The following is a 45,060-nucleotide window of genomic DNA, read 5'->3' on the forward strand; positions in this document are numbered from 1 at the left end:
CCGTGCCCGGGGCTGGTCGTCAGCCGTCCGCGCCGGGTTCTGCGTACCGTCAGGGAATTGTCCAGGGTCTGCATCACCAGCGCGATGATGGTTCGCTCGCTCCACCGCCGCACCGAGATCGAGTAGGCGAGCACCATCGGGTGCCGGATGCAGTTGAACAGGAATCTGAGCGGCCGGGGCACCCGCCCGCCGCCGTCCACCAGCAGCGTGGAGAGCAGGCCCATGGCGTTGCTGCCCGGCCCGTAGCGGACCGGCTCGATGTGGGTGTTCGGGTCGGGGTGGAACGACGAGGTGATCGCCACTCCGGTGCTGAACGGCGCGTCCGGCACATCCTTGGTCTCCGCCCCGAGCAGCGCCTCGGAGTTGGTCCTGGTCAGCCAGCCGAGACGTGCCGAGACGGCGGGCAGCACCCCGGTGTCCCGCATGGTGTGCAGCAGCCGTTGCGTGCCCAGCGCCCCGGCGGAGAGGATCACCTGGCGGGCGGTGAACGTGCCGGTGCGGGCCGACACGATCCATCCGTCCCCGTCCGGCCGGATGGCGGTGACCTCGGTGTCCGGGTGCACCGTGGCACCCTTGCTCTCCGCGAGGTACAGGTAGTTGACGTCCAGCCGGTTCTTGGCGCCCACCCGGCAGCCGATCATGCAGTTCCCGCACTCGGTGCAGCCGGTGCGGGCCGGGCCGGCGCCGCCGAAATAGGGATCGGGCACGGTCTTCCCGGGTTCTGCGAAGAAGACCCCGACGGGGGTACGGCGGAACGTCCGGCCGACGCCCATGTCCTCGGCCACCTGCTTGATCACCACGTCCGAGGGCGTCATCGTCGGCTGCTCGGTCACGCCGAGCATCCGGGACGCCTGGTCGTAGTGCGGCGCCAGCTCCCCCGCCCAGTCGGTGATGCCGGCCCAGTGCGGATCCGCGAAGAATGTGGCGGGCGGCTGGTAGAGCGTGTTGGCGTAGACCAGCGAGCCGCCGCCCACCCCGGCCGCGGACAGCACCACGATGTCCTTGAGCAGGGTGATCCGCTGGATGCCGCGCATCCCGAGCTTCGGCGCCCAGAGGAAGTTCCGCAGGTCCCAGGACGTCTTCGGCAGCGTCTCGGGGGTGAAGCGGCGGCCGGCCTCGAGCACGCCGACCCGGTAACCCTTCTCGGTCAGCCGCAGTGCGCTGACGCTGCCGCCGAAGCCGCTGCCCACGATCACGATGTCGTAGTCCGTCATCGCTTCACCTAAGCATTACTCGCCAGTAACCGCTAGGGGCGCCGGTAGATCCTCATGGAGTATCCAACGTGGTCGATCTCGGTGCTGGTGGCGATCAGGCCCCGCAGCCGTACGCCGGCGAGCGCCACCCGCGAGTCGGAGAGCACCAGGAGACCGTGGACCTGGTCGTCCGGCACGGTGTACGGGTCGGACGCGTCGATGCCGTAGTAGGCCGGAACGCCGCTGCCCTTGTAGACCAGCCACACCTGTTCGCCCGGATAGTCCGTCCGGAGCTTGTGCGCCAGCCGGGCCAGGTCCTGACCCCAGTCGACGTTGGAGTCGTGCAGGTTGCGGTGCGTGTTCGCGGTCCCGCCGAAGGCCTCGTTCGAGTACGGCAGATAGTACGGAAACGTCCGCAGCGAGCTGACCGCGACGAACAACGCCAGCACGGCCGCGGTGATCCGCACCCACCGGACCTCGATCAGCGCCACCGTGCCGGCCGCCACCGCCAGGAAGAACGGCAGGAAGATCGCGTACCGCGAGCCGTAGTCGCGCGAGCCGGTCATCGCGACGACCAGCAGCACAGCGGAGACCGGCAGCAGGTAGAGCGCGGCCGCCCGCAGCCGCGGCAGGAAGATCATGGTGAGCGCGCCGGCCGCCCAGAGCGCCAGCGCCCCCAGCGGAGTCTTGATCAGCATGGCGGCCGGCAGATAGAACCACAGGTTGCCCCGGTAGCCGTGCCCGAGCAGGAACCCGTTGTACGCCTTTTGCTCCAGCTGTAACTGCTTCAACAGCCCGTCCCGGTACGCCTGCGGGAACGGCAGCCAGTCCACGGCCAGCCCGGTCAGCCCGCCGGGATGCGGCAGGTCCGGCGGCGGCGTCCAGCGCAGGTGCGGATCGACGGCCAGATACACCACCCAGACCACCGCCACCGCGATCAGTCCGGTTCCGATCAGCGCTCCGGCGGCCGCCGGAAGCCGTCGCCTGGTGGCGGAGACCCACATCGACAGCGCGGCGAGCAGCACCAGCAGGGGCACGGCCGGAAGTGTGCTCGCCCGGGTGGCCAGTGCCGCCCCGAGCGCGACCCCGGCCAGCGGCAGGTAGCGATACGGCCGCTCCCGTCCCCGCCAGGCCAGCCAGAACGCGGTGAGCAGCATCCCGGCGGCCGGAACGTCCAGGGTGGCCAGCGATCCGTGCGCGATCACGTCCGGCGAGAACGCGTAGAGCGCCAGCGCCAGCAGCCCGCCGGCCGGTCCGGCCAGGTCCCGCGCGAACGCCAGCACCACCAGCCCGAACAGCAGCGTCAGCAGGATCATCGGCAGCCGTGCCGCGAGCAGCAGGCGGAACGGGTTGTTCCCGCTCTCGTAGAGCAGGTGCCGCCCGAGCGCCGTCTGGCTCCCCGGATACGCCGGGTCGAGCTCCCGCACGTCCTCGAAGGCCAGCCCGGCCGCCATGATCAGCTTGCCGAGCGGCGGGTGCTCCGGGTTGAACCGCAGGCTGTGCTGCTGGGTGTAGACCTCGGCGGTGGCCAGGTAGACCGGCTCGTCGATGGTCGGCGTCTGCTGCACCGCAGTGGTGACCATGGCGAACGCCATCTGCCCCAGCATCACGACGACAGCGAGCAGGTAGACCAGGCGTCGTCGCGGCATCGGGCAAAGATAGCCCGCGGTCAGCCGGTGAACTCGCCCGGCGGAGCCGCGGCCGGATCGGCGTGCTTCTCCGCCTCGGCGGCCCGCAGCTCGACCCGCCGGATCTTGCCGGAGATCGTCCTGGGCAGGTCGGTGAACTCCAGGCGGCGGATCCGGGCGTACGGCGGCATGTGCTCGCGGGCATGCGCGAAGATCGCCGCCGCGGTCGTCTCGTCCGCCGCCCACCCGTCGGCGAGCAGCACGTACGCCTTCGGCACGGCGAGCCGGACCGGGTCGGGTGAGGGCACCACCGCGGCCTCCACCACCGCCTCGTGCTCGATCAGCACACTCTCCAGCTCGAACGGCGAGATCCGGTAGTCGGACGCCTTGAACACGTCGTCGGTCCGCCCCACGTACGTGATGTAGCCGTCCTGGTCCCGCGCCGCCACGTCCCCGGTGTGGTAATAGCCGCCGGTCATCCGCTCGACGGTGAGCTCGGGGTCGCCGTGGTAGCCGGCCATCAGCCCCACCGGTCGCGGGTCCATCGCCACGCAGATCTCGCCCTCGCTCGCCTCCCGCCCGGTCACCGGGTCGAGCAGCGCGATCCGGAACCCGGGCGCCGGCCGGCCCATCGACCCGGCCTTGACCGGCTGCCCGGGGGAGTTGGCGATCTGCACGGACGTCTCGGTCTGCCCGAACCCGTCCCGGACCGTCACTCCCCACTTCGCCGCGACCTGCTCGATCACCTCGGGGTTGAGCGGTTCGCCGGCGCCCACCGCGATCCGCGGGGGCGTCGTCAGCTCGGTCAGGTCGGCCTGGATCAGCATCCGCCACACCGTGGGCGGCGCGCAGAAGCTGGTCACCCCGCAGCGCTGCATCTCGGCCATCAGCCGCCGGGCGTCGAACCGGGTGTAGTTGAAGATGAACACGCAGGCCTGCGCGTTCCACGGGGCGAAGATGTTGCTCCAGGCGTGTTTGGCCCAGCCCGGCGACGAGATGTTCAGGTGCACGTCGCCCGGGCGCAGGCCGATCCAGTACATCGTGGAGAGGTGCCCCACCGGGTACGACACGTGGGTGTGCTCGACCAGCTTGGGCTGGGCCGTGGTGCCGGAGGTGAAGTAGAGCAGCAGCGTGTCCCCGGCCCGGGTCTCGCCGTCCGGGGTGAACTCGGCACTTGCCCGGCCGGCCGAGCGGTAGTCGAGCCAGCCATCGGCCGGCCCCACCGCGATCCGGGTGACCCCCGGGTCGGCCTGGACGAACTTGCCGGCCGCCGAGGCCATCGCGATCACGTGCCGGGCGCCGCCCCGGGCCACCCGGGCCGCCGTGTCGGCCGGGCCGAGCAGCGGGGTGGCCGGGATCAGCACGGCGCCCAGCTTGATCCCGGCGAGCACGGTCTCCCAGAGCTCCACCTGGTTGCCGAGCATCACCACGATCCGGTCGCCGCGCCGCACGCCCTGCTCGCGCAGCCAGTTCGCCACCCGGTTGGAGCGCTCGGACATCTCGGCGAACGAGACGCGCTGCTCGCTGCCGTCCTCCTCGACGATCCAGAGCGCCGGCTGGTCGTTGCCCGCGGCGATCACGTCGAACCAGTCGAGGGCCCAGTTGAACCGGTCCGGCCGGGGCCAGGCGAAACCGTCGTACGCGGCGGGGTAGTCCTCGCGGTGGGCGAGCAGGAAGTCGCGCGCCCGCCGGAATGCGGCGGTCGCCTCGGTCTCGGCCATGTCTCTCCTCCCAGCGGGACAGGCCCCGGGCCGGGGTTCTCCGGAACACGGCCTGGTGACCTGGTCAGTCTGCCCCGCGCAGACCGCCCCCGCCAGCAGGTAGCAGCACTTGCCGCCGGGCGGCGGCGAGCCGGGCCGGGTGGGCCTTGGTCGTCCGGTACAGCTTGACGATCACGAGGAGTTCGAAGAGCAGCAGCGCCGCGCCCGCGAAGATCGTCACCGGGAAGATCAGTCCGGTCAGCGGGCCGATGATGTAGACGAACATCTCGTACTCGATGCCGCTGAACAGGTGGGTCCGGATCCGGTTGCGCCGCAGCCAGGCGCCGGCCCGGCGCCGCAGCGGGCGTGGGCCCCGGCCGGGCCCGGCGGGCGCCGGCGCGAGCGGGTCCGGGGTGGTCAGCGACTCCAGCTCGTCGGTCATCCCGCGGCGGACCTTGGACACCTGGCTGCCGTTGAGATACCGGATCAGGTCCAGGAAGATCGCGACGGCCATCAACCAGAGGTACGACACGTCGCCGTCGCGCAGGTACTGCCCGCCGAACAGGGTCAGCGCGCAGAAGAACACCCGCACCCGGTCGAGCACGAAGTCCAGCCATTGGCCGAAGACCGTGCCGGTCCCGTTCAGCCGGGCGATCTTCCCGTCCATGCAGTCGACCACGAAACTCAGGTGGAACAGGACCGCGCCGAGGACCAGGGCGCCCCGGGCGAAGGCGACCATCGCCCCGGCCCCGACGGCTGTCGCGACAAGCGTCAGCGCATTGGGGGTGATCCATCGGTACGGAGCCACGAGGCGCACCAGCCGGGACGCCAGCGGGTCGACCAGGAGCACGGTCCACCAGGCGTCGATCGGCTTGTAGGTGCGCTCCCGGATCTCCTGCAGGGACACTCTCAGTGGCGGCACGTTAAACCTTAAAGTCCAGTAAATACCATTTGTCCACCTGGTGTCTTCACGTTCCCCACCAGAGGTGACAATCAACCAGAATACCGGCGATACGCCGCCGTTCCCCCGGACGAGGGACGGGACCGTGCCTCGCCTCGCCTCGCGCTCGCGCGACCCGCGCGAGGGGCCTTCAGTGCTCGCGCAGCCCGAGCCGGGCGTGCAGGGCCCGCAGCGGCCGCGGCGCCCACCAGTTCCACCGGCCGGCCAGCCGCATGAACGCCGGCACCAGCACCGGCCGGACCAGCAGCGCGTCCAGGATGATGGCCAGGCTGGCGCAGAGGCCGAAGAACTGGATCAGCGACACCCCGGAGGTGAGCATCGCCAGGAACGACACCGAGAGGATGCCGGCCGCCGCGCTGATCACGCGGACGCTGCGCGACATGCCCTCGACCACCGCGGTGCGCAGGTCGGCGCCCTGCTCGTGGCGCTCGATCACCCGGGACAGCACGAACACCTCGTAGTCCATGGACAGCCCGAACGCGACACAGAACAGCAGCACCGGGATGGCCACCGCGAGCGGCGTCCCGGTCTGGCCGAGCACCTCGGAGAGATGGCCGTCCTGGAAGACCCAGACCGCCACGCCGAACACCGCGCTCATCGTCAGCGTGTTCAGCAGCAGCGCCTTGAGCGGCAGCAGCACGCTGCCGGTGAGCAGGAAGAGCAGCAGGAACGTGGTCACCGCGATCAGGATCCCGGCGACCGGCAGTCGCGCGCCGATCGAGCCGGTGATGTCCACCAGCTGCGCGGGCGGCCCGGTGACCAGCACCGGGACCTCGGCCGGCACCGGCACGGCACGGACCGCGCGGGCCAGCGCGGCGCCCTCGTCCGAGTACGGCTCCACGCCGCTGACCACCGAGAACCAGGTCGTCTCGCGGTTGACGAAACGCGGGTCGGGCCGGCCCGGGGCCACCACGATCACCCCGTGCCGGTAGGTGCCCACCATGCTGTCCACCCGGGTCACCCCGGGCACCTCGGAGAGCCGCGCGGCGTAGTCGGCGACCCGGATCCGCGCGTCCGTCCCGGCGCCCCAGTGCTCGGCGACCACCACTGTCGCCCCGCTCCCGGTGTCCGAGAACCGGGTCCGCAGGGTCTCCGCGACGACCCGGCTCTCCGCCGTCCCGGGCAGCACCCGGTCGTCGGCCAGCCCGAAGCGGACATGGGCCAGCGGCACGGCGAGCAACGCCAAGATCAAGATCACCGGAGCGGCGGTACGGACCGGACGGCGCAACACGAACGCCGCGAGCCGTGCCCAGAACGTCGAGTCGGCCCGCGGCTGCCACAGCGACCACTTGTCGATCCGGTGCCCGAGCAGCGCCAGCAGCGCCGGCAGCACCAGCATCGCGGCGCCCACCGTGGTCACCACCACGGCGATGCCGGCGAAGGCGAAGGAGCGCAGGAAGTACTGCGGGAACACCAGCAGGCTGCACAGCGCCACGGCCACGGTCGCCGCGCTGAACGCGATGGTGCGCCCGGCCGTGCGCATGGTGTTGCCCAGCGCCGTGGCCAGGTCCGCTTCGAGCCGCCGCTCCTCGCGGTACCGGGAGACGAACAGCAGGCTGTAGTCCACCGCCAGGCCCAGGCCCAGCGCGGTGGCCATGTTGACCGAGAAGACCGACACGTCGGTGATCGCGGCCAGCAGCCGCAGCGTGCCCAGCGTGCCGACGATCGAGAAGATCCCGATCAGCAGCGGCGCTCCGGCCGCCCCGACCGTGCCGAAGACCAGCAGCAACAGCACCAGTGTGATCGGGATGGCGATCGACTCGGCGGTGGCCAGGTCCCTGGTGACCTGGTCGTTGATGTCGTTGTTGATCTGAGTGAAGCCGCCGAAGGAGACCCGGACCGGCCCCTGCGCCACCGCGAGCTCATCGTGCAGCGTGGCGACCCGCCCCGCGCTGGTGTTCTCGTCGCCGTCCACGTGGACCAGCACCAGGCCCGCGTCCCGGGACCGGCTGGCCAGCTGCGGCACCCGGCCGGTCCAGTACGACCCGGCCACCGTCACCGCGTGGTCGCCCGCCAGCCGGTCGGTGATCTGCCGTGCGACCGCGGTGATGTCCGGGTCGTCGACGCTGCCGCCGGGCTTGGAGATCAGCACGACCAGATTCGGGTCGGCGGCCCGGAAACGCTCGGCGAGGACCTGCCGGCCGCGTACCGAATCGGAGGCCGGATCGTCGAAACCCCCGGTCTTGAGCGCGCCGACCAGGCCGCCGCTGAAGGCCACCGCGAGCGCGGCCAGCAGCAGGGCGACGAGCAGGACGAGCTTGGGGCGGCGGGCGACGAACCGGACCACCGGTCCGGGGGCGGCGAACTGGTCGCCGTCCCCGGACCGGGGGCGGGTGGGTGTCGATGAGGTCATGGAGGCGGTTTCTCTCAGGCGGGCTGCGGCACGCGGGCCGGGTCCAGGTTCCGGGCCAGCAGGTCCACGGTCGTCTCGATGTCCTCGACGGTGTGCTCGGCGGTGATGAAGAACCGCAGCCGGGCCAGCCGCTCCTTCACCGCCGGGTACATGATCGGGTTGACGCTGATCCCGTTCTTGAACAGCGTGTCGGCCAGCTTCAGCGCCTGCACCGAGTCGCCGGTGATGCACGGGATGACAGGCGTGCCGGCGCTCGGCCCGGTGTCGATCCCGGCCCGCTTGGCCAGGCGCAGGAAGGTTGCCGCCCGGTCGTGCAGCACCTTGAGCCGCTGCGGCTCCTCACGGATGATGTGCAGCGCGGCCAGCGCGGCGGCCGCGTTCGGCGGGCTCATGCCGGCGCTGAAGATGAAGCCCGGCATGGTGTAGCGCAGGTACTCGATCAGCTCGCGTCGGCCGGCGAGGTAGCCGCCGCAGCTGGCCAGCGACTTGGACAGGGTGCCCATCCAGATGTCCACGTCGCCGCGGTCCACCCCGAAGTGCTCGCCGACGCCGCCGCCGCGGGCGCCGAGCACTCCGATGCTGTGCGCCTCGTCCACCATCAGCAGCGCGCCGTGCTTCTTCTTCAGCGCGATCAGCGCCGGCAGGTCGCAGATGTCGCCGTCCATGCTGTAGACGCCCTCGACGATGATCAGCACCCGCCGGTAGCGGTCGCGGATCCGGGTCAGCAGCGCGTCCAGAGCGGCCAGGTCCTGGTGCGGGAACGGCTGGCGGTTGGCCCCGGAGAGGCGGCAGCCCTGCAGGATGCTGTCGTGCGCGAGCGCGTCGTGCACGATCAGGTCTTCCGGGCCGACCATGTGGCCGATGACCCCGACGTTCGTGGAGTGCCCGCCGAGCAACGAGATCGCGTCCTCGGCGCCGACCAGGGCGGCCAGGCTGCGGTCCAGCTCGTCGTGCAGGGCCCGGTTGCCGGACAGGATGCGGGCGGCGGAGACCGAGGAACCGTACCGCTCGACCGCCTCCTTCACCGCGTAGTTCACCATCGGGTGCCCGGACAGACCCAGGTAGTTGTAGCTGGAGAAGGAGATGATCTGGCGGCCCTGCACCGAGGTCCGGCTGTTGATCACGCTGTCGTGGACGATGTAGTACGGGTTCGCCACCTTGACCCGCTCCAGGATGTCGCCGCGCGCCTCGAACTGCACGATCTCCGGCAGCTTGGTGACGTCGGCGACCTCGGGCCGGCGGGCGTCGTCCCGTGGGACCAGGGCCTGCTGGGCCTCGGGAACGGAGGCCGGAGCGGCCGGCGCCGGGGCCGCCTCGGCCACCGGGGTGCCGCCGCCCAGCGACTGCGTCAGCAACTGCACCAGCTCCCGGACGGTGGCGACGCCGAACACCTGCTCGGGCGCCAGGTCGAGATCCGGCCAGCGGCGCTTGGCCGCCGCGATCAGCTCGGCCGTCATGATCGAGTCGAAGCCCAGATCGGCCGCGAACGTCTGCTCCGGCCGGACCATGTCCGCCGGATAGGCGCTGATCTTGCCGACCATCGCGGCCACCTCCGCGGCGACCTCGGCGTACAGCTGGTTGCTCTCGGTCTTCTCCGGAGCCGGCTTCTGCGCCGGCACCGAGACGCGGACCGCGGGCGGCGCGGCGTTCTCCGGCTTCGCCGCGGCCGGGGCCGGCGCCGGCGGAGCCGCCGGGAGGGCCGGGGCCGGCACCAGGTCGGCCGGGTCGGCGCCGATGCCACGCAGGACCGCTAGCTGCTCCCGCAGCAGGGAGATGACGTCGTTCACGGGATTCTGTTCTCCGTTACTGATCGCGGCCGCCGGCAGCGCCGCGCGCGCCGGGGCTTCGGGGGGACGGGGGTGACTGTCGTCAGTTGTGCGGATGAATCGGGCCGGTGTGGCGCCCGGTGCGGTTCGCCGGATCGAGTAGTGCTGCGTGGCCAGCGGCGACGGCGGCAGCGTGACCAGCGGGATGCTCAGCCCCTCGAACAGCGGCGTGAGGTCCACCGGCACGCCCGCCACGGCAAGTCGGCCCAGGCCCTCCAGCAGGGCGTACCCGTCATCCGGCTGGGACGGCATCAGCGCGATCGAGTCCAGGCCGCGCGCCGCCGGGGTCTGCGCGGTCATGCCCAGCAGCGCGTCCCCGGCCGAGACCTGGACCAGGATCTTCGCGCCCTCGGCCACCGCCGTGTCCACCGCCTCGCGGAACAGCACCGGCGCCGAGCCCTGCCGGCCCCAGAGGGCGCGCAGCGACTCCGGGTCGGCCGTGGCCGCCGGGTCCACGCTGGAGACGAAAGTACGGATCGGCTTGCGCACCGGCAGGCGCGCGACGTGCGCGGCCACCCGGGAGTCGACCTCTGCCATCAGCGGCGAGTGGAAGGCGTGCGAGACGCGCAGCGGCACCACCGGGACCTCCCGTTCCCGGCAGCGGTCCACCAGCCGGCCGACCGCGTCCCGGTGCCCGCTGGCGACGATCTGGGACGGGTGGTTGTAGCAACCCGCCCAGACCCCCTCGATGCCGGCGCACAGCTGCTCGAACCCGGCCGCGTCGATCCGGACCGCGGCCATCGTGCCGGGCGGCGGCTCCAGGCCCGCGGTCACCGCGGCGCCGCGCTCGATCAGGAACTCGATGCCGTCGTCCGGGGTCAGCGCCCCGGCGGCGACCGCCGCGGCCAGCTCGCCGACGCTGTGCCCGAGCGTGATCGCCGGGGTCACCCCGAGGTCGGCGAGCAGCTGGGTCATCCCGATCCCGGCCACGCCGAGGCCGGGCTGGCAGATCCGGGTCGCGCTGACCCGCTCCTCGTCACCCGGCCCGGGCGTGTCGCAGAGCAGGTCGGTGACCGGCTCGCCGGTGCGCTCGTCGACCTGGTCGGCCAGCGGGCGGACGTGCTCGGCCAGCGCCGGGAACCGGGCGACCAGGTCACGCAGCACGCCGGGGCGCAGCGAGCCCTGGCCGGGGTAGAGGAAGGCCAGGGAGCGCTGCTCCGGCGCCAGCGGGGCGGTGCTGGCGTACACCCCGGGGGCCAGGCGCCCGGTGGCGTCGCCGGCCAGCTCGCGGGCCGCGGCGGCGAGGCGCTCGGCCAGCTCCTCCCGGGTCCGGCACATCACCGCCAGCCGGGCGCCGAGCAGGGTGCGGCTGGCCATCGTGCGGGCCACCGCCGCAGGCGTCAACTCCGGGTCGGCCCGGATCAGACCCGACAACCTCCGGGCGTACGACGTGAGCAGGTCCCCGTCGTCGGCGGAGAGCAGCACCACCCACGGGCGGTCCGCCTCGTCCCCGTCGTCCTCCGGTTCGGGCGCCTCGCTCAGCACGGCGTGCACGTTGGTGCCGCCGAAGCCGAACGAGCTGACGCCCGCCCGCCGCCTGTCGTCGGCCGGATGCGCCCAGGCCCGCGGCTCGGTGGCGATCGCCAGCCCGGCCTCGGCCAGGGGCAGCTCGGCGTGCGGGTCCATGGCCGCCGGCTGCGGCGGGACGACCCGGTGGTGCAGGGCCAGCGCGGTGCGCAGCACGCCCGCGGCGCCGGCCGCCGGCAGCGTGTGCCCGATGGTGGCCTTGCCCGAGGACAGGTAGCAGGGCCGGTCCGCGGACTTGGCGCGCAGCCGGCGGATCGCCTCGACCTCCACCTTGTCGCCGACCGTGGTGCCGGTGCCGTGCGCCTCCAGGAAGTCGATCGCGCCCGGCTCCACCCGCGCGTCCCGGTAGGCGGCGCGCATCGCCGCCTCCTGGCCCTCCGCCTTCGGGGTCATCGGGCCGGCGCCCTTGCCGTCGTTGGCGGTGCCGATGCCGTTGAGCACCGCGTAGATGCGGTCCCCGGCCTCCAGCGCGTCGTCCAGCGGCCGGAGCACGGCCAGCGACCCGCCCTCGCCGAGGACGAAGCCGTCAGCCCGGGTGTCGAACGGGCGGCACACCCCGGCCGGCGACAGCGCGCCCACCCGGGAGAAGCCGACGAGCGCGTTCGGGGTGAGGTTCAGGAACACGCCGCCGACCAGGGCCGCGTTGCACGAGCCGGTGCGCAGATGGTTGACCGCCTCGTGCATGGCCACCAGCGCGGACGAGCACGCCGCGTCCACGGCGAACGACGGCCCGCCGAGGTCGAGCAGCTCGCTGACGGTGGCCGGGGCCATGTTCAGCAGCGAGCCGGCCATCGAGAACGACTGCGGCGGGTCGATCGCCGCCTTCGCCGCCTCGGCGATCGCCTTGAGCAGCTCCGGGTCGTTCGCGTTGGGCGACAGCGACCCGTCGGCGAGCAGGCTGGCGGTCAGCCGGGCGCCGGTCATGTCCTTGTAGTCGGCGGTGCTCAGCCCGACGAAGACCCCGGTGGTCGCCCGGTCGAACGGGCGTCGCTCCCAGCCCGCGTCCTGGACCGCTTCCCGGGCCAGGTCGACGAGGAGCCGGTGCTGCGGATCCATGGCCTTGGCGCGCCGCGGCGGGATGCGGTGGTGCAGGGCGGCGAACCTCTCGACCTCGTCAAGAAAGGCCACCCGGTCGGTGTACGTCGAATGATGGTCACGAAAATTCGTCGAATAGAAAGTTTCGTGATTCCAGCGCGCCGGCGGTACGGGGCGGAATTGATGAGCGGCGGTCAGTGAGTTCGCCCAGAACTCGACCACGTCGCGCGCCCCCGGAAAACGGCAGGATAGGCCGACGATGGCAATGTCCAATGATGTTCCCCATGCTTGCGTGCCTGAAGGTCCGCCGGAAAGCGGCCAGGAAAGCGCGGGACAAGCCGATGGATGATCGTCGGCGATGCGCTTCGTGAGCACACGCTAACGCACGACGCCCAGATTGCACGGAAGGCGCCTCGGCGTTTTCACGGGACCTGTTGCAGGTTCTTGTCAAAAGTTAGAACAGTGCCATGCCAACATGTGTGATCTTTTTGTTCGGGTCACTCGTCAGTGGTACCCCCGTGTCGCGATCCGGGCTTCGGCGCGTTGTTCCGGTGCAGGCCGGGACGGGGGTACGTCACCCGCGCGTGTGTCGATTTGGGAAATTAGCCCGGTTCGCCTAGTTTTGTGCGCCATGAAGCACGCAACCATGCGGTGGCTGGCCGCAGCCGTGGCGCTGGCCGGCATCGCCTCCGCCAGCCCCGCCCAGGCAGCCCCGTCGGATCCCCCCTTCGGTCCCATTCGGATGAACGCGACCGCCTACTACGGAACGCTCGACGTCATCGCTCGCGAGACGCTCGGGCTCAAGGCCCAATTCACCACCTGGGACGGTCACCCGGTGGCCGGCCTGCCGATCCAGTTCACCACCACGGGTGAGCGCTTCCCGCTCTGTGAGGCGACCACCGACTTCGGCGGCTGGGCCGAGTGCAAGAACGGGCCCGTCCCGCCGCCCGTCTCGCTGGCGAACCTGCTGGTCAACGGCTACGACGCGGTCTGGCAGGGCAACCGGCGGTTCGCGCCGGTGAGTGCGCACAACAACATCGGTATCGGCTGACCGCTGCCGGACCCGGGACGCGGCGGACCGCGTACCGGTGAATCGGGAAATGCGGCCGTGAGGTGCGTGCTCACCTGGTGGCGCACCCGCGGCCGCCCCCGGATCCCCGCTCCCGGCGGGGCTCAGCCGCCGGCCCGTCCGGCGCGCAGGTCGGCGCCGACGTCGTGCAGGTGGCGCAGCGCCTGCCGGTACGACTCGACGAGTCCGGTCATCTCATAGGGCACCCCGATCTCCGCGCAGTAGTCCCGCACCAGGGGCTGGGCCTTGCGCAGGTTGGGCGTCGGCATCGCGGGGAACAGGTGATGCTCGATCTGGTAGTTCAACCCGCCCAGGGCCACGTCGGTCAGCCAGCCGCCGCGGACGTTCCGTGAGGTCAGCACCTGCTTGCGGAAGAAGTCCTCGGTGCCGTCCGGATGCGGCATCCCCTTGTGGTTGGGCGCGAAGGTCAGACCCAGATAGACCCCGAACAGCGCCTGGTGCACGACCAGGAACGCCAGCGCCTGCGCCGGGGTGAGCACCAGCAGCAGGGCCGCGGCGTAACCGGCGAAGTGCGCGCCGAGCAGCGCCCACTCCGCGCGGCGCCGCTTCACCGTCTTGTCCAGCAGGGCCCGGACGCTGTCCCGCTTCAACGAGATCCCGAGCAGGGTGAGCAGCGGGAAGAAGAGCCACGCCTGATGCCTGGCCAGGAAGCCCTTGCCGGCCGCCGCCTCCCGGGACCAGACCAGCACGCCCGGCCCGACGTCCGGGTCCAGGTCGTCGTGGTTCGGGTTGGCGTGGTGCTTGGTGTGCTTGTCCATCCAGTATCCGTAGGACATCCCGATCGCCAGGTTGCCGGCCAGCAGGCCGGCTCGGGCGCTCGGCGCGTTGGTGCGGAACACCTGCCGGTGCGCGAGGTCGTGCGCGACCAGCGCCACCTGGGCGTTGACCACGGCCAGGAAGACCGCCACGGCCAGCGTCCACCAGGACGCGCCGACCAGGAGGAACGCCGCCCACCCGGCGATCAGGGCGAGCGTCACCAGGCTCAGGCGCACGGCGTAGTGGCCGGGACGGCGGCGCATCAGGCCGGCCGCGTTGATCCGGCGGTTGAGTTCGGCGAAGTCGCTTCCGGCGGCCCGCGGCCGCTCCGTCGTGGTGGTCATGTCTCTCCACCCAACCGGAGCGATCCGCCGCCGTCAGGAGTGCAGACCCCCCGGTGCGGGGGTAGTGCTGGCACTACCGACAGGGGTGCGCGGGGCGAGCAGGATGGGGGCATGGACTCGCGTGACTGGATCCGCGACGGGCTCCGGGCCGTCCTCGGTGGCCTGATCGCCATCCCGCTGGCGGCGCTCAACCTGCCGCTCTTCGTGCTCTCCGTGGCCACCCTGATCCTGGGTGTGGTGCCAGGGCTGGGGATGGTGCTGTTCCCGCTGGTCACCCAGCTGGTCCGGGCCCGGGCCGACCTGGCCCGGCGGATCGCGGCGGGTTCCGGCGTGGCCATCGCCCGGCCCTATCGCACGGCGCCGGAGCGGGCCGTGCTGGGCGGCTGGCGGCACTACCGCTGGGTCCTGACCGACCCGGCGACCTGGCGTGACCTCGCCTGGCTGGTGCCCGGCGCGGTCGCCGGCGTGACCCTCGGCGTGCTGATCCTGGCCATCCCGCTCTACGGCCTGGAGGGCGTGCTGCTGATCCCACTGTGGATCTGGCTCGGCACGGGGTGGTACGGCTACGGCGCGATCTGGCCGTTCTCGACTGTCGGCGACGCGTTCCTCTCGCTGCCGCAGGGCGCGCTGATCCTGTCGATCGGGGTGGCCGGCGCGCCGTACCTGCGCCGCTGCGGCGCGCTCTTCGACCGCCTGCTGCTCGCCCCGACCCGCAACGCGGAGCTGCGCCTGCGGGTCAGCCAGCTCACCGTCACCCGGGCCGACACGGTCGACGCGCAGGCCGCCGAGCTGCGCCGGATCGAGCGGGACCTGCACGACGGCGCCCAGGTCCGGCTGGTGTCGCTGGGCATGACCATCGGCCTGGCCGAGGAGATGGTCGAGGCCGACCCGGCCGGCGCCCGCAAGCTGCTCGCCGAGGCGCGGGAGACCAGCACCGCCGCCTTGGCCGACCTGCGGCATCTGGTGCGCGGCATCCACCCGCCGGTGCTCGCCGAGCGGGGGCTGGACGGCGCGGTCCGCGCGTTGGCCCTGGCGCTGCCGATCCCGATCACGGTGGAGACCGCGCTGCCCGGCCGGCTGGACACGCCTGTCGAGTCGGCGGCCTACTTCGCCGTCGCCGAGGCGCTGGCCAACACGACCCGGCACAGTTTCGCCCGCACCGCCCGGGTCGAGCTCTGGCACACCGGGTCCACACTGGTCATGCAGGTCAGCGACGACGGCCTTGGTGGCGCCGATCCGGCCGGCGGCACCGGCCTGCGAGGCATCGAGCGCCGGCTCGCCGCGTTCGATGGCACGATGAGCCTGTCCAGCCCGCCGGGCGGACCGACCGTCGTGACCATGGAGCTGCCTTGCGCGTCGTTCTCGCCGAAGACCACGCCCTCCTCCGGGACGGGTTGACCCGCCTGCTGACCGCGCACGCCTGCGAGGTGGTCGCGGCTGTCGACAACGGACCGGCGCTGCTCCCGGCCCTGGTCGAGCACCGCCCGGACGTGGCAGTCGTGGACGTCCGCCTGCCGCCCACCTTTACCGACGAGGGCCTGCAGGCCGCGATCAGCGCCCGGGGCGTCATCCCGGGCATGCCGGTCCTGGTCCTCAGCCAGCACGTCGAGCCGCTCTACGCTCGGGAGCTGCTGTCCGACCGCACGGGTGGCGTCGGTTACCTGCTCAAGGACCGCGTCTCGCACGTGGCCCAGTTCGTCGACGCGGTCCGCCGGGTGGCCTCCGGCGGCACCGCCATGGACCCCGAGGTCGTCTACCAACTGCTGGCCCGCCGCGAGTCGCCGCTCTCGGCGCTGACCGTGCGGGAACGGGAAGTCCTGGCGCAGATGGCCGAGGGTCGCTCGAACGGCGCCATCGCCACGAAACTCTTCATCGGCGAGAAAGCGGTGAGTAAACACATCAACAACATCTTCACCAAGCTCGACCTGCCGCCGTCCGACGACGACAACCGGCGGGTCCTGGCCGTCCTCACCTACCTCAACTCCTGACCGCCCGCTCTGGCCGCCCGCTCTGACCGCCCACCTTGGCCGCCCACCCTTGACCACCCACCCCGGGACGCCCCGCCGGCATCGCGAGCCCCATTTCGCCGCGCCCCGCCACACCGCGGACACATGTCCCCGTGCCCCGGCGCTCGCGCCGCCACGCGCGGCTATGGCCGCCCAAGGCCGCCGGGTTTTGCCTGGTGCTGATGGTTGTCCCGCGATCTCGGAGACACCCCTGAGTGCCAGCCGGAGACCGCGACCGGCGCCGCGATCCGGACCGGCCGCCCCCTGTTTCCGACTCGCGGGCCGCGGCGTGTCGGCGTACAGGTTCCGGTGGCTCTGGCAAGATTTTCGTGGCGGAAGATCGGGTTGGCGGAGCCGGGTGGTGAGGGCAGTTGAGGCAGATTCCCGTACCACTTCCGAGGTCGCGCTGGTGTACTGCCCGCATCGATAGCGGCCCGCGTACGGGACTGACGGAATCATTCTGATGGACATGCTGATCGGTTGCCGGCTGGCCGTGGTCACGCGGCTGGCCTGGCACTGGCCCGGTGCCCCGGTCGATCTCACCACCGGGCCGGTCCACCTTGTCGTGGACGACGGCCGTGGGCTGCTGTTCGACGGGCGCAGTGACTGGTCCCTGGCGATCGTGCCGACGGCTCCGGGTGACGAGAGCTGGCGGTCGGCTTACCACTACGACTTCGACGGTGGCCGCTGGGCCAGGTGGGACGCCTCCGACGAGGAGCCGTTCGCCTCGGCGATCGGGGGAATGCTGAGCGGTTGGGACCCGGAGCGTGACGAGGCTGGCCAACTGGTCGGCGGCATCCTGCACGTCGGCGACCAAGCGGTGCGTCTGGGACTGTGGCAGGGCGAGGTCATCTCGTACGCTGCCGGGCGTGGGTGACTTCCTCAAGACGACGCTGGCCCGGGTGCCGGACGGATTCGACCTGCCGGAGCCGCTGCGCCTGCTTTTCGCCTGGGTCGACGAGCAGGGTTTCGTGGTGAAAGGGCATGACGGGGATCTGTACGGCTCGTTGAGCGACAACGGCTGGGTGGGTACCTCGATCGAGTTGCGTGGCTACACCGCCGAGCAGACCCTGTCGTACGCACGGTCCTGGTTCGACGAGTCGGTCTCGGATGCGGCCGCGCAGTTGTGGCCGTTCGCGCAGACCGGTGGCGAGGGTTCGATGGCCGCGCTGTGGCGCGACGGTGAGGGACGGGTCAGGATCGTTCATCTCGGTTCGGGCAGCGGTTCGATGATGACATGTGTGCTCGCCGACGATGCGGTCGACTTTCTGCGGCTGCTGGCGATCGGTTACCGGGAGATCTGCTGGAACGAAGAGTTCGGCGCGCCGCCCGAGCCGTGGGACGCCGACCACGAGATCGTCAATGCGCCCTACCGGGACTGGCTGCACCGCACCTTCGGTGTCACCGCCCCGGCGACCGGGCTGGAGATCGTGTCGGAGCCGGCCGAGATGGGCGACGAGGACACCAGGGACCCGTTCTGTCTCTGGATCGACAATAAAGACGCCTGAGCCGGTCACCGGCTCAGGATCCCCTGGCGATCTCCGGCTACGAAAATCTTGCCAGAGCCGTTCCGGTACAGAGCCAGGTACGCCAACTGTGCAGAGGCCTGGGCGGGGTAGCGCTGGGGAAGTTGCGGCGCCGGCCGCCCCGGCGACGCACGTGCGTTGCTCACGAAGAGTAATCGGTGGACGTGAGCTGCCGCCCGGATCGCGGCAGATGAGCGCACCCCCAGCTGAGGTTCTATCTTGAAGTCTATGGTGTCGCGGTGATCATCTCGGACTGGTCAGACGTGCCCGATCGCCTTGCCACGCTATCCACCCACCCCCACGCAGGATCGATTTTCGGAGCCAACGAGCATCAGTGGCGACTTGAACCCCCAGTTACCGAGAATGAGCTGGCCGAGTTGGAGTCGCAGCTGGGCATCGACCTACCTGCCGAGTACCGGACATTTCTCCTACAGGTCAGCCGCGGCGGCGCTGGGCCCGCATACGGCCTATTTCCGCTCCGCCGCGTCGAAGACCGTTGGCGTTGGGAGGGAGATGGTGCGAGCTTGACTGACCTGGAGACATTGAGCCGACCGTTCCCGCATACCGAGGCGTTCAACCCGGCCGATGGGCTGCCTGAACCACCGGACGAGGACGACTTCGAATCCGAAGAGCAGTTCAACGCAGCCGAGGACGCCTACTGGGAGCAGCACGACACTGTGGTCTGCGCGCCCGAGCATTGCATTGGGCTGCTCTATCTATGCCACCTCGGTTGCGCCTACCGCGAGGTACTCGTGATCAGCGGACCCGCACGTGGCCAGATGTGGGCGGACGACACCGCCGACGACGGCGGATTCCGCCCTCTGCACGAGCCAGACGGAAGCCCGACAGGTTTCGCTAGCTGGTACCGCGGATGGCTCAAGCAGGCAGAGGAACAGATCCGATCCTGATAACCCGACATGCCGGACCGGTGACATTCCGCCGTGCCCGCCTCGCGGCATGAGCGGACACCGATCAAGGCGCATCACGGTCGATATCGTTGCCGGCATGACGCGGCACCTTGTCGTCCCGGGCCGGGGAGTACCTTCCGCCGGTCACTGGTCGCGTAGCTGGGTCAGCGCCGACCCGGAATTCGCCTGGGCTTACGAGCCGCCGGGTCCGCCTTTCATCGCTGCGGACCGGGTCGCTGCGCTGCACGCGGCGATCAGCGCCGATGATGAGCCGGCGGTCCTGGTCGCGCACAGCGCGGGCTGCCTGATCGTCGCCGTCTGGGCCAGTGAACACACCGGCCCTGTCCATGCCGCTCTTCTGGTCACGCCACCGTATGTGGCGCCGGGCTGGACCCCGGAGTCTCCGGAGACCTTCGACGGATTCGTCGGCACCGTGCCACGGCAGCCACTACCCTTCCGCTCGATCGTTGTCGCCAGCCGCAACGATCCGATGGCCACGTTCGAACAATTCGAGGCTTACGCACGAGACTGCGGCTCGGAGCTGTCCGACGCGGGCCCGGTCGGGCACCTGGACTCCAAAACCGGATTCGGCGCATGGCATGACGGCGAACGCCTGGTCCGATCACTGAAGTGATCTCAACAAGATCGGGGTAGGTATCTGTATTCAAAGTGGGTCAGGTGTAGCGCGGCTGCGACGATGTCGCCGATCCGGCGCGGGCTTATGGTGGCGTGCCGCAGGGTTTTCCAACGGCCGATCAGGATCGCGAAGCCGCGTTCGCCTTGCCACCGCAGGCCCCGCAGGAGTCGGTTGTAGGCACGGTTGTCGGGTGCCAGCTGGCTACCGTCAGCGGGTTGCTTAACCGGTGTTTTGATGCCGTGACCTGTGCTTTCGTAGCCGGAGTCAGCCAGGGCCGGGAGACCGAGTTCGGCGGCGGACCAGTTGAGCGCGGCGGTGATCCCGAGTTCGCGGGCGCAGCGGGTGTCGTGCAGATGACCCGGCATCGCCTCGGCCGTCCAGATCGGCAGTCCATCCGGTCGCATGATCGCTTGAATGTTCGCACCGAAGTCGCGGTGCTTGCCGGAATACCAGCGTCGATGGTTTCGCCTTTGACGCTGAGCGTGGTCTCGGTCAGCCGGTCGCAGTCGAACAGGTTGCCGTCCAGGATCACGTGGGTCCAGCCCTCGGCAGCGACCCGGCGCAGCGCGGTGTGCAAGTCCTGGGCCTGGGCGGCCAGGACCGCGACGCCCTCGTCGCGATAGCGGTAGGCGGTGGCCCGGGAGACACCGAAGCTGGCGCCCAGCAGGTTCAGGTCCTCGGCTTTGCGGAACCAGACGAGTACCAGTAGTGCCTGGTAGAAGCAGGTCAAGGCCCGGGTACCGGTCCGAGTGCCACGGGCCCGGCGTTCGGCTGCCAGCAGCCGAGCGAGGTGGCGCACGAGTTCCCTGGGGACATCGAGCATGGCAGGATAGGCAATCACGTGGAGCCCTCTCGAAGACGTGTTTCTGTCGCAAGGACGTGTCTATCGATGGCTCCACGCCGATATCCAGCATCGTCCGGTACACGGCAAACGCCCGTGTCGTACCGAATTAGCTGCCATTCCTTGCTGAGATCACCTCACTGAGCCGTACGCTTCCGCGGCGCCGCTGAAGGCACGGATGGCTTCGTTCGCGAGGGCCCGAAAATCGCGAACAAAATAACACGGACCTCGCCAAACTGCGGTTACTCGAAGCCTCGGAAGATGCCGTCGCCGTCTACGTTTCCGGCAAAGTCCTCCCAGTCCATGTTCGAGATCGTGAGGTTGTTCTGAACCGACCACATCTCTGCCGGCACAACTCGGAAGGTGGCACCGTACTGCGGTCCCTTGCCCTGGTCCTCCAGCCCTTCCACGTAGTCGTAGAGATTAATCACCAGGATCGGGAGGTCCGGGTGAGTCAGCGTCTTCGCGTCGACAAGGAAGGCGATGGCATGATTAACATCCGCCGGCACCATTCCGACCAGTTGCGACGAAGTGATGCTCTCGTACGCGCGGTCGTCGATAAACGTAACGAACGCCGTGAACCCATCCTCCGTCTGCGGTTCAGCGATCGCTGTCTGAATCTCTTCCCATTGCCGCAGGTGGGCGAAGTCAGTACGGATGACCAGGGAAACGTCGGAGTTCTGGTACCACATGCGGTCATCCACGCCCGCGAGCATATGCCGAACCGGCGGCGCCGAACGCCCTCTCATCGGCAGATCCGGACGCCGCCGGGTCGGACAACGTGACCGACTGTAGTCGACTGTTGCTGTGCCGGCTCGGCCGTCAGCCCGCGGCTCCACTCCCAGATGTCGATAGCTGCTGTGTCTCGGTGGCGTACGCGGTTCTGCACTTGAAGCCGTACGCCGACAGGGCGCAGCATACGTCCGGAGCGCAGCGCCTACGTCCGCAGTGCGGGGCCCACGTGGGGGGTGCGGCACCGCGGCCGGAGCGTGGCCGGGGGTCGCGGACCGGCCGGGGTTGCGGGTGGCCGAGGCCGCAGCCTGGGTTCGCCCGTGGCCTGGTGACGGCGGAGGCGGTCCGGGCTGCGGCTCGGCTGGCCGGCCGAGAGGCGGGTCCGGGGTCAGAGGGGCCGGGTCAGGCGGGCCACCCGGCCCTGTTCGCCGGAGGCCCAGCAGGCGCGGGCGACGCAGGCGACCGCGTCGAAGCTGCCGGTGTCGAAACGGCGCCAGGTCGAGCCGCCGTCGTAGGAGACGTCGCTGCCGGTGGGCCCGACGGCCACCGCGCTACGGCCGGACCAGGCGACGCCGGAGCGGTACTCGCCGGGCGGCGTGGTGGCGACCGACCAGGTGCGGGCGTCGCGGCTGACGGCCGCGCCGGCCGGGGCCGCGGCCGGGACGGTGTGGTCGCCGCCCACGGCCAGGCCGTGGTGGGCGTCGCGGAAGGCGAGGCCGTAGATGCCGGCGCTCGGCCCGCTCGGGATCGGGGTCTCGGTGACCTGCCAGGTGTGGCCGAGGTCGCCGGAACTGAACACCCGGGACACCGGGCCGCCCCCGGTCGCGAAGAAGGCCCGGTCGGGGGAGTGCCGGGTGCCGGCGGTGGAGACCAGGCAGGTGCCGCTGGCGGCGAAGGCGAATTCGCCGTCCAGGGCGGGCGGCATCCCGGTGGGCGGCAGGACCGACCAGGAGCGGCCGCCGTCGTGGGTGGCGAGGATCCGGAACTTGCCGGACACCGGGTCGGAGAGGGCCAGCCCGTGGCGGCGGTCCCAGAACGTCATGCAGTCGTAGAAGGCGGCCTCGTCCTCGTTCTGGAACGTGCGGCTCCAGGTGCGGCCGCCGTCCGCGGTGGTGTAGATCCGGGACTCGGCGCCGGGGCCGATGGTCAGGGCCACCGCGTGCCGGGCGTCGAACGCCTCGATGTCGCGGAACTCCAGTCCGGCGGCGTCCGCGGGGCCGGCCGGGACCCAGGTGCGCCCGCCGTTCACGGTGCGCAGGATGGTTCCGGCGCTGCCGGCCACCCAGGCCACCGAGGAGCTGACCGGCGCCAGGCCGCGGAACCGTGCGGTGGAGCCGGTGGTGGTGGGCCGCCAGCCCGGATCTCCGGGCCCGGCGGCGGCGGGGACCGCGCCCACGCCGATCAGCGTCGTGAGGGCGATCAGAATTATCGACAACCTTCGTTTGATCGTCATGGGGGCCGAACATACCGGCTCGGCGAGTGTGTGGCACGGCACTGATCCGTGGGACGACACCCGCCGGAAACGCCGCCATACCAGGATGTGGGACATGGAATCCGCTGTCACCGTCGCCATCACCCGCCGGGCCGATCCTTCCCGAGCGGCCGAGATGGCCGCCTGGGTGCGTGCCGGCGCCTCCCTCGCCGAGGATTTCCCGGGCTTCCTGGGCACCGGCTGGGTCCGCCCCGCGCCGGGCTCCGCCGAGTGGCACATGCTCTACCGTTTCGCCGACGCCACGGCCCTGAAGGGCTGGGAGGAGTCGCCGGAACGGCAGTGGTGGCTGACCTCCGCCCAGGGTTTCGTGGAGCACACCCGGGTGGAGCGCCGGACCGGGATCGAGGGCTGGTTCGACCCGCCCCGGGAGCTCGACCCGCCCCACGTGCCGCAGGTGAAGCAGCCGGAGCGGACCCCGCCGCGCTGGAAGCAGGCGGTCACCATCTGGCTCGGCTTCTTCCCGGTCAGCCTGCTCTCCGGTTGGCTGCTCGCCCCGCACCTGACCGGCCTGCACCTGGTCCCGCGCACGATGATCAGCACGCTGGTGCTGACCCCGATCATGACGTATCTGGTGCTGCCCAAGGTGACGCGGATTTTGCAGCCCTGGCTGAGACGCTAGCCCCCGAGCCGGTCCCGCAGGCGGACGGTGTCGGACCCGGTCCACCCGGCCGGCGGGGCCACCGCCGCCCACCCGTCGACGGTCGTCGACTTGTAGACGTGCCCGTGCCCGGTCGGCGCCTTGTTGGCGAAGAGCAGGTCGCACGTGGTCTGCCAGAACGTCACCCAGGGGAACCAGTGCATCGAGGGCATCACGTCCGGCCCGCGCTCCCCGCGCAGCCACGGCGGCCGCTTCCAGAGCAGGCTCCAGTTCCACCAGACGATCGGGTCGGACGAGTTCTGCAGGTAGACCACCTTCGGCCGGGGCCCGGGCCGGTCCCGCAGCTCGGTGGCGGTGTCGGCGAAGTCCACAGGCAGCCCCGGGTAGACCGGATCCCACACCGGTGACCCGGACGCCCGTCCGCGGGTGAGCCGCTGGTGGATCGGGTTGGCGAAGGTGGGGCCCTCCATCAGCACTCCGTCCGCCCCGGCGACCAGGGCGCCCGCGTCGCCGAAGGTGGCCTCGATGCCGTACGTCCCCAGGCTCTCACCGAACAGCAGCAGCTTGGGCCGGTGGCCGGCGGGAAGTGTCACGAAGCGGCGCTGCACCGCCGTGATCAGCGCGGACGCCGCGTCCGCCACCTCCGACCGGTCCCCGATGAAGGCGATCCAGCTGGGCAGGTACGAGTACTGCATGGACACCAGCGCGGTGTTACCGGCGTACATGTACTCCAGCGACCGGGTCACCCGGTTGTCCACCCAGCCGGTGCCGGTCGGGGTGAACAGCGCCACCACCTGGCGCTGGAAGGCGCCGGTCCGGTCCATCTCGCGCACCACCAGTTCGGCCCGCCCCCGCATGGTGTCCGCCGAGGCCAGTCCGGCGTAGAGGCGGATCGGCTCGCTCGCCGGGCGGCCGGCGAACTCGGTCAGCTGTTCCCGGCTGGGCGCGCCGGCCACGAAGCTGCGGCCCTGCCGGCCGAGGGTGTCCCAGGCCACGAGGGACCGCGGGCCACCGGAACGCAACGCCGAGCCGGGCCGGTGCACCCCGTTCCCGGTCCCGTTGTTGATCACCGCGGCGGACCTGTCGGCGACCGTGAACAGGTGTGCCACCAGCAGGCCGTCGAACGCGCTGTAGCTGAGCACGGCCACCACCACGGTGCCCGCGCAGTACGCCGCCCGATCCGGCACGATCAGCCGGAGCACCTGGGCGCAGCCGTGCGTGGCCAGCCGCAGGGCCCGCGCGATCAGCAGGATCAGCCCGAACGTGAGCAGGCTCGCACCGACGGTACGGACGATGTCGTACTCCTGGGCCGGTGCCATCCCCAGCCGCAGCCGCAGCTCGCGCTGCCAGCGCACGCCGAGCACCAGGCAGGTCGCGACCATCGGCAGGAGCAGGACGGCGAGGATCCGCCACCAGAGCCGGACGGCCCGGGGCGAGAACCGGAACCGCAGGCGGATCAGCGCGCCGATGGCGGTGCCGAGCGCGTATCCCATCGCGGCGGTGATCGCGGCCACGATGCCCTGCAGGAACCCGGCGCGGGGCAGCAGCGACGGGGTGAAGGCGAGGCAGAAGAAGAAGGCCGCCAGGCCGGCGCCGGTGAGGCTGAGCGGAGCGCGCATGATCCGCGGCCGTACCTGCTCGAGGGGGCGCCGGGGCCGGGAGATCCGGGCGGACAGCCCCGCGGTAGCGGGTGCGACCAACTCTTTGCGCATGCGGTGCTCCGATCGTCGACGGGTCGTCGGCACATCGCTCGGCGTACGGGTTCGGTTACCCCTCCATCATCGATGGTCGATGGTGTCCGCCGCCGCCCCGTTTTCGGGCGGTTTTGTGCCACAGGTTCATTCATCCGGGCGTTTCGCTGCCGATGACTTGCGGTGAGGAGGAGACGCGATGCGGGTACGGAACTGGATCGCGGTGCTGGTCAGCCTGCTGTTGCTGGCACTCGCTGGCGGGGTCGCCATCATGGTCAACCGCTCGGCGCTGAGTGCCGCCGACGCGGTGCACCGCGCCGACAGCACCGAGCTGGGCACCAACAACGCGACCCTGGCCGGTCAGATGCAGCTGCTGTCCGCGCAGGAGCTGGCGGAGGTTCTCGCCGACCACGCGTTCCGCCTGGGCCGGGGGGACGCCACCGACCACGCCATGCTGGTCCTGTCCGCTTCCAAGAGCCCCACCTTCGGGTACGGCCTGATGCTCACCGACCTGAACGGCGCGGTCCTCAACGCCAGCCGGGACACCGGTCTGCCGGCCGCCGACGACGCCGGCTGGGCGCCGATGCGCAAGCAGCTCGCGGCCGGCGCCGAGGTCGGTTTCTCAGCGGTGATGACGGTGGACCGGATCCCGCTGGCCGCGGTGGCGGTGCCGATCCTGGCCGGCGGCTCGCCCGCCGGTTTCCTGGTCGGCTTCAACCAGGTGGGGGCCACCTCGCTGCAGCGGTACACCGCCCAGCTGGCCAGCGGCTCGCACCGTACGGACGTGGTGGACAGCGCCGGCGTGGTGGCCGCGAGCAGCGTGCCGGATCTGATCGGCGCCCGGACCGAGGCGGCGGTCCTGGCGGAGCTGGGCCGTCCCGGGACCCACTTCGTCGAGTACCGCTCCGGCGGCACCCCGATGGTCGCGGTCGTGGTGGGCGGTCTGCCCAGCGGCTACACCTACGTGCGTATCCAGGACAGGTCCACGTTCGACGGCGCGGTGCACAGCCGCAGCCAGACGGTGAACCTCACGCTGCTCGCCATGCTGCTGATCGGCGTCGTCGGCATCTCGGTGCTCGGCTACCGCACCCAGGTCCAGCGGCGACGGGCCGACGAGCGGTTCCAGGCGCTGTTCCAGCACGCGCCGGACATCGTCACGGTGATCGATCGGGACGGCCGGATGATCTTCACGAGTCCCGGCTCGGCGGGGATTCTCGGGTTCGAGCCCGGCATGCTCACCGGGCACAGCGTCTTCGACCTGGTGCACCCGGACGACCAGCCGGCCATGCGGGAGCGCCTGGAGGCGCTGCTCGGCGACCCGGCCGCGGTGCTGCGGCTGCAGTGCCGGGTGCGCGCGGCCAGCGGTCACTACCGCTGGTTCGACTTCACCGCGTCCAACCAGATGGCCAACCCGGCCCTGACCGGCGTGGTGATCAACGCCCGGGACATCTCGGAGAACCGGGCGTTCCAGGAGCGGCTGGCGCACGAGGCGCAGCACGATCCGCTGACCGGCCTGCCGAACCGGCGACGGATGCAGGACGCGCTCTGCTCCTCGCTGCGCCGCGACCCGGTGGCCGTGCTCTTCGTCGACCTCGACGGGTTCAAGCCGGTCAACGACAAGTACGGGCACGAGGCCGGCGACGAGTTGCTGCGCCAGGTGGCCGAGCGGCTCAGCGGCTGCATCCGGGCCGGCGACGTGCTGGCCCGGGTCGGCGGCGACGAGTTCGTGGTGCTGATGCCGGGCGTGCTGAGCCCGGCGGACGTGGAGGCGACGGCCGGCCGGGTGCGCGCGGTGGTGGAGATGCCGTTCCGGATCGCCGGGCAGCACATCCTGATCGGCGCCAGCATCGGGGTCCACGTGGCCACGCCGGCCGAGGACCCGGACGCCGCGCTGCGCGCCGCGGATCATGCGATGTACGAGATCAAGCGCGCCGGCGGCAGCCGCGCGTTGCCGCCCGTCACGGGACGGTTCGTGGAGCGGCGAGGACGGCACCGCGCGCCGGACCGAAGTTAGTGCACACTGGGTGCATGAACTCCAAGGTGCTGTCCCGGCGCGACCTCGACTTCCTGCTCTACGAATGGCTCGACGTGGAGTCGCTGACCGGGCGCGAGCGGTTCGCCGACCACTCCCGCGAGACGTTCGACGCGTTCCTGGACGTGTCACAGCAGATCGCCGAGCGGGACTTCGCGCCGCACAACCGCAAGAACGATCTGTTCGAGCCGACGTTCGACGGCGCCCGCGTGGAGATGATCCCGGAGGTGTCGCACGCGCTGCGGGTCTTCGCCGAGTCCGGGCTGCTCGGCGCGACCCTGGACGCCGAGCACGGCGGGCTGCAGCTGCCGCACGTCGTGCAGCGCGCCTGCTTCCTCTGGTTCCAGGCGGCGAACACGGCGACCTCGGCGTACGCGATGCTCACCGGCGGCAACGCGCACCTGCTGCTCACCTACGGGACCGAGGAGCAGATCCGCCGGTTCGTACACCCGATGATCGAGGGCCGGTTCACCGGGACGATGTGCCTGTCCGAGCCGCAGGCGGGTTCGTCGCTCAGTGACGTGACCACCAGGGCCGTACCCCGGGGAGACGGGGTCTACGAGATCACCGGCGGCAAGATGTGGATCTCCGGCGGTGACCACGAGCTCAGCGAGAACATCATCCACCTGGTGCTGGCCCGGGTGGCCGGCGCGCCGCCCGGCGTCAAGGGCCTCTCCCTGTTCATCGTCCCCAAGCTGGACCTGGAGACCGGCGAGCGCAACGGCGTCACGCTGGCCGGGCTCAACCACAAGATGGGCTACCGCGGGACCACCAACACGGTCCTGGCCTTCGACGGCGCGACCGGTCACCTGGTCGGCGAGGAGGGCCGCGGCCTCCAGTACATGTTCCAGATGATGAACGAGGCGCGGATCGGCGTGGGGTCCGGCGCTGTCGCCCTCGGTTACACCGGTTACCTGCACGCCCTCGCCTACGCCCGGGAGAGGCAGCAGGGCCGCCCGGTCGCCGCCAAGGACCCCGCGGCACCTCCGGTGCCGATCATCGAACATGCGGATGTACGGCGGATGCTGCTGGCCAGCAAGGCCTACGTCGAGGGCGGTCTGGCCCTGGTGCTGTACGCCGCCAAGCTCCTCGACGAGCCGTCGGCGGAGAACGACCTGCTCCTCGACGTGCTCACCCCGATCGTCAAGGCCTGGCCGTCGCAGTGGTGCCGGCTCGCCGACGACCACGCCATCCAGATCCACGGCGGCTACGGCTACACCCGGGAGTACCCGGTCGAGCAGTTCTACCGGGACAACCGGCTCAACTCGATCCACGAGGGCACCGACGGCATCCAGGCCCTGGACCTGCTCGGCCGCAAGGTGACCATGCGCGACGGCGCCGGGCTGGCGCTGCTGCTCGACCGGATCCGGGCCACCGCCACCGCCGCGCCCGCCGCGCTGGGCGCTCCGGTGCTGGCGGCCTGCGACCGGCTGGCCGCCACCACCGCCAAGCTCTGGGCGGCCGGCGACCCGGCCAGGGCGCTGGCCAACGCCACCGCGTACCTGGACGCCGCGGGGCACCTGGTGATCGCCTGGATGTGGCTGGCCCAGCTCAACGCCGCGGGCGACCGGGAGGGGGACTTCTACCAGGGCAAGCGCGTGGCCGCGGCGTACTTCGTCAAGCACGAGCTGCCCCGGATCGGCCCGCTGCTGGATCTGCTGGATTCGGGTGACACGCTGCTTCTCGACCTTGAGGACGCCTGGTTGGGTTAGGTTCGACGCATGGCCGGTAAAGCCACAGTCGTCGAAGTCGGCGACCACGACGTCCGGGTCTCCAACCCGGACCGGGTCTACTTCCCGGAGCTCGGCGCCACCAAGCTCGACCTGGTCGAGTACTACCTGGCGGTGAGCGACGGGATCGTCCGCGCGCTGCGCGAGCGCCCGTGCATGCTGCACCGTTTCCCGGACGGCCTGGCCGGCGAGAAGGTGCACCAGAAGCGGGTGCCCAACGGCGCGCCGCCCTGGCTGGAGACGGTCCGGGTGGAGTTCCCGCGGTACCACCGGCACGCCGACGAGCTGTGCGTGACCAAGCCGGCCGACGTGATCTGGGCGGTCCAGATGTCCACCGTGGAGTTCCACCCGTGGAACTCCCGGCGGGCGGACACCGAGAGGCCGGACGAGTGGCGGATCGACCTGGACCCGATGCCGGACTGCCCGTTCGGCACCGTCCGCCGGGTCGCGCCGGTCGTCCGGGAGGTGCTCGGTGAGCTGGGCATCACCGGCTTCCCCAAGACGTCCGGTGGCCGTGGCCTGCACGTCTACGTCCGGATCGAGCCGCGCTGGGGGTTCTCCGAGGTGCGCCGGGCCGCGCTGGCCTTCGCCCGAGAGGTGGAGCGCCGCGCCCCGCGGGATGTCACCACCACGTGGTGGCGCAAGGACCGGGACCCGAGGGCGTTGTTCATCGACTACAACCAGAACGCCCGGGACCACACCATCGCCAGCGCGTACTCGGTGCGCGGCACGCCCCGGGCCACCGTGTCGACGCCGATCACCTGGGACGAGATCGCCGCCGTCGAGCCGGACGACTTCACCATCCGCACGGTCCCGTCCCGTTTCGCCGAGCTGGGCGACCTGCACGCCGGCATCGACGACAGGCAACACTGTCTGGACACCCTGCTGGAGTGGGCCGACCGTGACGAGAAGGCGGGCCTCAGCCCGCCCGAGGAGTGACGCGGCCGGCGGTGCTCTCGCGGACCACCAGTTTGTGCGGGGCTCGTAGTTCGACCGCCGGGGGAGGGGTGGGGCTGGTGATCCGCAGCAGCAGCCGGTCCACGGCGGTGGTCGCGATCATCTCCTTGTCCGGGGAGATGGTGCTGACCGGCGGGTTCGAGTACGCGCCGTCCTCGATGTCGTCGTAACCGATCACCGCGACGTCCTCCGGGACCCGCAGGCCACGGTTGACCAGGGTGTGGATGGCGCCGAGCGCGACCAGGTCGGAGTAGCAGAACACCGCGTCGGGCGGATCGTCCCGGTCGAGCAGGTGGGCCATCGCCCGCGCGCCGTCCTTGCGGTTGAACCGGGGCGTACCGATGATCAGATCCTCCCGGACGGTCAGCCCGCGGGCCTGATGCGCCTCCCGGAAGCCGCGGGTGCGCAGCTGGGCCGCCTCGCCGGTGGCGTACGGCTGGTCGCCGATTGCCGCGAGCCGGCGCCGTCCCAGGTCGAGCAGGTGCTCGGTGGCCTCCCGGGAGGCGGCCACGTCGTCGATGCCGACGTGGTCGAACGTGCCGTTGCTGGACCGCTCGCCGAGGACGACCAGCGGCAGGTTCGGGTCGTGGCCGGCGAGCGCCCGCTGGTCGAGGCCGAGCGGGCTGAAGACGACCCCGTCGAAGAGCAACCGGCGGGAGCCGTGGGCGATGAACGCGCGCTCGTGCTCCGGGTCGCCGTCGGTCTGGTCGATCAGCACGTTGTAGCCGCGGGAGCGGGCCGCGCGGATCACGCTCTGCAGCAGCTCGGAGAAGTACGGCGTGTCCAGGTACGGCACCACCAGCGCGATCTGGCCGGACCGTCCCCGCGCCAGGTTGCGGGCCAGCACGTTGGGCCGGTAGCCGAGCTCCTCCACCGCACGCTGGACCCGGACCCGCGTCCGTTCGGTGACGTTCGCGTAGCCGTTCACCACGTTCGACACGGTTCGGCTGGAGACCCCGGCCAGTTCCGCCACGTCACGCAGCGTGACTTCTCGACGCAATGTGCCCCCTCTGCCCGCGTCAAGTTTCCGGCAGGTTACCCCTTGCCGTGATTTCGACGTCCGTGCATGCTGTTTTGCAGCGCTGCAAAAGCGTAGCAACAAAGCCCTTCGCTGGTGGCGATCGTGCCGCTGATCGCCGCTTCCTCCTGCTCCAGCGGTACCGGCGCGGTGGCCTGACCATCGGCGCCGTCAAGTGACAGTCCCCTCCACTAAGGACCGAAATGCTTCGTGCGCGTGTCGCATTGAACCCGGCTGCCGTCGTGGCGCCGGTCAACCGCCGTACCTTCGGCTCGTTCGTCGAGCACATGGGCCGCTGCGTCTACACCGGCATCTACGAGCCCGGCCACCCGAGCGCCGACGAGGACGGCTTCCGCACCGACGTGCTGGCGCTGGCCCGCGAGCTCGGGGTGACCATGGTCCGCTACCCGGGCGGCAACTTCGTCTCCGGTTACCGCTGGGAGGACGGCGTCGGCCCGCGCGAGCGCCGTCCGCGCCGCCGGGATCTGGCCTGGCGCAGCATCGAGACCAACGAGGTGGGCATCGACGAATTCGCCCGCTGGGCGGAGAAGGCCGACGTCGAGATCATGTACGCGGTGAACCTGGGCACCCGCGGCGTCCAGGAGGCGCTCGATGTCCACGAGTACGTCAACCACCCGGAGGGCACCGCGCTCTCCGAGCTGCGCCGGGCCAACGGCGCGGACAAGCCGCACGGCATCCGGATCTGGTGCCTGGGCAACGAGCTGGACGGCCCCTGGCAGACCGGGCACAAGACCGCCGAGGAGTACGGCCTGCTCGCCGCGTCCACCGCGCGGGCGCTCAAGTCCGCCGAACCCGATCTGGAGCTTGTCGCGTGCGGCAGCTCCGGCTCGTCGATGCCGACGTTCGGCGCCTGGGAGTCGACGGTGCTGGAGCACGCGTACGAGGTGGTCGAGTACGTCTCCTGCCACGCCTACTACGAGGAGCACGACGGCGACCTGGGCTCGTTCCTGGCCAGCGCTGTCGACATGGACCACTTCGTGAACAGCGTCGTGGCCACCGCGGACGCGGTCGGCGCGCGGCTGAAGAGCAAGAAGAAGATCAACATCTCGTTCGACGAGTGGAACGTCTGGTACCTGTCCCGCTTCCAGAACGCGCCGCGGACCGACGAGTGGCAGATCGCCCCGCGGGTCATCGAGGACCGCTACAACGTGGCCGACGCCGTGGTCGTCGGCAACCTGCTGATCTCCCTGCTCCGGCATAGCGACCGGGTCACCGCGGCGTGCCAGGCCCAGCTGGTCAACGTGATCGCGCCGATCATGACCGAACCCGGCGGCCCGGCGTGGCGGCAGACCATCTTCCACCCGTTCGCCCGGACGGCGGCCCTGGCCAAGGGCGACGTCCTGGAGACCCGGGTGGACAGCCCCACCTACGACACCGCCAGGTACGGCGAGGCCGCCCTGGTCGACGCGGTCGCCACGCACGACCCGGCCACCGGCGACCTCACCGTCTTCGTGGTCAACCGGTCGGTGGCCGACCCGGTGGAGTTCACCGTCGACCTCGCGGCCTTCGGCGCCGGCTGGTCGGTCGCCGAATCGGTGACGCTGACCGACGACGACGTCCGGGCCACCAACACCAGGGAGGACCCGGATCGGGTCAGGCCGCGCCCGACCGCTCGGATCCCGACCGGCGCGGTGTCCGTGGGCGGCGACTGCGTCACGCTGTCCCTGCCCCGGGTGTCCTGGACGGCCCTGCGCCTGACCCGCTGACGATCGCGTACCGGAAAAAGTGTTATCGCCGCCCGGAAAAGTCGTCGCATTAAAGGGACCTTAAAGATCGGGCCGATTCCGCGGAGATTTCCCATAATGGGAAGCCCCCGACCAAATCTCCCCCGGAGGCGATTCCCGATGCGCCGGAAAAGAACGCTGCTCCTCACCTCGCTGGCGACCGTGGCCGCGGTGGGCACCGCCTGGTTCGCGCTGCCCGCCTCGGCCTCCGCGGCCACGGCGACCCTGCGTACGGTGTCCAAGTGGGGCTCTGGCTGGCAGGACGAGGTGGTCCTGAGCAACACCGGAACGTCCGCGATGACCTCCTGGAAAGTCGAATTCGACCTGCCCGCCGGGGCCTCGATCGGCAGTTTCTGGGACGCCGAGATGACCGCCAGTGGGAGTCACCGCACGTTCACGAATCGTAGTTGGAACGGCGCCGTGCCGGTCGACGGAAAGGTGACGTTCGGCTTCGTCGGCTCCGGCGGCCAGCCGCTCAACTGCAAGCTCAACGGTCAGCCCTGCGGCGGCGCCGAGACGACCGCCCCGGACGCTCCGGCCACCACCGCCCCGACGGTCCGGCCGACGACCGCGGCGCCGGCGACGAGCCCGGCCAAGGCGCCGGCCACCACCGCGTCGGCCACGACGAAGCAGGCCGCGGTCCCGCCGCGGGAGGACCTGCTCCCGGTCACGGTGACCAACAAGACCGGCCGCGGCGACGCCGTGCACCTCTACGTCCTCGGCGTCAACCTGGACACCGGCAAGCTCGGCTACGTGGACAAGGCCGGCGCGTTCACCGCGTGGACCGGCGGCGGGGCGGTGCCCGTGCCGGCCCCGGACGTGTCGATCGACGGCCCGGCCACCGGCGGCAGCACCACGATCAAGGTGCCCCGCAACCTCTCCGGCCGGCTCTACTTCTCCTTCGGCCAGAAGCTGGACTTCCGGCTCACCACCGACGGCCTGGTCCAGCCCGCGCCGTGGGCCGGCGGCGACCCGAACCACGACATCCTCTTCGACTGGAGCGAGTTCACCGTCAACTCGTCAGGCCTGTGGCTGAACAGCTCGCAGGTGGACATGTTCGCGGTGCCGCACGTGGTCAGCGTCACCGGCGGCGCCGGGGTCACCAGCTCGACAGGTGAGGTCGTCGCGAACGGCCGGCAGAAGGTCATCGACGCGATCAAGGCCAGCCCGGACTTCGCCAAGAGCGTGGTCACCCGCGCCGACGGCACCGTCCTGCGGGTGCTCGCCCCGGGCAAGGCGGCCGACGCCGGCCTGATGAGCCCGACCTACCTGGACTCGTACATCTCCAGCGCCTGGAGCGCGTACACCTCGAAGACGCTGACCGTCACGCCCTTCACCGACCAGCCGAACCTGAAGTTCTCGGGCCGCACCTCGGGCGACGTGATGAGCTTCACCGACACCTCCGGCAAGGTGGTGGCCTCGTTCACCAAGCCGTCCACCGCCAACGTCTGGGGCTGCGACGGCGCCCTCGGCGCCCCGAACGACCAGGTGGTCGGCCCGATCGCGCGGACCCTCTGCGCCGCTCTGCAGCGCACCACGCTGGGCCGCCTGGACGTCCAGCCGTCCGGCACGGGCGCGGACTTCTACCAGGGCAACCCGGCGAACCTGTACGCCAAGGTGATCCACGCCAACATGGTCGACGGCAAGGCGTACGCCTTCGCCTTCGACGACGTCCAGAACCAGGAGTCGCTGGTCCACGACGGCGACCCGCGCACCGCCGCGATCACGTTCAGCCCGTTCTGATCCGGCGCCGCCCCACGGGTGGCGCCTGACGTCAGGACGTCGGGCGGTACGCGACTTCCGGGTCGAGCAGCGGAGTCCACGACGGGCGCCACCTCGGGTGGCGTCCGTCGACCTCGTCCTGCAGGTTGGTGCGCCATGGCCCGGAGACGCCGTCGTCGTGCCACCAGGACGGCCACGAGTCGTACCGGCGCTCGATCTGGAACGTCGTGGCGGTGGTCTCGATCCGCAGGAACAGCCAGCGGCCGTACCGCGGATCGGACTCCGCCCGGCGCAGCGCGCGGACCAGCTCGGTCAGCCGGCGGAACACGGCGTACCGCTGTTCGCCCGGCCGGTCGGCCGGCGGATGCTCACCGGGCTGCGAGCTGAAGCTGGTCGCGTCCGCGTAGGCCAGCAGCGAGCACCGCCCCTCCCCGCCCGGTGCGCGTTCCTGCAGCCAGCGCACCAGCGTCGCGAGCTCGTCGGTGTCCGGCGGGGCGGGCCGGCGCAGCTCGGCCGACTCGTGCATGGCCGCCCAGACCAGCCGGTCGTGCTCGCCCTGGCTGAGCCGGCGCACCCGGCGCATCGGCGGGCGCTGCCCCGGCGCGATCCGCGGCGGCCGGGTGCCCGGCGTGATCCCGCCCCGCTCCGCGACGGCGAGCGCCGCCTCGAGATCCGCCGTGTCGCCGAGCAGCGCGCCCAGACGGCCGGTGTCCACCTCGCCGCGGATCGCGGCGTGCAGCAGCCCGGCGGCGATGTCCCGGATCCCCGCGCGGTCGGCCGCGGCCGGCAGGGCGCGCAGCGCGGACACCGTGCGCTCCTCGGTGAGCAGCGGCGCGATCACCTCGGTCAGGCCGTCCTCGGATCGATGCTGGTAACGCACCCGCGACCAGCGCCCACTCTCGTGCCAGATCACGAAGCCCAGCCGATCGTTCTCGGCCAGCGGGGTCAGGTCGGCCCAGGGCAGCCAGTCCGGGGCTCCGGTCAGCGGGTCCACCGCCGGGTCCGCGGAGACCGCGGCGTGGTGGTCGCGGTGCGCGCCGTACAGCACCGCGCGGCGGCCGTCGAGCAGGGCGAAGCGGGCCCAGCCGGTGTCCGGGTCGTCGCATCGGGCGCGGCTGCCGTCGATGGACCACAGCTCACCACGGTCGATGCCGGTCATCGCGGCACTGAGCGCCGCCCAGCGGGTCCAGAGCAGTCCGGGCGCGGGCAGGTCCACGTCGGTCAGCATCAGTCCACTGTGCCAAATGCCGCCGGGCGCCCGGCATCCACGGGGCCTCGCGGGGTTGCGGGCGGGGTGCGCGTGGTTGCGATCCGGGTGCCGGCGCTTCACCGGTGCCCGGTCGGTGCCGAAGCGATGCGTGTCCACGTCTTCGACCCGGAATCGGATCATGTCTGCGCACGCCTTCGGCTTCCTCGGAGCCGCCCTGTCCATGTTCATCGCCTGGCCCCAGGTCTTCCTCTCCTGCGTACGGCGCCGCACCGGAGGTCTCTCCCCGGCCGCGTGCCTGTTCGCGGTGACGATGCCGGCTGGATGGCTCACGTACGGGCTGCTGATCGGGGACCGGATCCAGGTCTTCTCGAACCTGCTCAACCTGGTGTCCGGGCTGGCCGTGCTGCTCGCCCTGCTGATCACCCGCCCGCGGCTGCGCTCGGTGCGGGCGCTGCGCGGCGCCGCCGGGATCACCGGCACGGTGCTGTTCGCCATCTGCGTGGCGACGGCCTCGGCAGTGCTTCCGCAGGTCACCGCGACCCGGGCGGCGGCGCTGCTCGGCACGGTCCTGGCGGTCTCGTCGTTCCTGTCCGCCGTGCCGCAGCCGCTGGCGCTGCTCCGGAACCGCACGCAGGACATGTCCGGCCTCTCCCCGATGCGCTTCCGGCTGGCGGCCGCGGCCAACGGCTCCTGGCTGGTGTACGGCCTGGGCGCCGGCCAGCCGGCGGTCTGGGCGTCGGCGCTGGTCGGGCTGGGCAGCGCGCTTGTCGTCTGCGCGGTCCTGGCCACCCGCCGCGGGCCGGCCACGTCCACGGCGATCGCCACCCCGCCGTGGCGGGAGTCGGTGGTCACCCGCAGCCTGGCGATGTCCGGGGTCTGACCGCGACGCGCGCCGGCGCCCCCGGTCAGCGGACCCGCGGCAGTTCCTCCTGCGCGGCGGAGAGCCAGTCCAGCGCGTACTCCAGGTCGGCCGCCGCGCCGCGCCTGCGGTACGACCGGTCGGCCCGGGCCGCCGCGGCACACGACTCGATCGTGCGCCGGGCGCGGGCGTACCGGAACGGATCGTCGATCGGCGCCGCGCGGTCCGGCGCATGCCGGGCCCGGCGGATCCGCAGCCGGCGCAGCCCGGCGCGGAACAGATCCGCCGCCCACAGGCCCGCCACCGCGATCGCGGCCAGCGGCAGCGGCCGCCCCGGATCCGGCGCCAGCCACAACAACGGCGCGACCACCAGAAGACCGGCCAGCAGTACGGCGGGAGCGGCGGTCCGGTCCACGGCCCGGGGGCTCACCCGGTAGCGGGCGGCCGCCCTGCCGACCTCCCGGCGTACCTGCCCGAGCCGCGCGAAACCCACCCGGTCCGGGCGGTCGGCGGTCCAGTCCCGGCACTGCGCGTCCACAATGGCCTCGGCCAGGTCCCGGTCCAGGCGGCGCAGCCGGGGAGCGACGCCACCGGCGAACGGGTCGTCCCGGCTCACGGCCAGTCCTTCGAGAGGTCGTCGAGATAGCGTTCCAGGCAGTCGATCGCCTGGCAGAGCAGCAGGTCCGCCTCGGCCAGCCGGGCCAGCACCGGATCGGCGGCGATTACCCGCCGCATCGCCGGCGGACGCCAGTTCGCCCGGCCGGCCCGCCGCAGCCCGGCCGAGACCAGCCGGACCCGGGCCCGCTCCAGCCCGGCCGGCACCTCGGCCAACCCGGACCCGGGCGGCCCCGGCAGCTCGGGCGGCGCCGGGGTGGCCGGGCGGCGCCGGGCCGGACCGATCCGGTACAGCGTCAGGGCGAGCAGGGGACCGGCGAGCGCGAGCGCCACCGGCAGCCCACCGCCGATCATCCGGGCCAGCGCCGCCGACCCGGCCGCCACCGCGGCCGTCACCGCCGTGGTGGTCAGCGCCCGCAGCCGGGCCGGCCGGCCGTCGACGACCCCGGCCAGCGCCGTGTCGGCCCAGGCCAGCCGCTCGAGCGCGGACCGGATCCAGAACTGCTCCCGGTCGTCGGCGGCGCGCACGATCCCGGTGTACCCCTCGGCGATCAGCGCGCGCACGGCGGCCACCTCGGCGGGCAGCGCACGGACCGGCGACATACCTGCAGCGTCGCATCGATGTGACAGGTGTGGACTGTCGGGTTTCCGCAGCCGCCCTCATCGGCGGCGGTCACCGAGCCACGCCGCGGCGGCCTCCGCGGTGGGCACGCTGGGCGCCGCCGGCAGGGCCGGCCGATCGATCATCAGCACCGGCACGCCCTCGGCCCGGGCCGCCACGAGCTTCGCGTCCGGCCCGCCGCTGTCCTTGGTGACCAGCACGTCGATCCGGTGCTCGGCGAGCAGCCGCCGTTCGCCGTCCACGGTGAACGGACCGCGGCCCAGCAGCACCTCCAGCCGCCGGGGCGTGGGCGGGTCCGGCGGCTCCACCGAACGCGCCAGGAACCAGCAGTGGCCGAGGTGCGCGAAGGCCGCGAGCGTCTGCCGTCCGGTGGTCAGGAAGACCCGCCGCGGCTCGGCCGCGAGGACGTCCGCGGCCTCCGCCGCCGACGCGACGCGGCGCCAGTCGTCGTCCGGCGACGCGGTCCAGCCGGGCCTCCGCACGATCAGCAGGGGTACGGCGGCGGCCCGGCTCGCCGCGAACGCGTTCCGCGTCATCCCCGCCGCGAACGGGTGGGTCGCGTCGACCAGCACGTCGATCCCGCGCTCGGCGAGGAACGCGGACAGCCCGTCCACGCCGCCGAAGCCGCCCACCCGTACCTCGCCGGCGGGCAGCCGGGGCGTGCTGGTCCGCCCCGCGAGCGACGTGATCACCTGATGCTCACCGGCGACCAGACCGGCCAGCTCGCGTGCCTCGGTGGTGCCGCCGAGGATCAGGATCCTCATGTCCGGCAGCGGTCCGCCGAGTACAGATGGCTGTCCGGGAACTGGCCGGCGGTCAGGGCCGCGCCGACCACGATCACCGCGGTCCGCCTGATCCCGGCCTCCTCGACCCGGGCCGCGATGTCGGCGAGCGTGCCGCGCACCACCAGCTCGTCCGGCCGGCTGGCCCGCGCCACCACGGCGACCGGGCAGTCCGCGCCGTAGTTGCCGACCAGTTCGGCGACCACCGCGCCGATCCGCTGCACGGCCAGGTGCAGCACCATCGTGGCCCGGCTCGCGCCCAGCGTGGCCAGATCCTCGCCGGGCGGCATCGCGGTGGCCCGCTCCGCGGTCCGGGTCAGGATCACCGTCTGCGCCACCTCCGGCACGGTGAACTCCCGGCCCAGCGTGGCGGCGGCGGCGGCGAACGCCGGGACCCCGGGCGTCACGTCGTAGGGCACGCCGACCGCGTCCAGGCGGCGCATCTGTTCGGCCACCGCGCTGAACACCGACGGGTCGCCGGAGTGCAGCCGGGCCACGTCCTGGCCGTTGGCGTGCGCGGTGACCATCTCGGCGACGATCTCGTCGAGTGTGAGGTTCGCCGTGTCGACCAGGCGGGCGCCGGGCGGGCAGGCGGCGAGCAGCTCGGCGGGGACCAGGCTGCCGGCGTACAGGCAGACCGGGGCCTCGCGCAGCAGCCGGTGGCCGCGCAGCGTGATCAGGTCGGCGGCGCCGGGACCGGCGCCGATGAAATGCACTGTCACCGGGTCACCGTCCAGATCGTCACCGGCATGAAGGACCGCCAGCCGGTGAACCCACCGACCGGCGAACCGCGCTGCACCGTCAGGCGGGTCAGCTCCCCGCCCAGTCTGGCGTACGCCCCGGCCAGCACCGCCTCCGACTCCACGGTCACCGCGTTGGCCACCAGCCGGCCGCCCGGGCGCAGCGCGTCCAGGCAGCGGTCCAGCACGCCGTCGCGGGTCAGGCCGCCGCCGATGAAGACGGTGTCCGGGTCGGGCAGCCCGGTCAGCGCCTCGGGCGCGCGGCCGTGCACGACCCGCAGGCCGGGCACGCCCAGGGCGGCCGCGTTCGCGCTGATCGTGGCGGCCCGGCCGGCGTCCGCCTCGACGGCCACCGCCCGGCAGTCCGGGTGGCTGCGCTGCCACTCGATGCCGATGCTGCCGGAGCCGGCGCCGACGTCCCAGAGCAGCGCGCCCGGGGTGGGCGCCAGGGCGGCCAGGGTCACGGCGCGGACCTCGCGCTTGGTGAGCTGGCCGTCCGACTCGTACGCCGTGTCCGGCAGTCCCGGGACGACCGCGAGCGGCGGGCCGTCCCCGCACTCCACGGCGATCACGTTGAGCGGATCGCCGGCCGGCCCGGCCCAGTCGCCCGCCGCGCCGGTGAGCAGCCGCTCGCCCGGCCCGCCGAGCTGCTCCAGGACGGTGAGCCGGGCTTGCGGGTAGCCGCGGGCGCTCAGGTAGCCGGCGACGGCGGCGGGGGTGTCCGCGCCGGCCGACAGGATCAGCAGGCGGCGGCCCGGGGCGAGCACCCGCCCGACGGCCGCGACCGGGGCGGTGACCAGGCTCACCACGTCGGTGCGGGCCAGGTCCCAGCCGAGGCGGGCGGCGGCCAGCGAGACCGAGGAGGGGTGGGGAAGGACCGTGATCCGGTCCGGCCCGAGGACCCGGGCCAGCGTCGCGCCGATCCCGTGGAACATCGGGTCGCCGCTGGCCAGGACACAGATCCGGCGGCCGCGCCCGGCCTCGAACAGCCCCGGGAGCGCCGGGAGCAGCGGGCTGGGCCAGGGGCGCCGGGTCGCGCGCACCTCGTCCGGGAGCAGGTCCAGCTGTCGTTGCCCGCCGAAGATCAACTCGGCCTCGGTGAGACGGGCCCGGGCCGTACCGGAAAGGTCCGGGAATCCGCCGGCGCCGATGCCGACGACGGTGACCACCGGTGGGTTCTCGGAACGCATCAGGTGAACCTATCCCGTCCCGCGATCCGGAAAATCTCGGTCCGTGGTTGAGCCATCCGCCGGCCGCGTGCGTACGCATCCCTGACGGCTTGCCGAACCGAGACCGGGCCGTCACGTCGGCCGCAGGGGTGGCGGGCGCCGCGAGACGACTGGTGAGCAGGTGAGGACGATGGCCATTCCGGCCTTCCAGGACCAGCGTGAGTTACCGGACGACGACGACGGCTACTTCGCCGGGCTGCGTGCGGATCCGCGCGACGATCGTCCGTCCTGGGACTCGCCGTCGCGTGCCTCCTCGCGCTCCTCGTCCCGTCTCCAGGACGACCGGTCCCCGTCCCGTTCCGGGGATGATCTTCCGTCCTGGGACGCCCCTTCCCAGGCACGGTCCGCGTCTCCCGCGCGGTCCGCCTCCCCTGCGGGCACCGGCTCCTCGTCGCGGCCGTCCTGGAACGGGCCCTCGCACGCGGCGCCCGCTCCGGCGGCGCCCGCCTGGGACTCGCCGGCCCCCACGCCGTCCTGGGACGCGATGCCGGAGTGGCCGGCGCGGGAGCCGGCTCCGCAGGCCCAGCCCGCCGATCCGTACCGGCGCGGCGACATCGCCGTCGAGTCGAACACCTCACCCACCGGCTGGAAGGCCGGCACCGGCGTCCCGATGCCCGAGGACGACCGCCCGCCCGCCGAGGCCACCTCGGGCAACCGGCTCTTCACCGTCCTGCTGTTCTTCTCCGGGCTGGCCACCAGCGTCGCGCTCTGGCTCTTCGACACGCAGGCCGGCGCGGTCCGTGACACCGCCACACTGATGCTGGCCGCCGGCCGGGTCACCGGCCTGATCGGCGGTTACCTGCTCTTCATCCAGCTGCTGATGATGAGCCGGGTGTCCTGGCTGGAGGAGTGGGTCGGCTCCCGCGACCTGCTCCGCTGGCACCGCTGGCTGGGCACGTCGCTGCTGGTCGCGGTCGTCGCGCACATCGTCACCATCGTCTACGGGTACGCCCTGCTCGCCCGGACCGGCGTCGTCGACCAGGCGTGGAGCGTGATCACCACGTTCCCCGAGATGATCAGCGCCACGGTCGCCACCGGGCTGCTGGTCCTGCTCTCGTTCACCTCGATCCGGTGGCTGCGGACCCACCTGCCGTACGAGTTCTGGCACCTCATCCACCTCACCGGTTACCTGGTCCTGCTGCTCGGTTACGGCCACCAGGTGGCTACCGGGGCGGACCTGAGCGGCCGGTTCGCCTCGTACTTCTGGCCCGGCCTGGGCGCGCTGGTGATCGCCGCGCTGATCTGGGGCCGGATCGTCGAGCCGGTCTGGCTGAACGCCCGGCACCGGTTCAGCGTCGCCGAGGTGGTGGCCGAGGGCGCCAACACGTTCTCGATCTACATCGCCGCGAAGCACCTGGACAAGCTGCCCGCGCAGGCCGGTCAGTTCATGCGCTGGCGGTTCCTGAACGCCAACGGCTGGTGGCAGTCGCACCCGTTCTCGCTCTCCGCCGCCCCGAACCGGGAGTGGCTGCGGCTGACCGTGACGGTCGCCGGCGGGCACACCTCCAAGCTGGGGGAGCTCCGGCCGGGCACGCCGGTCTGGGCGGAGGGCCCGTTCGGCACGTTCACCGCCCAGCGCCGCACCCGCCGCCGGGCCCTGCTGATCGCCGGCGGCAGCGGCATCGCGCCGATCCGCGCGCTGCTGGAGGACATGCCCGCGGACACCATCGTGATCTATCGGGCCAGCCGCCCGGACGAGCTGGTCTTCCGCGCCGAGCTGGAGGAGCTGGCCGAGCGGCGGGACGCCTGGGTCCGCTACATCGTCGGCTCCCGCACCGACCCGGGTCCGCGCCGGCTGTTCACCGAGGGCGGCCTGCGCGGGCTGGTCCCGGACGTGAACCGCCGCGACGTCTACCTGTGCGGTCCGCCCGGCCTGGTCAACGCCGCAGTCGGGACGCTCAGGCAACTCGAGGTGCCGGACAGTCAGATCCACCTCGACCCCTTCGAGTTCTGACCCCGCCCTCCACTGGCCGGAACCTTCCGTTCCACCACCCTCGTCCCCGCGAGCCTCCGTCCCCCCCACGACTTTCCGCACCCCACGACCCTTCGTTTCCTACGACCTGGAGTCTCGCCATGCGCCGTAGTACCGCAGCAGCCGTCGGCACCCTCACCGGTGCGGCCCTGATCCTCGGGGTCCGCCTGAGCGTCCAGCCGCCGTCGGCCCCGGCGGAAGCCGCGCCGGCCGCCCAGGAGGTCACCGAGGAGCCGGCTCCCGCCCAGACCTCCGCCGCGGCCAAGAAGCCGGCCGGCTCGTCCCCGGCCAAGTCGTCCCCGGCCAAGTCGTCGTCCCCGGCCAAGCAGAAGGAGACCGACCCGGCCCAGGACGCGGGCGGCCTCAAGACCGGCACCTACCAGGGCAAGGCCGTCCAGAACCCCTACGGCACGGTCCAGGTCACCATCAAGGTCACCGGCGGCAAGGTTGCCAGCGCCAACGCCACCTACCCGAAGACCGGCTTCAGCGGCACGATCAACCCCGCGGCGGTCAGCAAGCTGAACCAGGCCGTCCTGAAGACCCAGAGCGCCAAGGTCGACACCGTCTCCGGCGCGACGTTCACCAGCCAGTCGTACGCCACCTCCCTGCAGGCCGCCCTCGACGCCGCCGGGGCGTAGTTTTCTTCTCGTGCGCCACGTCGAACACGTCATGGGTACGGTCGTCAGCATCGAGCTCGCCGACGACCTGCCCGAGCCCCGGCTGCGCGAGCTCGTCGCCGGCACGTGCGCGTGGCTGCACGAGGTCGACGCCCGGTTCAGCACCTACCGGCCGGACAGCGAGGTGTCCCGGCTGCGGCGCCGGGAGATCCGCCCGGCGGACTGCTCGCCCGACCTGCGCCTGGTCCTGGATCGCTGCGCCGATCTGTGGCGGGAGACCGACGGCTACTTCGACGCGTACGCGACGGGCCCCCTCGACCCCTCCGGCTACGTCAAGGGGTGGTCCGTCGAGGTCGCCTCGGCCCGCCTGGCCGCCGCCGGCTCCACCCGCCACCACATCAACGCCGGCGGCGACATCCGCATGCGCGGCGCCGGCCCGGACGGCGGCCCGTGGCGGGTCGGCGTCCGGCACCCGTGGCAGGCCGACAAGCTCGCCTGGGTGCTCGCCGTCCGGGACGGGGCGGTGGCCACCTCCGGCACCTACGAGCGCGGCGCCCACGTCTGGAACCCGCGCACCGCCGCGCCCGCCACCGGCCTGCGCTCGGTCACCGTCGCCGGCCCCGACCTCGCGGTGGCCGACGCCTACGCCACCGCGGCCCTGGCCATGGGCGAACCGGGCCTGGCCTGGCTGGCCGAGCGCGTCGCCGAGGGCTACGAATCCGCGGCCGTCACCGACGACGGCCGCGCCTTCACCTCCCCGGGTCTCCCCGAAGCCGCCTGAATCCCCGGTCACCTCCCGCTCCCACCGCCCCTCCGAAGCCGCCGCCCAGCTTTCGCAAGCCGCTGCCCCGAAGCGGCTCTCCACCTTTCGCAAGCCGCTCCGCCCGCCTCGCACAACCGCTCTGCCCACCCCTCAGAAGTCGGCGAACAGGTACGGCGTGCGCCGCGGGAACAACGCCCCCAGCCGCTCCATCGCCGCGGCGTCGAGATCACCCAACCCGCGGGTGAACACCTCCACCGGATCCAGCGCCCCGTAGGCCAGCGCGCTGAACCCGGCCACGCTCAGCGTCGCCACCGGACTCCCGCCGGGCCGCACCGTCAGCCGCCCGTCGTCCGCCCCGAGCTGCCACACCCCGCCGACCAGCTCGTCCCCGGCGATCTCCACGGTGATCCCGCCGCTGCCGACCCGGCTGCCGGCCAGCGCGGGCATGTCCAGCACCCGGACCATCGGCGCGTTCGCCCGTGGGTAGTCCACCGTGCCGGTGACCGTGACGGACAGGTCGGCGCCCCACAGCTCGGGTGTCTCGTCCGCCCCGGTCAGCACCTCGATCCGCGCGACCTGGTCGACGTGGCGCGCGAAGAACTGCAGCAGCAGCGCGCGCCCCAGCGGCCCGGTGCTGAACAGGTTCGATCCGAGCAGGTCGCGCCCGTGTCCGTCGATCCGATACCGGATGCCGCCGACCACCTCGTCACCGGAGCGGGCCAGGGCCAGCCAGAGCTCGTCCTCCCGGAACTCGGCGGTCCGGGTCTCGTCGAAGACGGCGAACCCGTGGCGCTCGGCGAGGAGGCGGTGCTGCAACCCCTCGTACGCCGCGTAGCCCTCCCTGAACGGCAGGCGCTGGACCGAGCCGGGAAGGTCTCGCCGCAGCAGCTCGGAGAGCCCCTCCGGGGCGAACCTGGCCTTGCGCGCCCGGGGGATGCCCACATAGCCGAACTTGGCGTAGAAACTGGGGCGGAACGGGTAGAGTGCGCTCACCCCGCAGCCCTGGTCGCGCATCTGCCGCAGCAGCCGGGTCAGCAGCTCGCGCACCAGCCCACGGCGCCGCGCCGACGGATGCGAGGAGACCGCGGCGACACCGGCCATGTCCTGCACGAGGCCGCGCACGTTCTGCCGCATGGGCAGCGCGGCCACCCCGGCCAGCGTCTCGCCGCCCTCCTCGGCGATCAGGGCGGTCGTGGTCGTGTGGAACCGCATCCGCCGGCGATATCTCTCGGTCTCGGTCTCCGGCCACGGCGAGGGCAGGAACGCATAGGCCTGCAGGGGGAACATCGTCGCCGGGCGCTCCTCGGCGGTGATCTGCCGGATTTCCATGGCCCCATCCAACCCGCACCCGGCCGGTTCGCGCGCGCCGAACTTCGCGGCCTGTGGACAACCGCCCATCCGCCCTGGTCACGACACGCCTGGGGACCCCGGTTTGGAGAACTCCCAGGTGACCGGCTATGGTTTTCTCCGTCGCCAGGGAAGCCCGGCGGCAACGCGGACGTAGCGCAGCTGGTAGCGCATCACCTTGCCAAGGTGAGGGTCGCGGGTTCGAATCCCGTCGTCCGCTCGGAGAGGCCTTCACAGGTAACCTTGCGAGGCCTGC

The 45,060-nt window shown here is 71.9% G+C and carries 36 protein-coding genes, 1 tRNA gene and 1 pseudogene (1 of these 38 running past the window's edge); 18 read left to right on the forward strand and 20 right to left on the reverse strand.

What is annotated here, in order from left to right:
• The 6 genes from Asi03nite_RS17340 to Asi03nite_RS38540 form a co-directional block, all read right to left on the reverse strand.
• Positions 1–1,214 carry the 5' portion of a GMC oxidoreductase gene (locus tag Asi03nite_RS17340; RefSeq protein ID WP_203680956.1) on the reverse strand. 421 nt of this gene lie to the left of the window's left edge, so the window shows 1,214 of its 1,635 coding nt (coding positions 1–1,214); the start codon lies at positions 1,212–1,214; the stop codon falls past the left edge of the window.
• Between the two features lie 32 nt (positions 1,215–1,246).
• Positions 1,247–2,842, reverse strand: coding sequence for an ArnT family glycosyltransferase (locus Asi03nite_RS17345; RefSeq protein ID WP_203680957.1), 1,596 nt, complete (start codon positions 2,840–2,842; stop codon positions 1,247–1,249).
• Between the two features lie 20 nt (positions 2,843–2,862).
• Positions 2,863–4,542: an AMP-binding protein gene (locus Asi03nite_RS17350; RefSeq protein WP_203680958.1), complete on the reverse strand. Its 1,680-nt coding sequence runs from the start codon at positions 4,540–4,542 to the stop codon at positions 2,863–2,865.
• A 64-nt stretch (positions 4,543–4,606) separates the two neighbouring features.
• A complete protein-coding gene (locus Asi03nite_RS17355) occupies positions 4,607–5,443 on the reverse strand; it encodes a CDP-alcohol phosphatidyltransferase family protein (protein ID WP_239102749.1) in 837 nt (278 codons plus the stop codon).
• A 169-nt stretch (positions 5,444–5,612) separates the two neighbouring features.
• Complete coding sequence (locus tag Asi03nite_RS17360; RefSeq protein WP_203680959.1) at positions 5,613–7,835, reverse strand: MMPL family transporter; 2,223 nt, start codon at positions 7,833–7,835, stop codon at positions 5,613–5,615.
• A gap of 14 nt (positions 7,836–7,849) precedes the next feature.
• Positions 7,850–12,445, reverse strand: coding sequence for an aminotransferase class I/II-fold pyridoxal phosphate-dependent enzyme (locus Asi03nite_RS38540; protein ID WP_373872128.1), 4,596 nt, complete (start codon positions 12,443–12,445; stop codon positions 7,850–7,852).
• Positions 12,446–12,854: 409 nt separating this feature from the next.
• On the opposite strand from Asi03nite_RS38540, the gene Asi03nite_RS17370 reads away from it, so the two are divergent.
• On the forward strand, positions 12,855–13,274 hold the full coding sequence (locus Asi03nite_RS17370) for a hypothetical protein (RefSeq protein ID WP_203680960.1): 420 nt from the start codon (positions 12,855–12,857) through the stop codon (positions 13,272–13,274).
• Between the two features lie 122 nt (positions 13,275–13,396).
• On the opposite strand, the gene Asi03nite_RS17375 is transcribed toward Asi03nite_RS17370, so the two are convergent.
• The gene (locus tag Asi03nite_RS17375; protein WP_203680961.1) at positions 13,397–14,413 is read right to left on the reverse strand and encodes a fatty acid desaturase family protein; all 1,017 of its coding nucleotides are present in this window, start codon (positions 14,411–14,413) and stop codon (positions 13,397–13,399) included.
• Between the two features lie 111 nt (positions 14,414–14,524).
• Here Asi03nite_RS17375 and Asi03nite_RS17380 point away from each other — a divergent pair, with 111 nt between their 5' ends.
• From Asi03nite_RS17380 to Asi03nite_RS17405, 6 genes are all read left to right on the forward strand, one after another.
• Positions 14,525–15,811, forward strand: a complete 1,287-nt coding sequence (locus Asi03nite_RS17380; RefSeq protein ID WP_203680963.1) for a sensor histidine kinase — start codon at positions 14,525–14,527, stop codon at positions 15,809–15,811.
• Positions 15,763–16,401, forward strand: a complete 639-nt coding sequence (locus Asi03nite_RS17385; RefSeq protein ID WP_203680965.1) for a LuxR C-terminal-related transcriptional regulator — start codon at positions 15,763–15,765, stop codon at positions 16,399–16,401. Before Asi03nite_RS17380 ends, Asi03nite_RS17385 begins: the two co-directional genes overlap by 49 nt.
• Before the next feature lie 481 nt (positions 16,402–16,882).
• Positions 16,883–17,296, forward strand: a complete 414-nt coding sequence (locus Asi03nite_RS17390) for a hypothetical protein (RefSeq protein ID WP_203680967.1) — start codon at positions 16,883–16,885, stop codon at positions 17,294–17,296.
• Positions 17,289–17,927 carry a hypothetical protein gene (locus tag Asi03nite_RS17395; RefSeq protein ID WP_203680969.1) on the forward strand — a complete coding sequence of 213 codons (639 nt, stop codon included), beginning with the start codon at positions 17,289–17,291 and terminating at the stop codon, positions 17,925–17,927. The genes Asi03nite_RS17390 and Asi03nite_RS17395 overlap by 8 nt, the downstream gene beginning before the upstream one ends.
• A gap of 257 nt (positions 17,928–18,184) precedes the next feature.
• The gene (locus tag Asi03nite_RS17400) at positions 18,185–18,853 is read left to right on the forward strand and encodes an SMI1/KNR4 family protein (protein ID WP_203680971.1); all 669 of its coding nucleotides are present in this window, start codon (positions 18,185–18,187) and stop codon (positions 18,851–18,853) included.
• Positions 18,854–18,950: 97 nt separating this feature from the next.
• Positions 18,951–19,487: an RBBP9/YdeN family alpha/beta hydrolase gene (locus tag Asi03nite_RS17405; protein WP_203680973.1), complete on the forward strand. Its 537-nt coding sequence runs from the start codon at positions 18,951–18,953 to the stop codon at positions 19,485–19,487.
• Positions 19,488–19,489: 2 nt separating this feature from the next.
• On the opposite strand, the gene Asi03nite_RS38925 is transcribed toward Asi03nite_RS17405, so the two are convergent.
• From Asi03nite_RS38925 to Asi03nite_RS17420, 4 genes and pseudogenes are all read right to left on the reverse strand, one after another.
• Positions 19,490–19,894 (reverse strand): transposase family protein, encoded by a 405-nt coding sequence (locus tag Asi03nite_RS38925; protein ID WP_373872130.1) that lies wholly within the window; start codon positions 19,892–19,894, stop codon positions 19,490–19,492.
• Positions 19,895–20,136: 242 nt separating this feature from the next.
• A pseudogene (locus tag Asi03nite_RS38930) lies at positions 20,137–20,313 on the reverse strand (IS5/IS1182 family transposase); the annotation flags it as partial.
• Between the two features lie 260 nt (positions 20,314–20,573).
• The gene (locus tag Asi03nite_RS17415) at positions 20,574–21,035 is read right to left on the reverse strand and encodes a DUF6924 domain-containing protein (protein WP_203680974.1); all 462 of its coding nucleotides are present in this window, start codon (positions 21,033–21,035) and stop codon (positions 20,574–20,576) included.
• Between the two features lie 416 nt (positions 21,036–21,451).
• Positions 21,452–22,516: a WD40/YVTN/BNR-like repeat-containing protein gene (locus Asi03nite_RS17420; RefSeq protein WP_203680975.1), complete on the reverse strand. Its 1,065-nt coding sequence runs from the start codon at positions 22,514–22,516 to the stop codon at positions 21,452–21,454.
• 94 nt (positions 22,517–22,610) lie between these two features.
• On the opposite strand from Asi03nite_RS17420, the gene Asi03nite_RS17425 reads away from it, so the two are divergent.
• Complete coding sequence (locus Asi03nite_RS17425; RefSeq protein ID WP_203680976.1) at positions 22,611–23,174, forward strand: antibiotic biosynthesis monooxygenase; 564 nt, start codon at positions 22,611–22,613, stop codon at positions 23,172–23,174.
• Here the strand turns inward: Asi03nite_RS17425 and Asi03nite_RS17430 are convergent.
• On the reverse strand, positions 23,171–24,865 hold the full coding sequence (locus Asi03nite_RS17430; RefSeq protein ID WP_203680977.1) for an alpha/beta hydrolase: 1,695 nt from the start codon (positions 24,863–24,865) through the stop codon (positions 23,171–23,173). The genes Asi03nite_RS17425 and Asi03nite_RS17430 overlap by 4 nt on opposite strands.
• Positions 24,866–25,043: 178 nt before the next feature.
• Between Asi03nite_RS17430 and Asi03nite_RS17435 the strand changes: the two genes are divergently transcribed.
• The 3 genes from Asi03nite_RS17435 to ligD are packed head-to-tail and all read left to right on the forward strand — an operon-like array spanning position 25,044 to position 29,545.
• On the forward strand, positions 25,044–26,858 hold the full coding sequence (locus Asi03nite_RS17435; protein ID WP_203680978.1) for a sensor domain-containing diguanylate cyclase: 1,815 nt from the start codon (positions 25,044–25,046) through the stop codon (positions 26,856–26,858).
• A 14-nt stretch (positions 26,859–26,872) separates the two neighbouring features.
• Positions 26,873–28,588 (forward strand): acyl-CoA dehydrogenase, encoded by a 1,716-nt coding sequence (locus Asi03nite_RS17440; RefSeq protein ID WP_203680980.1) that lies wholly within the window; start codon positions 26,873–26,875, stop codon positions 28,586–28,588.
• 9 nt (positions 28,589–28,597) lie between these two features.
• Entirely contained in the window at positions 28,598–29,545 is a 948-nt protein-coding gene (gene ligD / locus Asi03nite_RS17445; RefSeq protein WP_203680982.1) for a non-homologous end-joining DNA ligase, read from the forward strand.
• Here the strand turns inward: ligD and Asi03nite_RS17450 are convergent.
• Positions 29,526–30,563 (reverse strand): LacI family DNA-binding transcriptional regulator, encoded by a 1,038-nt coding sequence (locus Asi03nite_RS17450; RefSeq protein ID WP_203680983.1) that lies wholly within the window; start codon positions 30,561–30,563, stop codon positions 29,526–29,528. The genes ligD and Asi03nite_RS17450 overlap by 20 nt on opposite strands.
• 221 nt (positions 30,564–30,784) lie before the next feature.
• On the opposite strand from Asi03nite_RS17450, the gene arfA reads away from it, so the two are divergent.
• Positions 30,785–32,308, forward strand: a complete 1,524-nt coding sequence (gene arfA / locus Asi03nite_RS17455; RefSeq protein WP_203680984.1) for an arabinosylfuranosidase ArfA — start codon at positions 30,785–30,787, stop codon at positions 32,306–32,308.
• Positions 32,309–32,446: 138 nt separating this feature from the next.
• Positions 32,447–34,069, forward strand: a complete 1,623-nt coding sequence (locus Asi03nite_RS17460) for a beta-1,3-glucanase family protein (protein WP_239102750.1) — start codon at positions 32,447–32,449, stop codon at positions 34,067–34,069.
• Between the two features lie 31 nt (positions 34,070–34,100).
• Here Asi03nite_RS17460 and Asi03nite_RS17465 read toward each other — a convergent pair whose 3' ends face one another.
• Positions 34,101–35,276, reverse strand: a complete 1,176-nt coding sequence (locus Asi03nite_RS17465; protein WP_203680986.1) for a hypothetical protein — start codon at positions 35,274–35,276, stop codon at positions 34,101–34,103.
• Between the two features lie 160 nt (positions 35,277–35,436).
• Between Asi03nite_RS17465 and Asi03nite_RS17470 the strand changes: the two genes are divergently transcribed.
• Positions 35,437–36,138, forward strand: a complete 702-nt coding sequence (locus Asi03nite_RS17470; protein ID WP_203680987.1) for a SemiSWEET transporter — start codon at positions 35,437–35,439, stop codon at positions 36,136–36,138.
• Positions 36,139–36,163: 25 nt separating this feature from the next.
• Here the strand turns inward: Asi03nite_RS17470 and Asi03nite_RS17475 are convergent, their stop codons facing one another.
• The 5 genes from Asi03nite_RS17475 to cbiE are packed head-to-tail and all read right to left on the reverse strand — an operon-like array spanning position 36,164 to position 40,066.
• Positions 36,164–36,733 (reverse strand): hypothetical protein, encoded by a 570-nt coding sequence (locus tag Asi03nite_RS17475; protein WP_203680989.1) that lies wholly within the window; start codon positions 36,731–36,733, stop codon positions 36,164–36,166.
• Entirely contained in the window at positions 36,730–37,335 is a 606-nt protein-coding gene (locus Asi03nite_RS17480) for a hypothetical protein (protein ID WP_203680991.1), read from the reverse strand. The genes Asi03nite_RS17475 and Asi03nite_RS17480 overlap by 4 nt, the downstream gene beginning before the upstream one ends.
• Positions 37,336–37,392: 57 nt before the next feature.
• A complete protein-coding gene (locus tag Asi03nite_RS17485) occupies positions 37,393–38,118 on the reverse strand; it encodes a cobalt-precorrin-6A reductase (RefSeq protein ID WP_203680993.1) in 726 nt (241 codons plus the stop codon).
• Complete coding sequence (gene cobM / locus Asi03nite_RS17490; protein ID WP_203680994.1) at positions 38,115–38,858, reverse strand: precorrin-4 C(11)-methyltransferase; 744 nt, start codon at positions 38,856–38,858, stop codon at positions 38,115–38,117. Before cobM ends, Asi03nite_RS17485 begins: the two co-directional genes overlap by 4 nt.
• Positions 38,855–40,066 carry a precorrin-6y C5,15-methyltransferase (decarboxylating) subunit CbiE gene (cbiE, locus tag Asi03nite_RS17495; RefSeq protein ID WP_203680995.1) on the reverse strand — a complete coding sequence of 404 codons (1,212 nt, stop codon included), beginning with the start codon at positions 40,064–40,066 and terminating at the stop codon, positions 38,855–38,857. The genes cobM and cbiE overlap by 4 nt, the downstream gene beginning before the upstream one ends.
• Positions 40,067–40,235: 169 nt before the next feature.
• On the opposite strand from cbiE, the gene Asi03nite_RS17500 reads away from it, so the two are divergent.
• The 3 genes from Asi03nite_RS17500 (at position 40,236) to Asi03nite_RS17510 (ending at position 43,475) form a co-directional block, all read left to right on the forward strand.
• Entirely contained in the window at positions 40,236–42,059 is a 1,824-nt protein-coding gene (locus Asi03nite_RS17500) for a ferredoxin reductase family protein (RefSeq protein WP_203680996.1), read from the forward strand.
• Positions 42,060–42,178: 119 nt separating this feature from the next.
• On the forward strand, positions 42,179–42,715 hold the full coding sequence (locus Asi03nite_RS17505; protein ID WP_203680997.1) for an FMN-binding protein: 537 nt from the start codon (positions 42,179–42,181) through the stop codon (positions 42,713–42,715).
• Between the two features lie 31 nt (positions 42,716–42,746).
• The gene (locus tag Asi03nite_RS17510; RefSeq protein ID WP_203681024.1) at positions 42,747–43,475 is read left to right on the forward strand and encodes an FAD:protein FMN transferase; all 729 of its coding nucleotides are present in this window, start codon (positions 42,747–42,749) and stop codon (positions 43,473–43,475) included.
• Positions 43,476–43,607: 132 nt separating this feature from the next.
• Here the strand turns inward: Asi03nite_RS17510 and Asi03nite_RS17515 are convergent, their stop codons facing one another.
• Positions 43,608–44,786, reverse strand: a complete 1,179-nt coding sequence (locus Asi03nite_RS17515) for a GNAT family N-acetyltransferase (RefSeq protein ID WP_203680998.1) — start codon at positions 44,784–44,786, stop codon at positions 43,608–43,610.
• A 165-nt stretch (positions 44,787–44,951) separates the two neighbouring features.
• On the opposite strand from Asi03nite_RS17515, the gene Asi03nite_RS17520 reads away from it, so the two are divergent.
• Positions 44,952–45,024, forward strand: a tRNA-Gly gene (locus Asi03nite_RS17520).
• Positions 45,025–45,060: the final 36 nt, after the last annotated feature.

Source organism: Actinoplanes siamensis (assembly GCF_016862395.1).
GTDB classification, from domain to species: Bacteria; Actinomycetota; Actinomycetes; order Mycobacteriales; family Micromonosporaceae; genus Actinoplanes; species Actinoplanes siamensis.

What these genes read in the sequence shown, in the direction of transcription:
- Asi03nite_RS17345 (WP_203680957.1), bottom strand. Translation starts at nt 2,842, where the DNA reads ATGCCGCGACGACGCCTGGTCTACCTGCTCGCTGTCGTCGTGATGCTG.
- Asi03nite_RS17350 (WP_203680958.1), bottom strand. Translation starts at nt 4,542, where the DNA reads ATGGCCGAGACCGAGGCGACCGCCGCATTCCGGCGGGCGCGCGACTTC.
- Asi03nite_RS17360 (WP_203680959.1), bottom strand. Translation starts at nt 7,835, where the DNA reads ATGACCTCATCGACACCCACCCGCCCCCGGTCCGGGGACGGCGACCAG.
- Asi03nite_RS17370 (WP_203680960.1), top strand. Translation starts at nt 12,855, where the DNA reads ATGAAGCACGCAACCATGCGGTGGCTGGCCGCAGCCGTGGCGCTGGCC.
- Asi03nite_RS17375 (WP_203680961.1), bottom strand. Translation starts at nt 14,413, where the DNA reads ATGACCACCACGACGGAGCGGCCGCGGGCCGCCGGAAGCGACTTCGCC.
- Asi03nite_RS17380 (WP_203680963.1), top strand. Translation starts at nt 14,525, where the DNA reads ATGGACTCGCGTGACTGGATCCGCGACGGGCTCCGGGCCGTCCTCGGT.
- Asi03nite_RS17390 (WP_203680967.1), top strand. Translation starts at nt 16,883, where the DNA reads ATGGACATGCTGATCGGTTGCCGGCTGGCCGTGGTCACGCGGCTGGCC.
- Asi03nite_RS17405 (WP_203680973.1), top strand. Translation starts at nt 18,951, where the DNA reads ATGACGCGGCACCTTGTCGTCCCGGGCCGGGGAGTACCTTCCGCCGGT.
- Asi03nite_RS38925 (WP_373872130.1), bottom strand. Translation starts at nt 19,894, where the DNA reads ATGCGACCGGATGGACTGCCGATCTGGACGGCCGAGGCGATGCCGGGT.
- Asi03nite_RS17420 (WP_203680975.1), bottom strand. Translation starts at nt 22,516, where the DNA reads ATGACGATCAAACGAAGGTTGTCGATAATTCTGATCGCCCTCACGACG.
- Asi03nite_RS17425 (WP_203680976.1), top strand. Translation starts at nt 22,611, where the DNA reads ATGGAATCCGCTGTCACCGTCGCCATCACCCGCCGGGCCGATCCTTCC.
- Asi03nite_RS17430 (WP_203680977.1), bottom strand. Translation starts at nt 24,865, where the DNA reads ATGCGCAAAGAGTTGGTCGCACCCGCTACCGCGGGGCTGTCCGCCCGG.
- Asi03nite_RS17435 (WP_203680978.1), top strand. Translation starts at nt 25,044, where the DNA reads ATGCGGGTACGGAACTGGATCGCGGTGCTGGTCAGCCTGCTGTTGCTG.
- Asi03nite_RS17440 (WP_203680980.1), top strand. Translation starts at nt 26,873, where the DNA reads ATGAACTCCAAGGTGCTGTCCCGGCGCGACCTCGACTTCCTGCTCTAC.
- ligD (WP_203680982.1), top strand. Translation starts at nt 28,598, where the DNA reads ATGGCCGGTAAAGCCACAGTCGTCGAAGTCGGCGACCACGACGTCCGG.
- arfA (WP_203680984.1), top strand. Translation starts at nt 30,785, where the DNA reads ATGCTTCGTGCGCGTGTCGCATTGAACCCGGCTGCCGTCGTGGCGCCG.
- Asi03nite_RS17460 (WP_239102750.1), top strand. Translation starts at nt 32,447, where the DNA reads ATGCGCCGGAAAAGAACGCTGCTCCTCACCTCGCTGGCGACCGTGGCC.
- Asi03nite_RS17465 (WP_203680986.1), bottom strand. Translation starts at nt 35,276, where the DNA reads ATGCTGACCGACGTGGACCTGCCCGCGCCCGGACTGCTCTGGACCCGC.
- Asi03nite_RS17470 (WP_203680987.1), top strand. Translation starts at nt 35,437, where the DNA reads ATGTCTGCGCACGCCTTCGGCTTCCTCGGAGCCGCCCTGTCCATGTTC.
- Asi03nite_RS17480 (WP_203680991.1), bottom strand. Translation starts at nt 37,335, where the DNA reads ATGTCGCCGGTCCGTGCGCTGCCCGCCGAGGTGGCCGCCGTGCGCGCG.
- Asi03nite_RS17485 (WP_203680993.1), bottom strand. Translation starts at nt 38,118, where the DNA reads ATGAGGATCCTGATCCTCGGCGGCACCACCGAGGCACGCGAGCTGGCC.
- cbiE (WP_203680995.1), bottom strand. Translation starts at nt 40,066, where the DNA reads ATGCGTTCCGAGAACCCACCGGTGGTCACCGTCGTCGGCATCGGCGCC.
- Asi03nite_RS17500 (WP_203680996.1), top strand. Translation starts at nt 40,236, where the DNA reads ATGGCCATTCCGGCCTTCCAGGACCAGCGTGAGTTACCGGACGACGAC.
- Asi03nite_RS17505 (WP_203680997.1), top strand. Translation starts at nt 42,179, where the DNA reads ATGCGCCGTAGTACCGCAGCAGCCGTCGGCACCCTCACCGGTGCGGCC.
- Asi03nite_RS17510 (WP_203681024.1), top strand. Translation starts at nt 42,747, where the DNA reads ATGGGTACGGTCGTCAGCATCGAGCTCGCCGACGACCTGCCCGAGCCC.
- Asi03nite_RS17515 (WP_203680998.1), bottom strand. Translation starts at nt 44,786, where the DNA reads ATGGAAATCCGGCAGATCACCGCCGAGGAGCGCCCGGCGACGATGTTC.